A 57425-nucleotide genomic window follows, 5' to 3' on the forward strand; every position below is an offset into this window, starting at 1 on the left:
GCACGCGGCCGTTCACGACCTCAACCGCAAGCTTGATCACCGTGCGCTTCTCTTCCGGCGTGAGTTGGGCGTTCTCACCGACCATACCCATCATGACGACCCCACCGACGCCGTTCTCGATGAGGCGATTCAGACCCGCCTTGATGGCTTCGTGATCGAGGGAACCGTCGTCCTTCAGCTTCGTCGTGACAGCGGGGAATACACCTTTCCAGTTGACTTGCATGGCTACACCTTTTCAAAAAATGATAATCAGAGGCGGGATGTCCCGCGGGTCGATCGAGGTCGCGGGGGCCCCGTTAATTCCGGAAGCGGCTGATCGAGTACGGATCGAGGCCGATTCCAGGTGTTCGATTGGCAAGCAGGTCGGCAACCAGCGCACCTGTCGTTGCCGATTGTGTCAGCCCGAGATGACCGTGGCCGAACGCATAGATGACGGACGGCGAGCGTGGCGACCGGCCAATGACGGGCAACGAGTCGGGCGTGGCTGGACGGTGCCCCATCCATTTCACGGCGCCCTGGTCGTTGATGCCGGGCAGGAAGCGCTTGCCGAGCGCAAGCAGCGCGTCACTGCGCTTGTAGTTGGGTGGCGCCTTGAGGCCGGCGAACTCCGCCGCGCCGCCAATGCGCACACCGATATCCAGCGGGGTGGCGACAAACTTGCGTTCGGCGAAAATCACTTCGCGTGACAGGCTGATGCCATGCGCGGGAAGCGTCGTGTTGTAACCGCGTTCGCTGTCCAGCAGGACGCGGTCGCCGATCGATCCGGCCAGCGCGGCGGACCATGCACCCGTCGCCACGACGAGGCGGCGCCCCTTCACCCGTTCACCGGTCTCGGTGACCGCTGCCGGCGCAAGCTCGTCAGCGAGATCGAGTGCCTTGACGGTGCCGACGACAAACGTAGCGCCGAGTTGCTTCACGCGCTCACGCAGTTGCGTCACGAGACGCTTCGGGTCACCGATGTGCGACCAGTCGTCGAGAAATACGCCGTGGCGGAAAACCGGCGCGAGCGACGGCTCGCAATCGCGAACCTCGTCGGCCGACATGGCATGCCAGCGCACGCCCAGATCCCGCTTGAATTCCCATTCATGCTGATCCGCGGCGAAGGCTTCGTCGCTTTCGTAGACCGTCAAGGCGCCGCGGCGATAGAAGCTGTCCATCGCACCGATGTCCTCGAACATCGGGACGATGTCGTCATAGACACGATTGTTCAGTTTGGCGAGAGCCAGCGAGATTTCACGGAAACGGTCCTTGTTGCCGGATCGCTGAAATTCCATGAACCACGGTAAGGCGGTCGGCACATGTTTCCAGTCGAGCGCCAGCGGCCCCAGCGGATCGAATAGCCACTTCAGCGCCTTCATGTACAACCCGTTCACTGAAATGGGCGTGCTCTCCGTCACGGCGATACCGCCCGCGTTTCCATGCGACGTACGGTCGCCTTCGAAGTCGCGGTCGATGACGGTGACGCTCGCGCCATCGCGCAGTGCGGACCACGCACAGGCGAGACCGACGATTCCGCTACCGATAACCACGACGTCGGGAGTCGTCCGGGAGTATTGAGCTTGCTGAGTCATTTCCGTGAGTCGAGGTATTGCATGAGTGGACGGCAGACTTGCCGTCCGCCGTTGCTTCAGTTACTTGGATCCGAGTACCGTGATCGGCTTCCACTGTCCGTTTTCACACTTGTAGACGGTGATGATTGCGTCGCGCAGATCACCGAACTTGTCGTAGGCGAAGTGCTCACTCGTGACACCCTTCATGTCAGTCTTCGCGAGCACCGGCAGGTAGACGGCCGGGTCCGACGAATTGGCCTTCTGCATCGCCTGCATCATGGCCATCGCGCCGTCGTACGTGTACGGCGCATAGGTTGTCGGTTCAGTGCCGAACTTGCTCTTGTAGCGTTGCGTGAAGCCCGCGCCACCCGGCATCTTCTCTAGCGGCAGCCCCGCGAGCGAGACAATCGCACCGTCCGCAGCCGTCCCGGCGATCTTGATGAAATCTTCCGTCTTCGACATTTCACCCGAGGCAAACGTTGCTTTCATTGCCAGCGAGCGCGCCTGCTTGACCAGCGGCGCGGACTGCGCATCGGCCCCTGCGTAGTAGATGAAATCAGGATTCTTCGACTTGATGCCGGTCAGAATGGCCTTGAAGTCGACTGCCTTGTCGGACGTGAACTGATGATCGATGATGTTGCCGCCAGCCGCCTTCACTGCCGTCTCGAACTGCTCCGCAAGACCCTGGCCGTATGCCGTGCGGTCATCAATGATCGCAATACGCTTCGCATGGAGTGTCTCGACGACGTACTTGCCCATCACACTGCCCTGCTGCGTATCCGACGTCATCATCCGGAACGTAGTCTTGAAGCCCTGGCGCGTATAGGCGGGCGCGGTTGCCGTCGAAATCTGCGGAATGCCAGCGCGTGAATAGATCGCCGAAGCGGGAATCGTCACGCCGGAGTTGAAGTGACCGAGCATGCCCTTGATGCCGTCATCGACAAGCTTCTGGGCGACGACCGTGCCCGTTTTCGGGTCCGCCTGGTCGTCGAGCGCCTCCAGCACGAACTTCGTTTCCTTGCCGTCGACCTTGGGCTTCGTGGCATTGAAGTCGTCAATGGCGAGCTGCACACCCGATTCAAAATCCTTGCCGTACTGCGCCTGCGCGCCTGTCATCGGAGCGGCCAGACCCAGCTTGACCGTTTGTGTTTCGGCGGCCTGGGCGGCTCCGAGGGACAGGACGAGGAATCCCGAAGCAGCGGCTGCAAAAGCGATCGTGCGAACTTTCATACCAGTCTCCTTACTACCCGTAAAGCCGCGTTGGGTTCGCCGCAACATATTATATTGGATCCAATATACAAATATTCTGCGTATGATGCGCCCCTTCAGCGGGTCTGTCAAATGCGTCCGAAAAATTGGCGGAGCGCGATGACTGCCGCCCCGCCCCAGGTCCTACACCTGTTCCATGAATTCAGGATCCTCGAGCCCGCGCAGCCTGTGAACCTGATCTTCGAGCGGCGAAACCGCCAGTTGTGCGAACACCAGCGCCAGTCCGATATCAGCATGGTCATACAGCCCAGCTTCGCCAAGCAGATTCATTGTGCCCAGCGTGACGCCGCTCTTGCGCACGGGGATGTTCAGCACGCTCTCACACCCGATCGACCACAACACCTCGTACTCTGAAAACACCGCCTTGATATCCTCGCGCGATGAGCCGACAAAGATCTCACCGCGGCGAAGCACCTGGTCGGACCAGCGGCTTTGCGTCACTCGCTTGAGCCCACCTACCGGATTGATATCCAGGCGATTGCTATGCAGACGTCCCAGGCGGCTCGACGCCTCGTCATACGCCAGCACCGTGAAGAGTCGCTGTCCGAATACCTCCGTGAGGGAGCGTTCGAACTCGGACCATATGCTGTCGGCGTCGCCGCCTTGCTGTTGAATCGCAGCCAGACGCTCGATCGTCTGAAAATTGTGTGCGTGGTTTGTGTTCGTCACGAAAACTCCTTATTTCGCGGTACGAAGCGCGGCGCTTTGCGCGTCGGGACGCAGTGAGCCGTACTCCTCGTCGGAAATCTGTTCGAGCGTCTTCCCGGTTGTCGAGACGCCCAGGAAAATCACAGCGAGCGCGCCGATCAGCAGGATGACCGTGGTCATGCCGAACACGCCGGCAAAACCCCACAGCGGGTAGATGTAGCCCACCAGCATGGGTGAGCAGATCGCGCCGATGCGGCCGAACGCCGAAGCCGTGCCCATCCCCGTCGCACGCAGATGTGTCGGGAACACCTCAGGGGTATAGGCATATTCGCCCGCGTTGACGCCGTTCATCGCGAAGGACATGAAGATCGAAGCAAGCACGATCGATGTGTCGCTGCCCGCATTGGCCAACCAGATACCTGCGACGCAAGCCAGTCCCATGTACGTGACGATCGTGGCCTTGCGCCCCAGCTTTTCGCAAAAATATGCCGACGAGTAGTAGCCCGGAATCTGCGCGAGGTAGATCAGGATCGAGACGGAGAAGCTCTTCGTAATGGTCATGCCGTGCTGAACGAGCAAGCCGGGGATCCAGACGAAGAAGGCGTAAGAGCAGAACGTCACCGACAGCCATAGACACCAGCTCATCAACGTCGTTTTGGCGAGCGGCGGCTTCCACAGCAGCTTCAGGTTTCCGAAGAAGGAACCCGAGTGCTCATAGCTGGCGCCAGCGCCTGCCACAGGCACGACGGGAGGCAGCGTCACACCCGTGCGTTCGATCTGCCGTTCGATATCGGACACGACGGCTTCGGCCTCGGCATGACGGCCGCGAATCTCCAGCCACCGCGGCGACTCGTGTAGTGAACGCCGCCACCACAGCAGCACGACGACAGGCACGGAAACGATCACCAGCGCGATACGCCAGCCTTCCGGGTTCAGCGGGATCACGAAGTAGCCGATCAGCGCCGCAGCCACGAAACCGAACGAGAAGAAACCAGCCAGCGCGCCGGTGAAGGCGCCCCGATAGCGGTTGCTGACGAACTCCACCAGGAACGGCGCAATGATCGCGCCCTCGGCGCCCATCCCAATGCCGGCTATGGCTCGCAGCAGGGCGAACGTGTGCCAGTCGTTCACAAACGCGTTGGCGAACGTCAGCACGCAGAAGAAGGTCAACGCCCACATCATGACGACACGGCGGCCAAAACGGTCGCCTAGCAGGCCGGCGAATAGCGCGCCGACGAGAAAGCCGACATAAGTGCTGCTACCGAGAAGCCCGGTTTCGAAACTCGTCAGATGCCATTTGGTACGAACAACGGGCAGGATAAACGCGATGATGGCTGCGTCAACGGCTTCGAACATGAAGCCCAGGCCGCCCATGATGAGCAGTTTGAAGTGGAAACGGCTGAACGGAAGGCGTTCGAGCCGGGCTGCAATCGGTGACATGTAGTTGCTCCCGCAATGAGGGATCGACCAGCCCGGAGTTCCGGACCGAAGTGCGATAACAATATCCTGTATCCAAAATCCAGAGTCAAGGCCGGGTAAACCTCCGCGTGTGCTTCCGTCGCCCGGAACGCGACCGTGAATCAGAATCTGGAGCCTTTAAAACGTATGGCGGATGCCCGCGCGGACGGCGACCTGGCTATTCGTGGACGACGGCGTCAGGAAGGACAATGCCGCGACTGCGGACTTGCCGGTCGAATCGATACCGGTCGCCCGCTCCCAGGAGGTCGTCGCATAGAGCAACGTCCGCCTCGACAGGCTGTACTGAGTGCCCACGTTGAGCTGCAAATATTTCGCCGATTCAGCCTTCGTATAGTCGTATGAGGCTCCCAGCAGAAGTGCCGGCGTGACGTTGTACGTTGCCAGCGCCTCGTAGTTATTGAAGGTCGCTGTGCCCGAAAACGGCGTCGACGACGTCCGCACCACGTCTTCAAAGCGGGTATTCGTATAGGTGAACCCCAGCAGCGCCGCGCCGATGCGGTAGTTGACGCCAGCGCCCGCAACCTGCAGGGTCTGGGCCGACGTGTACCCGCTGTAAGTCGGATTGGTGATCGGGTTTACAAACGTGCCGCCGGCCACGGGGTTTGCCGTCGCGTCGTAGATGGACGTCGCGGGGTTATTGATTCGCGAAAATACCGCGCTGGCGCTGAGTGCGTTGTTCGCGTAGCTGAGGCTGATCGCCTCCTTTTTACCGTTGGAGAAGTCTCCTGCCACGCCGCCCAGGCTGAAAAGCCCCGACAGTTTGAAACCGCCGTAGGTAGGCGAGATGTACTTGATCGAATTGCTCAGCGAGTAGTTGCCCCAGACGTTATCGACGTCTGCTGCGTGCGTAGCGAGAATTCCATTGAACCGGCCAGAAGCTGAAAGACCGATCAGCGAATCGAGCACCAGATCGTACTGGCGCCCCATCAGCACGGTACCGAAGGGCGAGCCGAGGCCGACGTAGGCCTGACGGCCAAACAGACGCCCACCGTTATTCAGCTTTCCGGTATTGATATCGACGCCGCTTTCCAGACGGGCCACCGTACTGTATCCGCCGCCGAGATCCTCGTTGATCAGAAACCCCCATTTTGTGCTGCCTAATGCACCGTTGGAGGCCTGGACGTTGTAGTGGCCACCCTGGTTGTTTGTATACGTGATCCCATCGTCCAGCGTGCCGTACAACGTGACGGAACTCTGCGCGTGACACACGACCGCGGTGGACATGATCGCGGCTGCCATACCTGCCTTCTTCATCTCGCCCCTCTTTAATAAGTGGTACTACTGATAGCAAATGGAATGTCCTGCCAGGTCGCTGTGTATGGCGCCGCCCGCGCGGCTTGGGTGACAGCCGGACGGGAACCGATTGCCCCGTCATCTCCACAGGACGACGCGTGCGGTCTCCACACAGAAAGACCCTCGCAACGAACTACAATATCCTGGATCCAATATAATCGGTCAAGCAGTTCGCGCAGCGTTTCAGTGGATGTTGTGAGGCTCGGGCGTGCGCCTATGGCGAGAACTGGCCAAATATGCTGGATGCGATCACAAGCCCGACGTTGATGGCGGATCGACAGCTTGAGCGCGCGACGGACGTAAAAAAGGCCACGTACCTTTTGGGAACGTGGCCTTATTTCTTTGGTGCGTGAGGCCGGACTCGAACCGGCACGAGATTGCTCCCGTCAGGACCTAAACCTGGTGCGTCTACCAATTTCGCCACTCACGCGAATTTTTTTACCTGGCAGGCAGGACCGCTACGATATCGCGAGTGATACAAACCTGGGCGAGACATCGAACTTCTGCGATACCAGCAACAGCCCTTATTCTACGCGGGTTCCCGCGACTTCAGCCCTGCCGCCGCCCGGTGAAGCGTCAGGACCTGAACCTGGTGCGTCCACCCATTTCGCTACCCGCGCAGGCGGACATGGCACGATGCGCCTGCCCGTTGTCCCGCATGCCGTCAGCCGCGTCAGAAACACGCGCCCGAAAGCGTAAGCGCGAGATTCTAACCGATTGATTCGCACTTGTCTGCATTTGCCTGGCATCTGTCCGGGCGGCGCCGATGCTACAATTTTTGGCTTGATGCACGCACGGCGTGCCCCTTCTTCGCCTGCCCTTCCCCACATTCCAATCCAGTGAATTTCGACGAATATTGCCAGCAGAAAGCGGCGCCGCCCGGATCGAGCACGTACTATGCGCTTCGGCAGGCGCCCGCAGCCACCCAGCCGCTGTTGACCGCGCTGTTCGCGCTGCGCCGTGAGTTCGAGGAAACGGTCAAGGAAACCAGCGATCCGGCCATCGGCCGCACGAAACTCGCGTGGTGGCAAAACGAGCTCGCCGCACTGGCTTCGGGCTCGCCGTCGCATCCGGTGTCCAAGGCGCTGGCAGCCTATCTGCCCGATGTGAAAGCCGAGTACCCGGCGCTGCAGGCGTTGCTCGCCGGCTTCGAGATGGACCTCGACCAGGCGCGTTATCTCGATTACCCGAATCTGCGGCGCTACGTGCAAGGCGTGGGCGGCACCTTCGCGTCGTTGATCGCGCGCGCGACGGCGAAAGATCCCGCGCAGGCGTCGAACTGGTCCGCACCGCTTGGCGAGGCGCTGCTGCTCGCGCAGATCGTCGTCGAAACGGGCAATGACGCGCGCCACGGCCGCATCTATATCCCCATCGACGAAATGCAGCGCTTCAATGTGACTGCCGCGGACCTGATCAATCGAAAATATAGCGACGCGTTCACCGAGTTGATGCGCTTCGAGACCAAGCGCGCCCGCGATGCGTTGCAGGCCGCGCTCGGCGCCGTGCCCGCCAGCGAGCGCCGCTCGCAGCGTACGCTCGTCGCGCAGGCGGCATTGGCGCTGGCCTTGCTGGATGAAATCGAACGCGACGGCTATCACGTTCTGCATCAGCGCATCGCGTTGACGCCGATTCGCAAGCTGTGGATCGCGTGGCGCGCGAGGTGATCGATCGGCGCGGCTGCATCACGCCAGTTGCGCTCAGCACGTTGTCAGACGCGTAGCAACGGCAGCGGCTCGAAGCGCTGCTGCAGGATCGTCGACGCGTCGAGTCCCCACCAAGGCCCGAGCACAGTCGCGTAAAGCTGCCGGAAATCGACGCCGACCGGCAAGTTGCCATTGCCGTCGAGCCGCGTCAGCACCGGCGGCACGCCATATAAACCACCGCGCACGCGTCCACCCATGACGAAATGCGGCGCCACGGTGCCGTGATCGGTGCCGTTGCTCTGATTCTCACGCGGACGCCGGCCGAACTCAGCATAGGTCATCACCAGCGTATCGTCCCAGCGGCCGAGTTCGACGAGCGCCGACTTCATCGACATCAATCCTTCCGCGAGCTGCTTGAGCAGCGCCGCCTGCTGACCTGGCTGATTCTGATGCGTGTCGAACCCGTTCAGCGTGAGGCGGATCACCGCGACACCCTGGCCACGCTTCGGCTGTTCTTGTGGCGCGTTTCCCGAAGAAACTTTCTTCGGAGCTTCACCCGCCGCCACTACCTGCATCGCCGTTTTGATCGAGCTGCCGAACGCGCCGCCGGGAAACACGGTTTTCAACTGAGCCTGTCCTTGCGCGGGACGCAGCCGGTCGGCGGCTTTCACAATGTCGTTCTCGACGTCGAGAATATGCGCCAGCTCGGGATTGCGCTCACGCACCGATACCGGCTTCGCGAGCCGCGAAGCCTTGACGAACTGCGCCGGATTGACCAGCGCGATCGCACGCGCGCCGTTCGCGAGCGGCCCCATCTCGGCACTGCCGATCACCACGCCGTCGGCGGCAAAACCGGCGGGCACCGGCGTCTGCGCAAACGCGCGCGTCAACCATCCCTCGCGCAAGTATTGGTCGGAACGTGACGCGGTGTCCCAGATCTCGATCGAGCGGAAATGTGACAGGTTCGGTTGCGCATAGCTCACGCCCTGCACGATCGCCAGTTGCTGGCCGCGCCACAGCGGCATCAGCGGTTGCAAGGACGGATGCAGCGCGGTGCGCTCGTCGAGTTGAATCGCCTGCTCGCGTTTGATGCCGATGTTCTTGCGCAACTGGTAGTAGGCGGGATCGGCAAAGGGAATCACGGTATTCAAACCGTCGTTGCCACCCTTCAGTTCGACGAGAATCAACAGGTTGTCGTAGCCGCGTGCCGGAGACGCGCCCGGCGCCGCCATCTGCGCGCCGAACGCGCGGGGCAGCCAGAATGTTGCGCTGGCGGCCGCGCTCATCGAGAGAAAGCTGCGTCGTTTCATCCTGCACCTCGTTCGATTGTCGCGGCGCGAATCGTGTCGCCGCCGACAGACACATTCTTTTTAGCGGCCTGGCGCGTGCTTATTCAGCTGCTCACCTCACTTCAGTTGATACGCCGGGTCCATCAGCAATGCCTCCAGATACGCACTCGCGGTCGAACCGGTTTCGATCGCATCCACCGGCGTGAGCGGCAAGACCGCATGCTGCAACTGCAACTCGGCCGACACGCCCGGCCTGGCCGTCGGCGCGGTGTTGTAGTGCGCGAGCCACGTCTCGATGTCGAAGCGTACGCCACCTTTGCCACCTTGAGCGGCCCGCGCCATCGTGCGTTGCGGCGTTGGCGCCGTCTGCATGTCCGGCATCGCGCCGCTTGCCGCGAACTCTGCGTTCATCGGATTGGTCATGCGCCGCGGACCGGCGGCCTCGGTCGCGCGAAACAGCTGCTCGACGAATTGCTTGCGGGCGAGCAGCGTGGAACTGTTGATCCATGTCGTGCCGCCCGGCCATCCTTTGACGTTCGGCGGATAGAACAGGTTCTCGCCGAGCGCGCGGATTTGCGAGGCGAACGGCGCAGTGTTGTCGTAGCCGATGTCGAACGCCCGGAGCGTGCCGACCACGAACTCCGCCGGCGACTTCACGAGGACGCCGCGATTGTCGTCGTCCCAGAACGCGCCGCTCAGGAAGACACCGCGCAATGCGATCTTGATATCGTAGTGGCTCGCGCGAAACCGCGCCGCGATCGGTTCGATGCGCGACGGGTCCGGCGTATCCGAGACGAACTCTCGCCACAGTTTGGTGGTCACGAAGATCGCCGTTTCCGGCCGTGCGAGCAGAATATCGAGCACCTGGTCGCCGTCGAACGGCCCCGTCTCGCCGAGCACGGTCTTCTCGCCGTCGTCGTGCTGGCTGGCGCGCCACACGTAGGCCTGCGTGTCCGGATCGAGACTCCAACCGGTGTACGCACGTGCAGCCTCCGACACGTCGCGCTGCGTGTAATGCCCTTCGCCGAGCGTGAACAGCTCCATCACTTCACGGGCAAAATTTTCGTTGGGCTTGCCCTTGCGATTGCTCGCGCCGTCGAGATATTGCAGCATCGCCGGATCTTTGGCGACGTCGTGCAACAGCTCGCCGAAGTGGCCGAGCGCGTCTCGCCGCAACAACATGTTCTGCAGCGCCATCTGCTGCGGATACGGCACCTTGTCCTGACCCGACGTGAAGTGGTTATGCCAGAAGAGCGTCATGCGCTCGGTGAGCGGCGACGGCGTGGTCGACATCTCGCGCACCCACCACGCGCGTAATAGTTCGTAACGCTGGCCACGCAGGCGCTGCGCTTCGCGACGTTGATCGTCGGTCCACGCCTTGCGCGTCTCGCGTGTCGGAATCGGTTCGAGGACCCAGTCGGGCAACGGCGTGAGCGCCTCGGTTCGAGTGCTCGCGAGTACCTTGTCGACCGCCTGCGCTCGCGTGAGTCCAACGTATTGCGCAAGCTCGGCGCTATCCGGCGCGAAGCCGACGCGCGTCAGGAAGAAGCGCGCATCGTCGGCATCGAGGATGCTCTGTTCGCGCTCTGAAGCTGCACGCTCATCGGCGGTCGCCACACGGTGCCTGAAGTGTTGACCATGGGTCGCGCCCGGCTGCACAGCGGCGGCCGGTCCGCCACATGCCACCACCGCCAGCGCAATCGCCGATGCTGCGAACCGGCGGCCATGACTACCACGCGTGAGCAATTTCATCATCGGTCATCAAGATTGGCGCGACGTCATGGAACAGGCGTTGGCGCGTGCAGTGCATGCATGGCGCGCTTCGCTCTGACGACTCAACGGCAGACTGAACGGGAAAGTTGACGGGGGAAATGCGATGAATTCTTTCACGCGGGGCAGAAGCGTGAAACGCGTGCCGAGGGCTGGCACGATAATAGCTACCGCTTATAAAGTTCGCGGACAGCGTCTTCGATATGCTGCCGTAACAGACGCCGTTCGTCGGGCGTCATATGACCGTCACGACGACGTTGATCAAGATCAGGGGGAACTGCGGTGCGCAACATGACGTCTGATGCGGGGTGGTCGGTGTTCGGGTTGTGGCGGCTGGGCTTGCCCTGCTTGGGCGCGTGCTCGCTCGCAGCTCTGTCGGCGGAAGGCTGGGCATGGGCGAGCGTTGGTCCTAGTGAGCCTGCAAGCGTACCGGCTACCGCCAGTGCAATCACGCTTAGGCGCACATTCGGCCAAACCCCTCCCTTCATGTTGTTCCCTTCGTGGCGCGGCAACCGGCTACCTCAAATGCGTATACGAACCCCGGTAACGAGCCGGGTGCGATAGTTTTAGTCGTGTGAAGTATCCACCGAACAGCCGCATTCAGTAAAGGAGTCTACCTGCCCCCGCTTTACGTCGTGCCACAGTGCGGGTAAATTTTGTAACTGACTGTAACCCGTTAAATGATGCAAACGCGCACCACTTTCTAATCGCGCTAAGATGCCGACCATGGAAACTAAAAACCCTTCGAAAATCCTCGTCGTCGACGACGATCCGCGCCTGCGCGATCTGCTGCGCCGCTACCTCGGTGAACAGGGCTTCAATGTCTATGTTGCCGAGAACGCGCCGTCCATGAACAAGCTCTGGGTGCGTGAGCGCTTCGACCTGCTGGTGCTCGATCTGATGCTGCCAGGCGAAGATGGTTTGTCGATCTGCCGGCGCCTGCGCGGCAGCAACGACCGCACGCCGATCATCATGCTGACGGCCAAGGGCGAAGACGTCGATCGGATCGTCGGCCTCGAAATGGGCGCCGACGACTATCTACCCAAGCCGTTCAACCCGCGCGAGCTGGTTGCGCGCATCCACGCGGTGCTGCGCCGCCAGTCGCCTTCGGAGTTGCCGGGCGCGCCGTCCGAAACCACCGAGGTGTTCGAGTTCGGCGAGTTCGCGTTGAATCTCGCCACCCGTACGCTCACCAAGGCCGGCCAGGAAATTCCGCTGACCACGGGCGAGTTCTCGGTACTCAAGGTGTTCGCGCGTCACCCGCGCCAGCCGCTGTCGCGTGAAAAGCTCATGGAGCTCGCGCGCGGCCGTGAGTACGAAGTCTTCGACCGCAGTCTCGACGTGCAGATCTCGCGTCTGCGCAAGCTGATCGAACCCGATCCGGGCAGCCCGCGTTTCATTCAGACCGTCTGGGGTCTGGGCTACGTGTTCATCCCCGACGGTGCAGCCTGAGTTTGTTTTCATCTGCTGCTTTTGATTCTAAATAAGAAGGGCCCATGCGGATCGACCGGCGCCTCCTGACGCTCGCGTTCGGCGGCCTTTTCTGGCGGACCTTTCTGTTGATCGCGCTGTTGATCGCAGTCAGTCTCGCCGCGTGGTTCCAGAGCTTCCGGGTGATCGAACGCGAGCCGCGCGCGCAGCGCGTGGCGTTGCAGCTCGTCGCCATCGTCAAGCTCACGCGCACCGCACTCCTCTATTCCGATCCCGACCTGCGGCGCGCCTTGCTGCAGGATCTGGAAAGCAATGAAGGGGTGCGCGTGTACCCGCGCGAAACCACCGACAAGTACAAGCTGCAGCCCGACGAGTCCCTGAACCGGCTGATCGAACACGACATTCGCGGCCGCCTCGGCGACGACACCGTGATTGCCCAGAGCGTGAACGACATCCCCGGCGTCTGGATCAGCTTCAAGATCGACGACGACGACTACTGGGTCGCGCTCGACCGCGATCAGCTCGACAACGCCACCGGTTTGCAATGGGCCGGCTGGGGCGTGTTCGCGCTGGCGCTGTCGCTGTTCGGCGCGGCCTTCATTACGAGTCTCGTGAACCGTCCGTTCGCGCGCCTCGCGATGGCCGCGCGCAAGGTCGGCTCCGGGCAGTCGCCGGAGCCGCTGCCCGAGCGCGGCATGGGCGTGGCCGCGGAAACCAATCGCAGTTTCAACCAGATGGTGCAGGACCTCGAACAGCTCGAGGCCGACCGCGCGCTGATGCTCGCGGGCATCTCGCACGATCTGCGCACCCCGCTCGCGCGGCTGCGGCTCGAAACCGAAATGAGCCCGTCCGACCAGGCCACCAAAGATGCGATGGTCGACGACATCGAGCAGATGGACATGATCATCGGCCGGTTCCTCGATTACGCGCGCCCGGTGCAGCGCGTGCCGGAACCCGTGGACCTGTCCGTGATCGCGGGAGAACTGGCCGCGCGCATGCAGAGCGAAGACAGCATGCGCCTGATCACGCGGCTCGCGCCGTCGGCGGTGATCGAAGCCGACGAAACCGACATGCGGCGGGTGGTCGGCAACCTGCTGGAAAACGCGCGCAAGTATGGTCTGAGCGACGGCGACGGCATTCCGCACGTGATTCTGGAAACGCGGGTGTCGCACTCGCGGGTCGAGCTGTCCGTGGTCGACGAAGGCCCCGGTATTCCGGAAGACCAGTTGGCGCTTGTCACGCGGCCGTTCTATCGTGTGAATTCGGCGCGCACTCAGGCGAACGGCACGGGCCTAGGCATGGCCATCGTCCAGCGCCTCGTGGGCCGTTACCGTGGCGCGCTGCGCTTGCGCAATCGCACGCCTGGACCGGGTCTGGAGGTCACCATCGAGTTTCCGCTCGCCAAGGGCATCTGATCGGAACGGGGCGTCATCCGTCCTTCGTGAGGATATGCCGCGTCGAATAATAACCACCCGGTTAGTTATTTATAGCTATCGGACAGATAATTCAATAGCACGACCGCGAATCACATGGAACGCGCTCGTTGCGGCGAGTTGATAGCCTGAAGCATGCTGTTTTCCGACACACGAAGGAGCACTTCCATGAGAACCGTTGGCGATAAACTCGAAGCGTTCACCGTCACTGCCGCGAAGCCGGGCTTCAACCATCATGAAGAGAACGGCATGTCGGCGTTCGAAGAGATCACGGAGCAGTCGTTCCCGGGCAAGTGGAAGATCATCTACTTCTACCCGAAGGATTTCTCGTTTGTGTGTCCGACGGAAATCGTCGAATTCGCCAAGTTGGCCAAAGATTTCGAAGAGCGCGACGCGGTGTTGATGGGCGGCAGCGTCGACAACGAATTCGTGAAACTGGCATGGCGCCGCGCGAACAAGGACCTGGACAGGCTGAATCACTACGCCTTCGGCGACGTGAAGGGCGAGCTGATCGATCAGCTGGGCGTGCGTGACCAGGAAGCCGGCGTCGCGTTGCGCGCCACCTTCATCGTCGATCCGGACAACACGATCCAGCACGTGTCGGTGAACAATTTGAACGTGGGCCGCAACCCGGAAGAAGTGCTGCGCATTCTGGACGGCCTGCAAACGGACGAGCAGTGTGCTTGCAACCGCGAAGTCGGCGGCGACACGCTCTAAGCGGTGCTGGTGAAAAGCCCGCCTGGGGCTTGAATGCGTGCAGCGCGGCGAGGCTCCCGCCGCTGCGCGCGTTGTAAAACCAATCAGTTCTTGATCAGCAGAACCGCAGCCTGAGCTTCAATGCCCTCGCCTCGGCCGAGATAACCGAGCTTCTCATTGGTCTTGGCTTTGACGTTGACCCGCTCGATCGGCAGATCAAGATCCGCGGCGATATTGGCGCGCATGCCCTCGATATGCGGCGCCAGCTTCGGCGCCTGCGCCACCACACTGCTATCCACATTGGCGATGGAAAAACCCGCCGCCTTCACGCGCGCGAAACATTCACGCAGTAACACGCGGCTATCGGCGCCGGCGAATTTCGCGTCGGTATCGGAGAAATGCCGGCCGATATCGCCCATCGCGGCGGCGCCGAAAATGGCGTCGGTAATGGCGTGCAGCAGCACGTCCGCGTCCGAATGGCCGAGCAGGCCGCGCTCATAAGGAATCGTCACGCCGCCGATGATCAACGGACGTCCCGGCACCAGCGCATGCACGTCATACCCTTGCCCAATTCTGAAATCCATATGCGTCATGTCCTTGAATCCGCTCACTAAAATTGAAATCGCTGATCACGAAGCCGCCGGCCGGCTCAGAATCGCCTCGGCCAGATCGAAGTCTTCCGGATACGTCACCTTGAAGTTGCGCAAGCTGCCCTGCACCAGCTTCGGCGCATAGCCCAGCCACTCGATCGCGCTCGCTTCGTCCGTCAGGTCGTGACCGTCGGCCTGCGCGCGCAGGATCGCCTCGCGCAGCATGCCGATGCGGAACATCTGCGGCGTCTGCGCCTGCCACAAGCCGTCGCGCGCCTCGGTGCGGGCGATCCGGCCGTCGGACGAGCTCGCGTCGATCCGTTTCAGCGTGTCCGCCACGGGCAACGCCATGATGCCGCCCACCGCGTCGTCCTTCAGCGCGCCGACCAGCGTGCGAATCAGCGCGGGCGTGATGCCCGGCCGCGCCGCGTCGTGCACGAGCACCCAATCGTCGTCACGCGCGCCGAACTCGGCGAGCGCATGCAGGCCGTTGAGCACCGACGCCTGGCGCGAGGCCCCGCCGCTGCGGCGCACGGCAAAACGCAAGCCGCCGAAGCGACGGCCGTCGAAGTGCGCGTCGTCCGGGGCGATCACGACGAGGGTTTGCGCAAACTCGCTGCAGGCGTCGAATGCCGCCAGCGAGTAATGCAACATGTCGCGGCCGGCGACAGTGCGATATTGTTTGGGCATCGCGGCGCCGGAACGGCTGCCGGTGCCAGCGCACGGAATCAGGGCAAATAGACGGGAAGTCACGAGTGCGGATGCCGCGAAGTCAAAGTAAAGGACGGATTTTATAATAGGTCCTTCGCATCCACGCCCCGACACGCGTAAACTTGCCGGTCACGTGTGAGCCTGAGGCCGCTTTTTCTCATCTATGCCAGACATCGCCGCATCATCGCAGTACTCCCCGCCCGTCGCGCTCGTCAAGGCCGGCCAGCGTTTCGCCTTCGACGGCACGCACGGCTCGTCCGACGCGCTGCTGATCGCCCGCTACCATCTCGCCTATCGCGAGAAGGTGCCGCTGCTGGCGGTCGTGTGCGAAAGCGCCGTCGATGCGCAGCGTTTGGCACAAGAAATCGGCTTTTTCGCGCCCGAGGCGCGCGTGCGCCTGCTGCCAGACTGGGAAACGCTCCCTTACGATACCTTTTCACCGCATCAGGATCTGGTCTCCGAGCGCCTCGCCACGCTGCACGATCTCGGCGAAGGCCGCTGCGACATCCTGCTGGTGCCCGCCACCACGGCGCTGTACCGCATGCCGCCCGCCTCGTTCCTGGCCGCGTACACGTTCTCCTTCTCGCAAGGCGAGCGCCTCGACGAAGCCAAGCTCAAGGCGCAGTTGACCCTGGCCGGCTACGAACACGTAAGCCAGGTGGTGCGTCCGGGCGAATACTGCGTACGCGGCTCGCTGCTCGATCTCTATCCGATGGGCTCGCCCTTGCCCTACCGGATCGACCTGTTCGACGACCAGGTCGACTCGATCCGCGCGTTCGACCCGGACACGCAGCGCAGCCTGTACCCGGTGAAAGACGTGCGCCTCTTGCCGGGCCGCGAATTTCCGTTCGATGAAGCCGCCCGCACCGCTTTCCGCAGCCGCTGGCGCGAGACCTTCGAGGGCGACCCGAGCCGCGCGTCGATCTACAAGGACATCGGCAACAGCGTGCCGTCCGCGGGCATCGAATACTATCTGCCGCTCTTCTTTAACGACACGGCCACGCTGTTCCATTACCTGCCCGAAGGCGCGCAACTGGCGTTCGTCGGCGATCTCGAGGCGGCGATCCGGCGCTTCACCAACGACACGAAGCAGCGCTACAACTTCCTCTCGCACGACCGCGACCGGCCGATTCTGGAGCCGCAGCGCCTGTTCCTGTCCGACGAAGACTTCTTCACGCTCGCCAAACCCTTCGCGCGGCTCTCGCTGCCCGCCAACGCCGGCGGCGGCTGGTCGACGCCGTTGCCGAATCTCGCGATCGACCGTCATGCGGAAGATCCGGTCGCAGCCTTGCGCGCGTATCTCGACACCACGCCGAATCGCGTGCTGTTCGCCACCGAATCGGCGGGCCGGCGCGAAACGCTGTTGCAGTTGCTCGCCGACAATCATCTGCGACCGGTATCGAGCGACAGCTTCCAGGACTGGCTCACGAGCGACGAGCGCTTTTCATTGGGCGTCTCGCCGCTCGCCAACGGTTTTGCCGTGCCGGTCGACGGCATCGCGATCATCACCGAAACCGAGCTGTATGGTCCGCTCGCGCGTCGCTCGGGGCGCCGCCGTCAGGAACAGGCGAGCAACGTCGATTCGATGGTGCGCGATCTGTCCGAGCTCAAAGTGGGCGATCCGGTCGTGCATTCGCAGCACGGCATCGGCCGCTATATGGGACTCGTGACCATGGATCTCGGCGAAGGCGAGACCGAGTTCCTGCACCTCGAATACGCGGGCGACAGCAAGCTCTACGTGCCGGTCGCGCAGTTGCACGTGATCTCGCGCTATAGCGGCGCCGATCCGGAAAGCGCGCCGCTGCACTCGCTCGGCTCCGGCCAGTGGGAAAAAGCCAAACGCAAGGCCGCGCAACAGATCCGCGACACCGCGGCCGAACTGCTGAATCTCTACGCGCGCCGCGCCGCCCGTTCGGGCCATGCGTTCGCGCTCGAACCGAAAGACTACGTGAAGTTCGCGGAGAGTTTCGGCTTCGAGGAAACGCCCGACCAGGCCGCCGCGATCGCGGCCGTAATCGGCGACATGACGAGCGGCAAACCCATGGATCGCCTCGTGTGCGGCGACGTCGGCTTCGGCAAGACCGAAGTGGCACTGCGTGCGGCGTTCATCGCGGTAATGGGCGGCAAGCAGGTTGCGCTGCTCTCGCCCACCACGCTGCTCGCCGAACAGCACACACAAACCTTCAGCGACCGCTTCTCCGACTGGCCGGTGCGGATCGCCGAACTGTCGCGCTTCAAGTCGACCAAGGAAGTCAGCGCGGCGATCCAGCAGATCAACGACGGCAGTGTCGACATCGTGATCGGCACGCACAAGCTGCTCTCGTCCGACGTGCAGTTCAAGCGGCTGGGACTCGTGATCATCGACGAGGAACACCGTTTCGGCGTGCGTCAGAAAGAGGCTTTGAAGGCCTTGCGCGCCGAAGTGGACGTGCTCACGCTCACCGCCACGCCGATCCCGCGTACGCTCGGCATGGCGCTTGAAGGCCTGCGCGATTTCTCCGTGATCGCCACCGCGCCGCAAAAGCGCCTCGCGATCAAAACCTTCGTGCGGCGCGAGGAAGACAGCGTGATTCGCGAAGCCATGCTGCGCGAGTTAAAGCGTGGCGGCCAGGTCTACTTCCTGCACAACGAAGTCGAGACGATCGAAAATCGCCGGCAGATGCTCGAAGCGTTGGTGCCCGAAGCGCGTATCGCGGTCGCGCACGGACAGATGCATGAACGCGAACTCGAACGCGTGATGCGTGACTTCGTTGCGCAGCGCGCCAACGTGTTGCTGTGCACGACGATTATCGAAACCGGTATCGACGTGCCGAGCGCCAATACGATCCTGATTCATCGCTCCGACAAGTTCGGCCTCGCGCAATTGCATCAGTTGCGTGGCCGTGTGGGCCGTTCGCATCACCAGGCGTATTCGTATCTGCTGGTCCACGATCCGCAAGGGCTGACCAAACAGGCGCAACGCCGCCTCGAAGCGATCCAGCAGATGGAGGAACTCGGTTCGGGCTTCTATCTGGCCATGCACGACCTCGAGATTCGCGGCACGGGCGAAGTGCTCGGCGACAAACAGTCGGGCGAGATTCACGAGATCGGCTTCCAGCTCTACACCGACATGTTGAACGACGCCGTGAAGGCGCTCAAGGAAGGCAAGGAGCCCGACCTCACCGCACCGCTCGCCGCGACCACCGAGATCAACCTGCACGCGCCGGCGATTCTCCCGGCGGACTATTGCGGCGATGTGCAGGAGCGTCTGTCGCTCTACAAGCGGCTGGCTAATTGCGAACACAACGATTCGATCGACGGCATTCAGGAGGAACTGATCGACCGCTTCGGCAAGTTGCCGCCGCAAGCGCATGCGCTGGTGGAGACGCATCGTCTGCGGCTGGCGGCGAAGCCGCTGGGTATTTCGAAGATCGACGCCGGCGAAGCGGTGATCGGCTTGCAGTTCATCCCCAATCCGCCGATCGACGCGATGCGGATCATCGAGATGGTGCAGAAGCACAAGCACATCAAGCTCGCGGGCCAGGACAAGCTGCGTATCGAAACGCGCAGCCCGGATCTCGCGGTGCGTGTCGCCACGGTCAAGGAAACCTTGCGCGCGCTCGGCACGCCGAGCCGCGGCACCGCGGCCAGCGCTGCTGCGCGATGAGTTCGTCGATCGCGCGGCGCTAATGCGGCCTTGGCGCGGCGTTAAAAAAACGCGGGACGTCTAGCGTTTTTTCGTTCATGCTGCGGTGCGCAAACGCGCGCCGCAGCATACGGACGGCTTTTTTTTGGGTATGATCGAAAGACTTAAATGCCGGAGTCTTGTCATGTCTCATGTCGCTGAATCAGCGCAGTCTTCGCAATCGTCCGCCTCCGCTTCGAATTCCTCCTCGCCTGTCTCGCTCCCGTGGGTCACCCGTCTCGTGTCGATGGACACGGTCAGCCGCAATCCGAATCTCGGCCTGATCGAAACCGTGCGCGACGAATTGCGTGCCGTCGGTATTCAGGCCACGCTCACGCACGACGAAAGCGGCAAATGGGCCAACCTGTTCGCGACGATTCCCGCACACGACGGCGAAACGAACGGCGGCGTGGTGCTGTCGGGCCACACCGACGTCGTACCCGTGGACGGCCAGCAATGGGACAGCGATCCGTTCAAGCCGGAAATTCGCGGCGACAAGCTGTACGGCCGCGGCACCTGCGACATGAAAGGCTTCATCGGCGCGGCGCTGACACTCGTGCCGGAGATGCAGCGCACCAAACTCGCCAAGCCGATTCACTTTGCGCTGTCGTTCGACGAGGAAGTGGGCTGCGCGGGCGCGCCGCTCCTGATTGCCGACCTGATGAAGCGCGGCGTGAAGCCGGACGGCTGCATCGTCGGCGAGCCGACCAGCATGCGGCCGATCGTGGCGCACAAAGGCATCAATGCTTACCAGTGCTGCGTGCGCGGTCAGGCGGCGCATTCGTCGCTTACGCCGAAGGGCTTGAACGCGATCGAATACGCCGCGCGGCTGATCTGCTACATCCGCGACATGGCCGACCAGTTCCGCGAGCAGGGCCCGTTCGATGAACTGTACGACGTGCCCTTCACCACCGCGCAAACCAGCACGATCGTGGGCGGCAATGCGATCAATACCGTGCCGGCCGAATGCAAGTTCCAGTTCGAATTCCGCAACCTGCCCACGCTCGATCCCGAACCGATCTTCGCGCGCATCGATCAATACGCACGCGAAACGCTGCTGCCGAAAATGTTGCGCGAGCATCCATCGGCGGCGATCGAGATTACGAAGATCGCCGCGGCGCCCGGACTCGATTCGTCTGAACAAGCCGCCATCACGCAACTGGTGCGCGCGCTGACCGCCGATCAGGACAGGCGCAAGGTCGCCTACGGCACGGAAGCCGGCCTCTTCTCGCTGGCGGGCATTCCGAGCATCGTATGCGGCCCTGGCGACATTCAGCAGGCGCACAAGCCCAACGAATTCGTCGCGCTGGATCAGCTGGTGGCCTGCGAGCGTTTCCTGCACAAATTCATTCACAGCATGTCGGTCGACGCGCACGCGCGCTGAAACTGACGCACGTAGAAAGAGTCTTACCCATACCGACCCAAGCACGCCCACGCCATGTCCACCGCCACGCCGCAACACACCGACCATACGATCGACGGCGAGCCGATCCCCACGCTCGACGACATCGCCGCACAGCACTTTGCGTTGACGCCGTGGGTGACGCGAACGCCGGTGTTCGACAGGGTGGACTTTCCGTCGCTGGAAGGCACGGTGGTGAACTTCAAGTTCGAGCTCTTGCAGGCGGGCGGCAGCTTCAAGGCGCGCGGCGCGTTCACCAATCTGCTCGCACTGGACGAAGCGCAACGCAGCGCGGGCGTCACTTGCGTGTCGGGCGGCAATCATGCGGTGGCGGTCGCGTATGCGGCCATGCGCCTCGGCATCAGCGCGAAGGTCGTGCTGTTTCACGCGGCCAATCCGGCGCGTGTGGCGCTGTGCCGGCAATACCGCGCGGAGATCGTGTTCGCGCAAGACATTGCCGAGGCATTCGAACTGGTGCGCCGTATCGAGGCTGAAGAAGGCCGCTATTTCGTGCATCCGTTCAACGGCTATCGCACGGTGCTGGGTTCGGCCACGCTCGGCTATGAGTGGGCCACGCAAACGCCGGATCTCGAAGCGGTGATCGTGCCGATCGGCGGCGGCGGCCTCGCGGCGGGTGTGGCGACCGCCATGCGGCTCGCGAATCCGAACGTGCATGTATATGGCGTGGAACCCGAAGGCGCGGATGTCATGGGCAAGAGTTTCGCCGCCAATCACACGGTCAAGATGCGCCAGATGCACGGCATTGCCGACTCGCTCATGTCGCCGCATACCGAGGAATACAGCTACGAATTGTGCCGCCGTCATATCGATCAGCTGGTCACGGTTTCCGACGACCAGTTACGCGCGGCCATGCTGACCTTGTTCGGACAACTGAAGCTTGCGGTCGAGCCGGCCTGCGCCGCGGCTACCGCCGGCTTGCTCGGCCCGCTGCGCGAACAGTTGCAAGGCAAACGCGTGGGCGTTCTGCTATGCGGCACCAATATCGATCCGGTCACATTTGCCACGCATATAGACCGCGCGCGACATAGCGAGTCACTGTTTCCTCAATAAAAAACAATCCTCGCATTACCCGGCAAAAGACTAGCCTATCATTCTCAGGTTGGTATCATTCGAATATCGACTTCTGGGAGGAACCTCTATGAGCATGGTCAAGGAATTCAAGGAATTTGCCCTCAAGGGCAACGTGATGGATCTCGCGGTCGGTGTGATTATCGGCGGCGCGTTCTCCACCATCGTCAATTCAATTGTTAAAGACTTGATCATGCCGGTTGTCGGGCTTGCCACCGGCGGCCTCGATTTCTCCAATAAGTTCGTTCGCCTCGGTGCAATTCCACCTAGCTTCAAGGGCAGTCCCGAGTCGTATAAAGACTTGCAAACGGCGGGTGTTGCCGTGTTCGGTTATGGCTCGTTCATCACCGTGCTGATCAACTTCCTGATTCTCGCGTTCATCATTTTCCTGATGGTCAAGTTCATCAACAATCTGCGCAAGCCGGCTGAAGCCGCGCCGGCAGAACCGCCGCCGACACCGGAAGACGTGCTGCTGCTGCGTGAAATCCGCGATTCGTTGAAGAGCTCACCGCGTTGAGCATGCCGGCGTCTCAGCCGGAGCCAGCCGCAAGCCGCAAGCAAAAGGCCTGTTGCGATTCCCTCGCAACAGGCCTTTTTCCTTACCGAGCGCCGATGACCGATGCCGGCGGCACGCGCTCAAGCGTCCTTCTGCTCCTTCTGACTGACCGCGCCTTCGATCATCGTTTCGAGCTGGCCGAAGTTGACAGGCTTGGTCAGGTGCGAAGTGAAGCCGGCGCTCAGGCAGCGACGCACGTCTTCGTCGGTGCCGAAACCGGTCAACGCGACCGCGGGCGCGTCCGAGTGCTCGCGGAACGCCTTGATGAAGTCGAGGCCGGTGCCGTCGGGCAAACCGACATCGCTGACGATCAGATCGAAGGTCTGCGATTGAGTCGCGGCCAACGCGTCGTCGACCCGGCCCACGGTCGTGACCTCATGGCCAAGGCTGCGAATCAGTTGCTCCATGACCTCGGCGGTGTCCAAATGGTCTTCGATCAGCAGGATGTTCAGCAGACCGGCCGAATGCACTTCGTCCGGCACCACGATCGGTGACGTCACCTCAGGCGCAGCGGCGGTCGGCAAGGTGATTGTGAAGGTCGCGCCGCAGTGCGCGCCGGGGCTCTGCGCGGTCACCGTGCCGCCGTGCACGTCGGTCAATGCTTTCGTGATCGCGAGTCCGAGGCCGAGGCCGCCGAACTGCCGGGTCATGTTCTGATTGCCCTGCTCGAACGCGTTGAAGAGCTTGCCGATCTGGTCCGGCTCGATGCCGATCCCCGTATCTTCGACCGATATCTGCACGTGCATGCGTTCGTCGTGGGTGCGCACATAAATATGGCCGCCGTCCGGCGTGAATTTGGCGGCATTGCGAATCAGGTTCCACAGCATCTGCTGCAGCCGCGCGCGATCGGCCAGCACGTAATGGTGCTGGGCGTCCTTATGGACGTGCACGTCCTGCTGCTTGACCTGAATCTCGCTGCGAAACAGTTCGAGCACGCTGTCTATCACCTCGTGCACGTCGACGGTTTCGAGCGACAGCCGCAACTTGCCGTTCGCCACGCGCGTGAGATCGAGCAGGTCGTCGATCAGCCGCGCTTCGAGTTCGACGTTACGGCGGATCATGCGCACGCTCGCGCGCGCCTGATCGGGCAGATCGGGGATCATCTCCAGCACGCTGGCGCCGGCCAGCACTGGCGTGAGCGGCGTGCGCAATTCGTGCGACAGCATGGCCAAAAAGCGGTCCTTGGCGCGATTGGCTTCTTCGGCGGTCTGGCGGGCGGCCTGCTCCGACGCCAGCAGCCGTTCGCGCTCCTCGTTCGCCTCGCGCTGCGAATGAATGTCCGTGCAACTGCCGAACCATTTGCTGACGTTGCCTTCGGCGTCGCGCATCGCCACCACGCGGACGTCGAACCAGCGGTATTCGCCGTCGTGCCGGCGAATCCGCAACTCGTGCCGGTAGTCGCCGACCTTGTCCGACACCGCCTTCAGCCAGCTACGGCGAACCTCTTCGCGGTCGTCCGGATGCACGGCGTCGAGCCAGGCGAGACCGTACGAACAGCTTTCAGCGAGGCCCGTATAGTCGTACCACTGCTTCGACAGAAAATCGCAGTCGCCCGTGGCGTTGCAAGTCATGACAAGGTGCGGCAAGGCCTCCGACAAGGTGCGGTAATGCTGCTCGCGATCGCGCAGCAGCAAGGCTTCGTCCGACGCGCGCTGCAGGCGCACTTGCGAGAGCACACGTTCGACGGCTTCAGGAAGGTAATCGAGGTAATCGCCGGATTTCGGCACCACGTCGGACACGCCTGCGCGCAGCGCTTCAATCACACGAGATTCGTCGGTGAAACCGGTCACGAGGATGGCGGGAATTCGCACGCCTTCCGTGCGCAAACGGCGAAAGAAGTCCAGGCCGGTCTCGGGACCGCTCAGTTGATAGTCGAGCACCAGCAAGTCGGGACCGCCGCCCGCAAGCCGCTCACGGGCCGCTTCGACGCCGGCGCAGATCGCGACCCGGCAGCCCGCGCGCTCGAGCGACTTGCGCGCGAGCCGCAGGATGCCTTCGTCGTCATCGACGACCAGCACGTACGCGGCAGGCGGCGTGGACACTTCTTCGGTCATGCGGAGTCTTCTCTGGCTAGGGTCTTCAAGTGGTCTATCTTGTCACGAGCGGCTTTCGGCCGGCTTCATGCGAACCTTCCATTACGGCGCCGCGAGACGATGCCCCGAGGGCAGCTTGACCACCTGCAGGAAAAACCCGAGGCGCCGCACGGCTTCGATGAACGCATCGTACTCGACCGGCTTGGTGATGTAGACATTGCAGCCGAGTTCGTAGCAGCGCGCGATTTCGCGCGGGTCGTCGGTCGTGGTGAGGACGATCACCGGTACGGCGGCGGTTTGCGGCGACTCTTTCAGACGCCGCAAGACCTCGAAGCCGTCCACCCGCGGCATTTTCAGATCGAGCAGCACGACGAAATTCATCAAATCTTCGCGCGCGGGTACAGCGCTGTCAGCGGGATCGGCCGAGGAACTCGCGGCGGCGTCCGCCGGGGACGGCGTTGGGCCGAAAAAATAATCGAGTGCCTGCTGGCCGTCGCGAAAGCGCACGAAACCGTTCGAAATGCCGGCACGGCGCAGATTGCGCTCGACGAGCGTGGCGTGGCCGTCGTCGTCTTCGATCAGTACGATGCTGACCGTTTCCCCGTGACTCATATGCTCTCCGTGCTGAACGATTGGTTGATGCCTGCCACTTGTGAAGATCCGCGCCGCTGCCGCGTCTACCCGCTCTTATTCAGAGACGCGCGGGCTGTTCCGGCAACACCACAAAAAACGTCGACCCCGCGCCTTCCGCCGACTCGACCCACACGCGGCCCCCATGCCGCTCCACCGTGCGACGCACCACCGCGAGGCCAATGCCGTCGCCACTAGCGACGTCGCCGTGCAGGCGCTGAAATGCCCGGAACACTTTCGACATATACGCGGCCGGAATGCCGAGGCCATTGTCGCGCACATAATACGTGCGCATGCGCACCGCGCGCGGTTCGCCCGCCTCGCCCGGCTCGACCGGTTCGGGTTCCAGCGCGCCGACTTCGATACGCCCATTGCGCGCCGGGTCGAGATAATTCAACGCATTGCCGATCAGGTTGCTGAAAATCTGCTCGATCGCGCCCGGGTCGCCCCATGCCGGTGGCAAGTCGCGCACGGTCACCACGGCCGCATGTTGCCCGATCGCGCCCTGCAGCGCGTCGACCACCCGTCCCACCACGCGCCCGACGCTCACACGTTGCCACTGGTACTCGAGCCGGCCGGCGCGCGAGATGCGCAGCAGCGCGTCGATGATCGCGGCGGCCCGCGTCACTGCCGCGCGCAAATATTGCAAGGACTCGCGCACCTCGCCGTCGAGAATATGCGCCATGCGCCGATGCTCGGCCTCCGGCAATTTTGCCGCCGCGACGACGCTGTCCAGCTCGTCGCACGAGACCTGCAACTCCTTCGAGAAACCTTGCAGATTCACCAACGGCGAGCGCAGATCGTGCGACACGCTGTAGATGAACATTTCATTATCTTGCGTCTCCTGACGCAGTTCCTCGTTGACGCCCGCCAATTCCTGCGCGCGCGCTTCGAGCCGCGTTTTCAGCATGGCCTGCTCGGCGTCGGCCTCACGCAGGCGTGCGCCCGTCTGATGCAGCACGGTGTCGAGCGCGGCAATCTCGTCTTTACCCGACAGCGGCGGCGCGAGCGTGCGTCCGCTGCCCAAACGCTCGGCGTTATCGGTCAACACTTCCAGCCGCCGGCCGATGCTGCGCGCAAAAACCACCGCGGTGGCCGCCCAGATCAGCATCGAGCCCAGTACTGCGCCGATCAGCGCGTACTGCTGGCGGTCGCGCCGGCGCGCGAGCGCGGCCGAGCGCTCGGCGTCGAGCCGTGACGCCTCGTCGCCGAACGCGGCGAGCTCGTCACGAAACACCGCGATCTGCTGCGGCAACGCGCCGGTCTCCAGCGCGGCAAACGAATTCGGGCGATGCCCCGCATGCAGCGCCTGTGAGATCGCGACAGTCTGCGCGCGATACGCGTCGATCGCCCGCTGCATCTTGTGCACACGCTCGACCTGCTGCGGCGTGCCGGCGACCAGCACCTCCAGATTCGACAGCCGGTCGCCCAGATCGACCCACACCGTATGGCGGTCGATCAGCGACGCATCACCGATGACCATAGCCGTGCGAACCCGCGCCGCCTGACGCAGCAACGGATCGACGATGGCCGACGACTGATAGAGGATCTGCTTGCTGTTGGTGACCCACTGCGCGGCCTGCGCTGTCTGCTCCTGGGTATCGAAGACGACGCCGAGAAGCGCCAGCTCGACCACGCTCGGCACTGCAATCAGCAGCAGACCCTTGGTGAATAGTTTCATGTTCGCCCGAAGGGTCGCAAAGAGTCACTCAAGCGGTCACTCAAGCCGCGGCGGTTCGCGTGACCGGCCACGCCGCGCCGCCCTGGCGGGACTTTGCGGTGCCGGATCGGCGAACTCGGCGCAGTGCAGCCGGACGGGCCATTATCGACGTGAATTCGAGATATTTCAACGTAGCGGCAGGATGCGCTCGTTCACACAAAAATGACTTTTTTATTGGTATGAGATGATTTTTCAGCGCCTCGTGCGTCTATGATGGAGACAGATGTGCTGGGAAGCGAAAGCGCGCGGCGAGGCGGTTCGGCATGATTCGTGCGGGAGGCGGTGGGGCGGCGTAATCGTCGAATCACCGTGAATCCGGCCTTGTCGTATGCTATAAAAGATCGACGTGCGGCGCGCGAAGCCGGGAGTGGTCGCATGAGGACGCTGCGTTTCTTGCAATTCTTTTTCAGGCGAATTTTTATGTCCTTCCCGAAAAAGCGTAGACGCGCGAAGGTGGACGGCGATGAGTCGTTCCTCGCGGTACTACGGCATTTCAAGCCGTTCGGTCAGCTCGACACCAAGATTGCGCGCGCTCGCGCGCAAGACGAGCCTGTCCTTTATGCACATGTGCTGCCAGGGCTCGATGTGCTTCTGTGCAGTGTGCGTGGCGCGCAACCGCCCTATCCTGCACCTGCGGAGTTGCGACGTCGCTGTATCGAATCGATTACCAATGCGCTGGAGCAACCGCTCGACGGCCTCGAGAACGGCGGCTACTGGTATGAGGCGGACGGTTTCGGCTTTCTGGTGTTCGCCAGCCGCGCTCGCGGCAAGATCCTGACGGAATTCGGCGCGACTCGCATTGGCGGCGCCCGTCGTGGGGTGCGTCGGCAGGATGCTGCCGGAGACGCCGCGCCGCGCTCGCTCAGGTAGACCTTTGGCTTTACGGTAGACCTTCACACTCGCAACACCGTCTGTTGGCAAAGCTCGTCAGGCGGCGTTGCGTCATCACCCTTCCTTGATTCGGCGCGTGTCATCTCAGGTGATGTGTTTGCGCTCGCCTTGCCTCATTTCGCCTTCTCATTTCATCGTGATGTCATCGATGTGGTCGCCACCGGGGGGCACGCTGATGAGCCACAAAAGAATCAAGGACAGGCCGCCGCCGAAGCTCCAGTTCAGCCAGTCCGCAGGCAGGATGAAAGGCATCATCAACTCCCCTTGTATTCAGCCGCGCTGGCGGGCGACATTACCGCCGGCTTTTTCCTGTCCGTCGCAGCCGGCGACGAAGCGCCACCGGAAGACTTGTTCACTGGCGCGCCATCCAGAGAAATGGCGGACTTGGGCTGCTGCTTCGTGCCCGGCGGCGGCGCAGTCGGCGCCTGCCGGACCTGGGCCAGCAACTGCGTGCACGGCAACGGCTTGTTGTTGCTCGGCGCGAGCAGCGGAATCAGCGCCGCGAACGGATTGATCAAACCGAGGCCGACCGCCGCGCCGCCGCGCAACGCCAGCGCGGCCGCGTTCACGCCCACGTGCGGATCCTTGAAGGTGCCTTTCACGTAGAGCGGCGAGCGCAGCGAGAACACCCTGAAACCCTTGGTATGCGGATGCACGCCGAGATCCATCGATTCGTCACGCATGTTCACGTTGCCGTCGATATCGATCACGGCGTCGTCCGTATCGAGCGCGAAGACGCGTGACTCGAGCACGCCGTTGGTCGCGACAAAATCGGCGGCCGCGCAGTTGATCTTCACATCGCGATTGCCGAACAGCTTTTCATACACCACGTTCGCCACGTTCAGCCCGGCCGCTTCCATTAGCAGGCGGCTCACCGTGCCGTCCGTCACCAGCGCCTTGACCTCGCCGTTCGACGATGCCGCGAGCGCCGCCGGCGAATTGCCCGTCGCGGTGAGCGCGGCGTCGCCGTTGATTTCACCGAGCGCGTTCTGCATCGTCTTGAAATTCGGGAACAACTGCTTGAGCTTCAGATGCCGCGCCGACGTCGCGAAGCGTCCTTTGAGCGGTGTCGCGCTGCCGTCCAGATGAATATCCGAAGCGAGCGTGCCGCCGGCCACGCCGAACTTCAACGGTTCCAGCGAGAGCACGCCATCGGTCATCACGACGTGCGTGTACAGATCCGTGATGGGCAGATTCACGTCCTTGACGATGCGCCGGCCAGTGAATTTCACGTCGGCGTCGATCGCCTTCCAGCGGTCGGTGCGGAACTCCTCGACCGGCAACGCCTTGCTGGACGGCTGCGCAGTCGCATCACCGCGCTTGGCTTTGCTCGCGTTCGAATCCGCGCCGATCACCGGCGCCAGATCGGAGAACTGCAGCAGACGCGAAACCAGTTCGCCCTGCAACAGCGGACGCGGTTCACGCGCCGTGTACGTCAGCGAGCCGTTGATATCGCTGCCGCCGACCCGGCCTGTAAAATTTTCATACTTGAAGACGTTGCCGGTGGACTTGAACTGGCCGACGAGCCGCCCCTCGGTCGCATACGGCGGCGTGTCGGGCAAGGTCACGCCGGTCAGCGAATAGAGACGCGCCATGCTGTTGCCTTGCAGCCAGAGGCGCAGATCGACCGCCGCGAGATGCGCGGGATCGGTGATCGTGCCGACGAGGCCGACATGCAGATCGCCCGCCTTCACATCGGCCTGCACCGGGAACGGCCGGTTCGCGTCCTGCAACGCCAGCACGCCGCCGACCTTACCGCTGCCCGACACCGGCGTCTTGTTGTAAGTCCCTTTGACGGTCCAGCCGATGGCGTACGGCGGAATCTCCTGCTTCGCGCCGCCCTGAGCTTGTGCCCCGCTCGCGCCCGAAGCCGATGCCGGCGCCGACGCCACGACTGCCCCGCTCGCGCCGGCGGCGACGGCCTCGCTGGCGCCCTTCGAGCCGCCCGCGACCAGCCCGCCCGAAGCGCCCGTGGCCGCCGTCGTACCGGACGCGGTGATATCCGTCGACGACGCGCCGGAGGCTGCCGCCGCGGACGCCGCCGCGGCTTCCGACGCCGCCTGCGCATTAGCCTGCTGCGTCAGTTTGTTCGCACCCGACTTGCCGATTGTCTGCGCCGAGGAACTGCGCGATGCCGCTTCCTGCTGCTTCATCGCTTCGCCGATCGGAATCGGCTGGCCGAGCGTGTCGATCGCCATCTGCAAATCGACCTTCTTCTGCTGATCGGACAGCGCGATATTGCCCTTGGCAAAGGCGATGTCGTGCAGATCGAGCTTCCATTCGGAAGGCCCGCTGGATGACGCTAGTTTGAAGGTCCAGTTGTTGCGGCCGTCGAGCACGCGCTCGAGGTCGACCGAAGGATTCACGAGGTTGATCGTGGGAATCACGATATCGTGCGCGAGCAGTGGCAGCACCTTGACCTGGAAGTCGATCTCGTCGAGCGTGGCGAACTGCGGCTGTTTGGTCCAGTCCGGATTGCCCACGGTGATATTGGCCGCCGAGAAACGCGGCCAGGGCACCCAGCCTCGCCAGCCCGTCTCGCCAACCGGATGCCGCCAGCCGACCTTCAGATCGCCGTTGATGGCGAATGGCCTGCCGATGGCTTGCGTGACCTTGTCGTTGATATAGGGTCTTGCCCGGTTCCAGTCGAAGGTCATGATGAAAATGGCCGGCGCGACAATCAGAATGACGATGATCGCCAGCAGCCATGCGATGATTTTCCCGATCCGCCTTCCGATCGTGCTCGACACTGCCATTGAGAAGCTCCGCTATTTTTTTCTACGTTGAGCACCGTGCAGCACGTTGCGTGCCCGGTCCGTGGCCGGCAAGCGCTATGCCTTTGCCGCTTTATCATGTTGCACACGCAGGTCGCAGCGAGCTTCGACCTTACGCATCCCCCATTACAAATTCACTCATGACCGATGTTCCCTTCGTCCTCGCCGACGGCATCGTCCGGCGCGATGCCGTGCGCGGCCTGACGCTACTGCAGCCGACCACCTTCGCGTTGCACGCGGGCGACCGCGTCGCCATCACCGGGCCATCCGGCTCGGGCAAGAGCGTGTTCCTGCGCGCCCTTGCGCTGCTCGATCCGCTCGATGCGGGACGCATCATGTGGCATGGCGCGCCGGTGGAGCGCACCGCTATTCCGCGCTACCGGCGCAACGTCGCGTATATCCGGCAGCGGCCCGCGCTGCTCGACGGCAGCGTCGAAGACAATCTGCGCTATCCGTTCGAGTTGCGCACGTACCACGACGTGCGTTTCGATCGCGCGCGCGCGGCGAGCCTCGCCGCTCAGGCCGGCCGCGGCGACGACTTTCTCGACAAGCGCGCGAGCGAGTTGTCCGGCGGCGAGGCGCAGATCGCCGCGCTGATTCGCGTGCTGCAACTCGCGCCCGAGGTTCTGTTGCTCGACGAACCCACCGCGTCGCTCGACCCGGAGTCGTCGCATGCGATCGAAGGTCTGGTCCACGCATGGTTCGACGCCGACCCCGGGCGTCATGCGTCGATCTGGGTTTCCCACGATCCGGCGCAAGCCACGCGCATGAGCGCGCGGCATCTGATCATGCGCGCCGGCGTGCTCGACGAGACCGCGCAGCGCGAGCTACCGCCCGCGCATCAGGATCACCAGGAGTTCGGCCAATGACACTGCAAAACCTGAGTCTGTGGGATGTCGCGATTGCGACGTTGCTGATCGTCGTGAACGGTGCCGTGTCGGTGGCGCTCAAGCTCGATCTCGAGCGCAAGCTGGCGTGGGCCGCCGTGCGCACCGTCGTGCAGTTGCTGGCGATCGGCTACGTGCTCGGCTGGGTGTTCCGTTACGACCGCTGGTACGTGGTGCTGCCGCTGATGATCGTGATGACGCTGATCGCCGGCTTCGCGGGCGCGCAGCGCGGCAACCGCACGTATCGCGGACAACGCGCGGACAGTGTGCTGTCGATCTGGGTCAGTTCGTGGCTGGTGGCCGCGGTCGGGCTGTTCGTCGTGATCCGCATTCACCCGTGGTACGAGCCGCAGTATGCGATTCCGATTCTCGGCATGATCCTCGGCAATACGCTGACCGGCGTGTCGCTCGGCATCGAACGGATGACCGAGGAATTGACCGCTCGGCGCGACCGCGTCGACATGGCGCTCGCGCTAGGCGCGACACGCTGGGAAGCGGCGCAGGCGCCGGCGCGCCAAGCCGTGCGCGCGGGCATGATGCCGACGCTCAATCAGATGGCCGTGGTCGGCGTGGTGAGCCTGCCCGGCATGATGACCGGCCAGGTGCTGGCCGGGCAGTCGCCGTTGCAGGCGGTGCGCTATCAGATCGTGATCATGTTCCTGATCGCCGCGTCGTCGGCCCTGGGGACGGTGGGCGCGGTGCTGCTCACGTACCGGCGGCTCTTTTCGGCGGAGCACCGCTTTCTGTCGGCGCGGCTGGTCGAGCGGGCCGCGGCGCGGCGCTGAGCCGCGCTCCGACCCGCCGCTGTGCCCTCAATCACACGCCTGACTCAACGCTTCGCGCTGATCGCGACTTCCGTGCCGTCGCTGAGCGTGAGCGTTTTCGTGCTGCCATTGACCGGCATCGTGAATCGCACGATCTGACTGACGGTCACGTCGTTCGGACACTTGAGCGTTTTGCCGCCGCTCGTCACGGTTTTCACGCCCTTCGGCGTCTGCGCCTGAAAGCTCAATTGCACGGTCGCCGTGCCGTCGCCGCCGACGACCGGCGCGAACCGGATCTGCGTCTGCCTGATCATCGCGCCGTTGGTGTCGATCGGCAGCGACGCGTAGTTCGGGCACGCATCCGTCGCGGGAACCGGACCACCCGGCGGCACGGTCTTCCACGTGAAGTCGTCCGATTCGCCGGAGCGGATCGTGCGCGTTTCCTGCGAATTACCGAACTGTTTCGACGTGACGCGCACCGTGTAGCGGATCGGGCCGTCGAGGGCGGATTGGGACGTGACCGTGATCGGCGTGGCGGCGTGAGCCGCCGGCACGAGCATGCCGGGCGCGAGCGCGCATGCGAGAGAAGCAACAACTGAAACGGCGGAGAGTCGGAAGCTCATACTGTCACCTCGTTGTTGTGCCGCTGCGCGCCCGCTTCAGCGCTACTGCTCACGCACCGCCCGACTGGACGACGCCGGGCCGCGAGACACGCAACTGTTTTAGCATGATGCCCTGCCAGTCTAACGCCAAGCGACGCTGCGCGCGCTGCCCGCGAATCGGGTGTTAACCCGCTTGCGGCGACGCGTTTTCTGCGCGTGTGGCGGCTCAGGCGCACGCACGCGCCCGCCGCGCCGCACTGCTGCAAATCGACACGCCGCGTCGCCCGATCGCACCGTTTGTTGCGCATCAAAGGAACATGGCCGGCGCGCATTGCTGCGACGCCGGCCATGTTCGTTCAGGCCCGGTTCAGGCAAATTGCGGCTTACGCGTCGAATCCCGTCAGCACCAGTTTGCCGATCGCGCGCCCTTCTTCGAGCAGCTGATGCGCGCGGCGCAGATTCGCGGCGTTGATGGCGCCGAGGTTCTGGCCGACGGTCGTGCACAGCGTGCCCGCGTCGACGAGACGCGCTACTTCGGTCAACAGCTTGTGCTGCTCGATCATGTCCGGCGTGCCGAACATCGAGCGCGTGAACATGAACTCCCAATGAAAGGCGGCGCTCTTCGCTTTCAACAATTCGACCGGCACCGGCTTGCTGTTTTCCACGATCGTGCAGATGCTGCCTTGCGGCTTGATCACCTCGGCCGCGGCCGGGAAGTTCTTGTCGGTGTCGTTGAACATCAGCACGTAATCGACCTGATCGATGCCGAGCTTTTTCAATTGCGCGGGCATGTCGCCAAAGTGATCGACGATGTGATCCGCGCCCAGTTCCGTGGCCCATTTGGCCGACTCGGGCCGCGACGCGGTCGCGATCACCTTCAGCTTCGCGAGTTGCTTCGCGAGTTGAATGCCGATCGAGCCGACCCCGCCCGCGCCGCCGATGATCAGCACGGTGCGGCCTTCGTCCGCGCCTTGCGGCGACACGCCGAGACGGTCGAACAGGGCCTCCCAGGCGGTGATCGCGGTCAGCGGCAACGCGGCAGCGTGGCTGAAATCGAGCGACGCCGGCTTGCGCCCGACGATCCGCTCATCGACCAGGTGGAACTCGCTGTTGGCGCCCGGCCGTGTGATGCTGCCCGCATAGAACACCGGATCACCGACCTTGAACAGCGTGACGTCCGGTCCGACCGCGACTACCGTGCCGGCGGCGTCCCAGCCGAGGACGCGCGGCGTCTTTTCGACCGTGTCTTTCGGCGCGCGCACTTTGGTGTCGACCGGATTGACGGAAATCGCCTCGACCTTGACCAGCAGGTCACGACCGGTGGCTTCCGGTTTCGGGATTTCGACATCGACCAAGGCTTCGGCTTGATCGATCGGCAAATAGCGATAGAGACCGACGGCTTTCATACATGCTCCTGTTGGTTCAGACGAGGTTTGAAGGATCGCGGTTTATGCGGGCGGCCTGTGGTGCCGTTTGCGCGTCATCGATCCCATTGGCGTCATCCTAAGGCGGTTCTTATTCTCTTAAAACCGTCATAATGGCTGAAACATCTTTTTGAATTCCAGAAGAATGAACCTTCCGGCCTCATCCATACGTACCTCGCCCGGAGAACGGGAGCGCCTCGATCTGCTCGACGTCGCCCTGTTCGTGCGCGCCGCGCTGCTGGCCAACGTGTCGGCGGCCGGGCGCGAATTCGGGCTGTCGGCGGCGGTGGCCAGCTCCCGCATCGCGCAGCTGGAAAAGCTGCTCGGCGCGCGGCTGTTGCACCGAACCACCCGCCGCATCAGCCTCACGCAAGACGGTGAAGTCTTCATGACGCGCGCCGAAGCCCTGCTCGACGCGGCCGCCGCCGCACGCGCCTCGGTGGGCCGGGCGCAGGCCGAGCCGCAGGGCCGCTTGCGGGTCTCGATGCCGTCGTCGTTCGGGCGGCAGCACGTGTCGCCGGTGATCAGCGAATTTCTGCGCCGCTATCCCGGCGTGAGCGTCGATTTGCGGCTCACCGATAAATTGGTCGATCTCGTCGATGCGGGTATCGACGTGGCGATCCGCGTCGGCGTGCTGAAGGATTCGTCGCTGGTGGCGCGGCGCCTCGCGGTGAATCGGCGGGTGCTGTGCGCGGCGCCCGCTTATCTTGCCGGGCGCGGCACGCCGCATCATCCTTCGGACCTCGCGGAGCACGAGTGCATGATTCTGTCGGACCAGCGCGACTGGGCCTTCGTGACGCCCGCCGGAGCGCTCGAGGTGCGCGTGAGCGGGCGCCTCGTCACCGACAACGGCGAAGTGATCCGCGACGCCCTGCTGGCCGGTTTCGGCATCGCGCTGAAATCGACCTGGGACGTCGCGCCTTATTTGCGCAGCGGCGAACTGGTCAGCGTGCTGGACAGCTATCCGCTCGCCGAGAACGTGGCAATCTGGGCGGTGTATCCGAGCCGTTCGTTCGTGCCGCCGAAGACGCTCGCCTTGATCGAATTCCTGGCGGCGCACTTCGGCGATCCGCCTTACTGGGACAGAGAGCCGGGCTGAGACCGATGCGCCGGCGATAGTGCCCGAATCGATACGTCGTCAATGCTTGCCGCGTGCGCCGCCGGCGCCTTTGCCGTCGGAATTGACGTCGGTGTGCGCGTCGTTCTGCGTCTTTTGCTGATACTCGTCGCCGCCGCGGCGGTCGGTATCTTTCAGCCCGCGTTCGAGATCGCGATGCGCCTGCTTGCCGATATGGCGCGGACCGTCCTCGTGCTGCGATTCGGGATCCTGATCGGCTTCATGCGGCAGCGGCGCGGCAGCTTCCTGCATCGATTTGGGTTGCTTCCTGGCATGCGGGTCTGCCTGCTTGTCGCCGTCGGACGATTGCGGTGAGGTCTTCATGGTCTTGCTCCTTGTCGTTCTGAATCGGGTCCGTCGAAGCGCTTACTCTGCGTCATCCAGACGCTTCTTCATGGCTGCGGTGATGCGCTGGCGCGTCTTCGTATAGTCCGCCCACGGGTCGCTTTTGAGGTCGGCGAGGCGCTCATGCAAATTCTCGATGGTCCATTGATCGCCGCCCGTGGTGCTCGCGACTTCAGCCCACGAAAGCGGCACCGATACGCCCAAGCCCGGCCGCGCTCGCGCCGAGAATGCGGCGACCGTGCTGGAGCCGCGGTTGTTGCGCAAATAGTCCACGAAGATTTTCTGCTTGCGGTTCTGCGCGCCCATCTTCGCGCTGAAGTACTTGGGCAGCGTCGCCGCCATGTGTTGCGCGACGGCTTGCGAGAAGTCCTTCACTTCGTCCCAGCCGGCCTGTTTCGCGAGCGGCACGACCACGTGGAAGCCCTTGCCGCCGCTCGTCTTGCAGAACGACTTGAGGCCGAGTTCTTCGAGTAGCGAACGCGTCAATTGCGCGGCTTCGATCATGCGGTCCCAACCCAGCGACGCGTCGGGATCGAGGTCGAACACCACGCGGTCCGGCTTTTCGATGTTCGACACGACGGCATTCCACGTGTGAAATTCGACGGTGCCCATCTGCGCCGCGCCGACCAGCGCCTTGAGCGTATCGACGGTGATCAGCGCCGGATGGCCCGGATCGAGGCCCGGATGCTGCGTGACATTTGGAATCGACAGCTTCTGGCTGTGCTTCTGGAAAAACAGCTCGCCGCCGATGTCCTCGGGCGCACGCACCAGCGACACCGGGCGATCTTGCAGATGCGGCAGCATCCAGTCGGCGACCGATTCGTAGTACTGCACGAGATCGATCTTGCGCGCACCGCTGCTTTTGTCGATGACGCGATCGGGATGCGAGATGCGGACGCCGGCGACTTCGGCGGGAGCGGACGCGGCGCTTGATTTTGTGGCTTTGCCTTCGATTGCTTTGGCTTTGGTGGCCGAGGTTTTCGTTGCAACGGTTTTCGCAGCACTCGCCTTCGCGCTGCCTGTCTCCACGCCGCGGCTCTTCATGCTAACGTCTTTCGCGCCCGCCGTTTTCGCCTCGGCCTTCGAGTTCGCCGCACCGGTTTTCCCCGCGCCGGATACGGCCGCAGTACTGACGGAAGTTTTCCGCGCCACACGTTTCTTCGGCGCTTCGTCGGACCCAGAATCGGTTTGCTGTTGCACGTCGGCTCCTTGGCGAGGTGTTTCCTTGACGATCTGGCGCGCCGGCTTGTCGTTGCGCAGACTCACGAACGACGCCTGACGCACGATGCCCTCGCTCGTCCATTCCGCGAAATTGCATTCGGCGACGAGCACCGGTTCGACCCAATGCACCGGCGTGCGACTACGCTCGCGCGGCGCGGCGGCAAACGGCATTCGCTGGGTCGCGTGCGCGTCGAGTTCTTTCTTGACCGAGCGCAGTAACGCCGCGTCGAAGCCGGTGCCGACGCGGCCCGCGTATTGCAATTTGCCTTTGCCGTCATAGACGCCGAGCAGCAGCGCGCCGAACGCCGCGCGGCTGCCAGACGGTTCCGAATAGCCGCCGATCACGAACTCCTGGCGTCGGCGGCATTTCAGCTTGATCCACGTCGACGAACGGCCCGATAGATAGCCACTGTCGCGCCGTTTGCCGATGATGCCTTCCAGCGCCATATCGCACGCGCTCCTCAACAGGTCTTCCGCGCTGAAGTCGAAATCGTTCGAGAAGCGCAGGACGCTGTCGTCGACCTCTTCCATCAAGGCGCGCAGAATCGCGCGGCGCTGTTCGAGCGGCACGCCGCGCAAGTCGTAGCCGTTCAGGAACGGTATGTCGAACAGGTAGACGATGATGTCTTGCGGACGGTTCGCATCGAAGGCGTTTTGCAGCCCCTGAAAATTCGGCACCCCGTTCTGGTCCAGCACCACCGCTTCGCCATCGAGCCATGCGCTTTCGATGCCGAGTTGTTCGAACGCCTTGACCTGTTTGCTGAATTTCGCGGTCCAGTCGTTGCCCGCGCGAGTGAATACTTTAACTGCGCTTCCCTTGGCGTCCCGATCGATTCGGGCCAGCACTCGGTAGCCGTCGAACTTGATTTCGTACGACCATTCATCGCCGGGAGGCGCGGCGTCGACAAGCGTCGCCAGTTGCGGTTTGAAGGTCGCGGGCAAGCGGGCTTTCACCGCGCCCTCGATCGAGGGCGCGGCGGCGAGTTCGCGCAGCGACTGCGCGTTGCGCGTCGCTACGATGTCGGGTCGCCTGGGGTCGGCGCCGCTCGATGAAGCGGCTTTCGCGCCGTTCTTGCCGGCTCGTTTTGCGGCTGGCGTCGTATCGGCGACCGCCGCAGTCGCTTTCGTAGCTGCAGTGGCTTTGCCTGTGCCCTTGGTTGCCGCTGTCCGCGTTTTCACGCCTTTGCCCGCCGGGGCGCTGCCGCTGAGCACGCTGCCCGGACGCTTCTTCAGAATGTCGTAGTCGCTCTCATCACGCGCTTCGTCGTCGCGTTCCTTGATCAGCAGCCACTGCTCCTTGTCGCCGCTGCCGCGCATATGGCTGCGCACCAGTGTCCAGCCGCCTTGCAGCTTCTCGCCATGCAGCCGGAACTTGAGCTTGCCGGCCGCATATGATCGCGCCGCTTCCGCGGTGCCGCCAATCGGTTCCCAGGTGCCGCGATCCCACACGATCACGCTGCCCGCTCCGTAGTTGCCGGCCGGGATTTCGCCTTCGAAAGAACCGTATTCGACCGGATGGTCTTCGACATGCACCGCAAGCCGTTTTACCGACGGATCGAGGCTCGGCCCTTTCGGCACCGCCCACGACAGGAGCGTGCCGTTCAGTTCGAGCCGGAAGTCGTAGTGCAGACGACGCGCGTCGTGCTCCTGAATCACGTAGGAGAGCGCTTCGTCGGCTGCCTGTCTTGTCGTTTTCCGGGCGCCTTGCTTGCGACTCGCACGCGCGCCCGATGGCTCCGGCGTTTCGTCGAAACGGCGCTTGCGGTTGTAGAGGTCGAGTCTGTCGTTCATGGCGATGACTTCGTCGTGAGTGGCTCAGCGCGACGTTGACGAATCAGGCTGCTGCCCGACGTTTGCGGGCGGCTGGCGTGGCTGCCGTCTTGGCAGCTGCACGGCCGCCGGTGCCGCTGCCGCGCGTGGTGGTCTTGCTTGCCGTGCGCGCCGTGCGCGGTTTCTTGCGGGCTGGAGCCTCTGTTTCGGCATCAGAGTCGTCCTCATCGCCGTCCTCGTCCGCGGCGCGCTTGCGGCCGCCCGCCGCCGGCTTGCTCTTGCCGCGTCCAAGGCTGCGCTTGAGCAAGTCGGACAGATCGAGAATGTCGGCGGATTGACGCGACTCGTGCGGCGCTTCGACTTCGGTGATTTCCTCGGTCTTGCCCGCGCGAATCTTGCGATCGACCAGCGCCATGATGTCGTCGCGGAAGGTATCGTGATACTGCGACGGATCCCACTTGTCGCTCATGTCGTCGATCAGCTTCTTCGCCATGTCGAGTTCGCGCGCGGACACGCCCGCAGCTTTGACACCGTCGGCCGGCAGCTTGAAGTCGTCGAAATCGCGCACCTCCGCGGCCCAGCGCAGCGTGTTCAAGGCCAGCACCGGACCCACCGGAATCAGCGCCGCCAGATGCTGCTTGTTGTGCAGCACGACGCTCGCCACGCCGATCTTGCCCGACGCCTTCATGGCTTCGCGCAGCAACGCGTAGACCTTTTCACCCTTGCGGTCGGGCGTGAGGAAATAAGGCGTGTCGAGATAGAGAAACGAGATGTCGGGAGCGTCGACGAACGCGAGAATATCGACCGTTTGCGTCGATTCGGGGTTCGCCGAGCGGATCTCATCGTCCGAGAGCACGACGTACTTGTCCTTCTCGTACTCGAAGCCGCGCACGATGTTCTCGCGCGTCACATCCTTGCCGGTGCGCTTGTTGATCTGCTTGTAGCCGATCGGATCGATCGTGCGCTTATCCAGCAGATTGAAGCCGACTTTCTCCGACTGCGTCGCCGGATACAACTGCACCGGTACGTGGACGAGGCCGAAGCTGATTGCGCCCTTCCAGATCATGTGTGCCATCGTGCGCTCCCCTAGGCCTAAGACCTGACGTCAAGCAGCAAGCGTGCCACCGCTTGTCAGCCATAGCCGGCGCGCGCCGCCATTTGACGGCCACATGCACAGGCTGTAAGTCTTGCGTCAGGCCTGCAAAAGCTACGCCGTGCGCTACGTCGTTTGGGATCGCGCCGGTTCGAGTTCGAGCGGCACCGCGGCGAAGCCGCGAAACCGCACGCGCCCGCCGCGCGTGGGCCCGCCATCCAGGCGATAGGCCGGAAAGCGCTCGACGAAACGGCCGATCGCGATGCGCGCCTCGAGTCGCGCGAGCGACAACCCGGCGCACTGGTGGATGCCGAAACCGAATGCAAGGTGCCGGTTCGGATCGCGGCGAATGTCGAAGCGGTCTGGATCCGCGAACTGCTCCGGGTCGCGATTGGCCGCGCCGATGCACAGCGTGACCGGCGTGCCGCGCGCCACCGCGACACCGCCGATCTCGGTGTCGATGGTCGCCATGCGGTTGCCCAGCTGATTCGAACTCTCGAAACGCAGACACTCCTCCACCGCCGATCGGATCAGCGACGGCTCGCGCAGCAGCGCCTCGCGCTGCTCGGGCCATTGCGTCAGCGTGACGAGACCGTTGCCGATCAGATTGGTGGTCGTCTCATGACCGGCGTTCAGAATGAAAATGCAGTTTTGCAGCAACTCCGCTTCGGACAATTGCTCGCCGCCCTCTTCGCCCTGAATCAGACGCGTCAGCACGTCATGCTGCGGGTCGCCCGGCTCGCGCCGGCGCCGCGCGACCAGACCGCGCAAATAGTCGACGAATTCGCTCACCGCGCGATTGCCGCGTTCGAGCTGCGCCTCGGTGAGCGACGGCTCGAGCGCGCCGAGAATCGCGAGCGACCAGTCACGCAGCGGCTCACGTTCCGCGTGCGGCACATCCAGCAGATTACCGATGATCTCGACCGGAATCGCCGACGCGAACTCGCCGATCAGATCGATCCGGCCGCGTTCCGCGGCGGCATCGAGCAAGCCGTCGACGAGGCGCACCAGTCCCGGCTCCATGGCCGCGATGGCGCGCGCCGTCAGCGCCCCGGCGATCAGCTTGCGCACTCGCGTATGGCGCGGCGGGTCGTTGAAGACGAGACTCGTCGTGTGATGCGCGTAGAGCGGCGAGTCGCCGTATTTCGGCTTGAATTCGACGGTCTTGTCGGAGCTGAAGGTTTTCGGGTCGCGATAGACCGCCTGCACGTCGCGAAATCGCGTCAGAAACAGCGAACCGTCCGGCATGCGCTTGACCGGCTCGTGAGCGCGCAGCGCGTGGTAGACCGGATACGGATCGGCATAGAAAGCGGGATTGAGGTGGCGCAGATCGAAGTCGCGCGCAAGAGTGGATGCGTCGCTGGCGGTCGCCGGGGGCATGCGTTGTCTCCGTAGTGATGCGCCTCGTCACGGGTGCCGGTGTGAGCGCATAGCGACGTTGCGTACCGCGTGTGGTGGCGCGGCCGCCGGCCGGTGCACTTACTGGCTGCGAGGCGTTGTTTGTTCGAAGCGCCAGTATGGACCGCGCGCCGCAGGTTTGCACGGCGCGGCGTGCCCGGTGGATTGCAAGAGGTGCGGCGCGACGCAACGTCCCAAGCGGATTGCAACAGGTATGGCTCAGCACTCCATGCCGATCGCAAGAGGCGTGGCCAACCGGCGAACCGTTACAATAGCGGGATTTTCCGCGCGCGCCGCGCGTCCGTCCTTTTCCGCGTTACTGCGTCGTCGTCCATGAACCTCGTCATTCAAAGCTCCGCGCCCCTTTCCGCCGATCATCACAAAGCGCTCGTCGCGCTCGCGCGCGGTTCGCACGCCAGCGTCATCGACGCGAACGCGATTCGCATTGCCGATGCAAATGTCGCCCAGCGCGCCGACCTCGACGTGTATTGCGGCACCCATCAACTGGACTACGCGTTTGTCGAAGCCGGCCGCCAGTTGCGCGACTTCGGGCTGGTCGCGATGGACATGGATTCGACGCTGATTACGATCGAATGTATCGACGAGATCGCCGACTTCTGCGGGCTGAAAGCGGAAGTGGCCGCGATCACCGAGGCCTCGATGCGCGGCGAAATCAAGGACTTCAACGAAAGCCTGACGCGTCGCGTGGCGCTGCTCGAAGGCCTCGACGCAAGCGCGCTCGAACGTGTGTACGAAGAGCGGCTGCAACTCTCACCGGGCGCCGAGCAGATGCTGGCTGGTGCGAAGGCCGCTGGGTTGAAAACGCTGCTCGTGTCGGGCGGATTCAACTTCTTCACCGAGAAGCTGAAGGCACGTCTCGGCCTTGATTTCACACGCGCGAATACGCTTGAAATCGTGGACGGCAAGCTGACCGGCAAGGTGATCGGTGAGATCGTCAATGCCGATGTCAAAGCACGCACACTGCGCGAAACATGCGCGCAATTGGGCATTGAACCGAGCCGGGCGATCGCCATGGGCGATGGCTCGAACGATCTGAAGATGATGGCCGAGGCCGGGCTCTCCGTTGCGTTCCGTGCGAAGCCGGTAGTGCGCGAAGCGGCCAGCGTGGCGTTCAACCATGTCGGGCTGGACGGGCTGCTGCGCCTGTTTTGACATTGGTTCGATGCGCTGGCCGATGCAATGACGGCCAGCGCTGGCAGCGGCTCTATTTTTTCAGAATGTCCGTTGTGAGTACCACGATCATGCTGATCGCATCAAGGCTCACGATGATCGTGGTCCACATCAAAAAGCGTGGGTAGATTTCCTCTGAGACTAGCCACAACGAGAATTTTTTCATGATCGCCTCCTTGAGAGGACCAGTATAAATGCTGCACTATCTGAAAAATCTAAATCAGCAGTACATGTAGGAATGCAAAGAAAACTGCGGCAGCGAGCGTGAAGAAAATTGACAGGGCTATTTCCGTTGGCGAAACAAGCGCAAGCGTAAAGATCGGGCCGATGATCGGCACGCCGAGATTCAGCAGCATCCAGAAGAAAAAATTCATCGAAGCTCACCATGGTGCGGCAACCGTTAGCCGGGATGCACGCCATCGTAGCGTCGAGATTTCACGCTGAACATTCAGCCGAATGGTTAGGCTTACTGGCTACCTTGACACACACTATTGACAAGAAAAAAGCCCACCGGGAACACGTCCCGATGGGCCTGCTTGTCCTACGGAAAAACGTCGCTCGGACGTTTAACCCAGTGCCGCCAGAGACTGCTCCATATCCGCACGCAAGTCCGCCTCGGCTTCGAGCCCGATATAGAACCGCACCAACGTCCCGCGATGCGGCCACCGCCCCGCCGTGCGCATCGACGCGACGTTGTACGGCATCACGAGGCTGTGCGCCCCGCCCCAGCTCCAGCCGAGCGAGAACAGTTCGAGCGACTCGCAGAACGTGTCGATTTGCACCGGGCTGTAGCGGCCGTCGAACACGACCGAAAAGAGCCCGCCCGCGCCCGTGAAGTCGCGTTTGTAAAACTCATGGCCCGGACAATCGGATAGCGCCGGGTGCAACACCGCTGAAATTTCCGGCCGCGTCTTCAGCCATTTCGCCAAGCCGAGCGCCGCGCGATCATGCTGCTCGAAGCGCAATTGCATGGTTGGCAGGCTGCGCAGAATCAGCGAGCAGTCATCCGATGAGACGCCGATGCCCATGCGCATGCGCGCCGCCTTCAGCTTCAGATGCAGCTCGCGATCGACGGTGATGGTCGCGCCCATCAGCACGTCGCCGCCGCCCGATTGATACTTGGTGAGCGCCTGCACCGAGATATCGACGCCATGATCGAACGGCCGGAAACCCAGCCCCGCCGACCACGTGTTGTCGATCGCCGTGACGACGTTGCGCGCGCGCGCCGCCGCGGTGATGGCGGGCACGTCGGCCACTTCCATCGTCACCGAGCCGGGTGCTTCGAGCCAGATCAGGCGCGTGTTCGGCTGGATCAGATCGGCGATGCCCGCGCCGATCATCGGATCGTAGTAGCGCACGGTGATGCCGAAATCACGCGCCAGCCAGTCGCCGTGATCGCGGTTCGGCGAGTAGACGTTATCGGGAATCAGCACGTCGTCGCCGGCTTTGACGAGGCCGAAATACACGTTCGAAATCGACGACAGCCCCGACGGCTGCAGCAACGCGTGGTTGCCGCCTTCGATGGTGGCAAGGCGTTGCGCCAGCGCGAGCGAAGTCGGCGTGGCATGCAGGCCGTAGCGCCATTGCGCGTCGTTTTTCCAGTCGAGCGCGCGCATGGTCGCGAGATCGGGGAACACGACCGTCGATGCCCGCGTGACCGGCATCGAGAACGACTCGAAGCCCGGCGTGAGCTGGTCCTCGGCACGCACGATGCGGGTTTGCAGACCGCGTTGGAGTTTGGATTGGGTCATGGTGAGTTTCGTTGAGAAGCAGACGGAAACGGAGGCACGCGGTTTCAGGGCGCGCGCCGCACACGCAAGAGTAGACGAGCCGGCGGGATTTCGCTTGAGAGACAACGCGCGAGTTGTCGGGCGCCGCGCGGCTGCGGGTTCACTCGCCGGTTTGCAAGTTGCTGACGCCGCCCACGGCGTGGCCGCCGGTAGCGGCGGCGCTTGAAGCCGGCACCGTGGCAGCGCCCGCGGAAGGCTGCGGCGCAGCCTTGTTCGCGGCGCTCGCCGGCGCGCCGGCAGGTGGCACCGCCTGCCCCGCTGCCAGCGGTTTCAGGTCGAACGGCTGCGGGTCGGAATCGTCGACGTTCATGCGGTCGCCCGCCACCGAGCCGTCCGCCGCGAACTTGCCGACCCAGTTGCCGGTGATATGCGTGCCGTCGTTCGATTCCTCGACTTCGAGCGTGTCGCCGTCGCGGTCGCCCGCGATCAGGATCACGGCGCCGGTATCCGTGAACTGATACTCGCCGTGTACGCCGGATGGGTCGTCGCTTTTCGGGCCGAGCTTCAGCACGATCTGGCGCGAGCCCAGCATGCCGGCGTAGCGCGGGAACTTCGCGAATTCAGGGCTTGGCTTGAGCGGCAACTGGATCGGCGGGGGCGCCGCCAACTCCTTCACCGCGTCGCTTTCCGCCCATGCCTGCGCGGGCAGCATCGCCGCTGCGCCGGCACACAGCAATGCGGCGACGCTCGTCACTACCCAACCGCGCCGGCGCACCGCACCCTTCATCGCTTTCAATTCCCGCATCCCTTCCTTCCTCATTGCTCGATACCGCTTGCTACTGACATGCCGCGCATCAGATCCGTTCGAAGATCGCCGCGATGCCTTGCCCGCCGCCGATACACATCGTGACCAGCGCATAACGCCCGCCGATCCGTTGCAGTTCGTACAGCGCCTTGACGGTGATGAGCGCGCCGGTCGCGCCGATCGGATGGCCGAGCGAAATGCCCGAGCCGTTCGGATTGACCTTGGCCGGATCGAAGCCCAGTTCCTTGCTGACCGCGCAGGCCTGAGCGGCGAACGCTTCGTTGGCCTCGATCACGTCGAGGTCGGCAACGGTCAGCCCGGCGCGTTCGAGCGCCTTGCGGGTGGCCGGCACCGGACCGATGCCCATATACGCGGGATCGACGCCGGCATGCGCGTAAGACACCAGCCGCGCCAGCGGCTTGATGCCGCGCTGTTCGGCGACGCTGCGCTCCATCAGCACGACGGCCGCGGCCGCGTCGTTGATGCCCGACGCGTTGCCGGCCGTCACTGTGCCGTTTTCCTTCGCGAACACCGGCTTGAGCTTCGAGAAGTCTTCCGCCGATGCGTTCATGCGCGCGTGTTCGTCCGTGTCGAATACGACGTCGCCTTTCTTCGACGGGATCGTGATCGGCAGGATCTGTTGCTTGAAGTAGCCGCTCGTGATCGCGTTGGCCGCGCGGCGATGCGATTCGAGGGCGAGCGCGTCCTGTGCTTCGCGCGAGATGTCGTATTTGCGCGCGACGTTCTCGGCGGTCACGCCCATATGGATCGACTGGAACGGGTCGTTCAGCGCGCCGACCATCATGTCGACGAGGCGCGCATCGCCCATGCGCTGACCGAAGCGCGCGGCCGGCATGGAGTAAGGCGCGCGGCTCATGTTTTCCGCGCCGCCGCCGATCGCGATATCGGCGTCGCCGAGCAGCACGCTTTGCGCGGCCGAAACGATGGCCTGCAGGCCGGAGCCGCACAAACGGTTCACGGTCAACGCCGGCGCATGTTGCGCGACGCCGCCGTTGATCGCGGCCACACGCGCCAGGTACATGTCTTTCGGCTCGGTATGCACGACGTTGCCGAACACCACGTGGCCGATTTCGTCGCCCGATACGTTGGCCCGCGCCAGCACTTCACGCACGACGCGTGCGCCGAGATCGGTCGGCGAAAAATCCTTCAGACTGCCGCCGAAACCGCCGATTGCCGTACGCACACCGCTTACCACCACTACGTCCCGTTGCATCGCTCGCTCCTCTTCCAGTCTCTAAGATGATCTTGCCTCGGCGGGCCGCGCTCCATAGCGCGCGTGTTCAGCCCGCCAGAAGTTGTTCGACTGTCGCGCGCGAAGGAATCGGCGCCACCGCGCCGTAGCCTTGCGTGGACAGCGCCGCGGCGACGTTCGCATAACGCGCCGCGGCGAATGGATCGTCACCCGCGACGATGCGCGCGATGAACGCGCCACCGAAGCAGTCGCCCGCGCCGGTTGCGTCGACGGCATTGACGACGTGGCCCGGCACGACGCGCCGCTCGTTCGGCGTCGCGATATACGAGCCCTCTTTGCCGAGCTTCAGCGCAACGACGCTCGGACCCTGCGACAGCAGGAAATCGACAATCTCATCACGGCCGGTCAAGCCGGTGAGGTCGGTGACGTCGTCCCAGCTTGGCAGGCAGATGTCCGTCTGGCGGATGGCTTCGAGCATCACCGCGCGCGCCCGCGCGAGTGGCCACAGCTTCAGACGCAGATTGGTGTCGAAGCTCACGCGAACGCCGTTGGCGCGCGCATGCGCGATCGCTTCGAGCGCCGCGTCGCAAGCGCTCAGGCTGATCGCGAGGCTGATGCCGGACAGATGAATCACCTTGGCCGCGGCGATCGCGTCGAGCGGCAGATCGTGCGGCGCATAGCGGCTCGCGGCCGAGCCGGCGCGCAGATAATCGAACGCGTGGCCATTCGGACCGTGCGACACGAAATAGACGCCAGTGGGCGCCTGCGGATCGACGCGCACCAGCGACGTGTCCACCTGTTCACGTTCCCACAGATCGACCAGCAAACGCCCGAAGTGATCCGCGCCGACCGCGGACACGAAACCAGTCTGCGCGCCTTGACGTGCGGCCGCGATACAGAAGTTCGACGTATCGCCGCCGAAGCCTTGTAGATAGTTCGGCTGGTCTTTCGCCGACTGGTTGAATTCGATCATCGCCTCGCCGAGCGCGAGGATCTCGGGGTGCCGGGCTTGCGGCACTGCGGCCGTGCTCACCGTCATCGATTAAACCTCGCCCCACAGGTCGTGACCGTCGGCGCCGGTAATCCTCACCGACACGAAATCGCCGACCTTGTAGCGTTTGGACGCCTTGACGGCCGGCGCGATATACACGACGCCGTCGATCTCCGGCGCGTCAGCCGCGGTGCGGCCGATGCCGCCGTCCGCGTTGATCTCATCGACCAGCACCTTCAGCGTCTTGCCGACCTTTTTCGCGATACGCTTGGCCGACACTTCTTCTGCGACTTCCATGAAACGCGCGCGGCGCTCTTCGCGCACTTCGTCGGGCAATGCGCCGTCAAGTTCGTTGGCCGTCGCGCCTTCGACCGGCGAATAGGCAAAGCAGCCGACGCGATCCAGTTCCGCCTCGCGGATGAAATCGAGCAGCGTCTGGAATTGCTCTTCCGTCTCACCGGGGAAGCCGGCGATGAACGTGCTGCGAATAGTCAGATCCGGGCACATCTCGCGCCATTTCTTCACGCGCTCCATCACCTTCTCGGCGTTGGCCGGGCGCTTCATGCGCTTCAACACTTCCGGATGCGCGTGCTGGAACGGCACGTCGAGGTACGGCAGCACGTGGCCTTTGTACGGACCTTCGGCCATCATCGGAATGACTTCGTCGACACTCGGATACGGATACACGTAATGCAGACGCACCCACGCGCCGTATTGCGCGGCGAGTTCGCCGAGCGCGCCGACCAGATCGGTCATGCGCGTCTTGATCGGCTTGCCGTTCCAGAAACCCGTGCGGTATTTGACGTCGACGCCATAGGCGCTCGTGTCCTGCGAAATCACCAGCAGTTCCTTCACGCCCGACTTGAAGAGATTCTCCGCTTCGAGCATCACGTCGGCGACGGGACGCGACACGAGGTCGCCGCGCATGGACGGGATGATGCAGAACGTGCAGCGGTGATTGCAGCCTTCGGAAATCTTCAGGTACGCGTAATGACGCGGCGTAAGCTTCACGCCCGCAGCCGGCACCAGGTCGACGAACGGATCGTGCGGCTTCGGCAGATGGGTGTGCACATGCTGCATCACTTCGCCCAGCGCGTGCGGGCCGGTCACGGCCAGCACCTTCGGATGCACTTCTTCGATCAGCCCCGAGCCGCTCGCGCTCTTCTTGGCGCCGAGACACCCGGTCACGATCACCTTGCCATTTTCGTTGAGCGCTTCGCCGATCGCGTCGAGACTTTCCTGCACCGCTTCGTCGATGAAGCCGCAGGTGTTGACGACCACGAGGTCCGCGCCGTCGTACGTGCCGGAAATCTCGTAACCTTCGGCGCGCAGTTGGGTGATGATCTGCTCGGAATCGACCAGGGCTTTCGGGCAGCCGAGCGACACAAAGCCGACCTTCGGCGTGGCAGTCGGGGCAATCGGGGGGGTGGCAGACATGGGGGACCGCTTGAAGACGTTAAACCCTGAATTGTAGCGGTTCGCCAAGGCTGCCGCTCGTAAGTCTTTGAATATTCGCCCTCAAACGACTGCGGCGTCCGCCGGGTCGAGTCGGCCGACGCGCGCGGATTGATGTGTCGCCATTAATTGGCCGACGCTCAAAGCGCGTTCGATCACTTGCAGGATTTCGTGCGAATCATGCACTCTGCGGATCGCCGCATGCAGCTCGGCCGCCTGCGGCCAGGTGCGCTGCAGGTAGCTGAGCCACTTTTTGACGCGTCCGTGCTCGTGCCGGGAGCCGACACGGTCCTGCAATTTCCGCAGATAACCGGCGACGTGACCAAGCACGTGCTGCCATTCCCCGTCGGATGGCGAGCGATCCATCAGTCCGCGTATCCTCAGCGCCAGGAAAGGGTCCGATACGGCGCCGCGCCCGATCATCACGTCCGCGCAACCGCTGACCGCGCGGCAGCGCTCCCAGTCGGCCACCGTCCAGACTTCTCCATTCGCGACGACAGGCACGTCCACAGTGGCATCGATACGCGCGATCCACTCCCAATGCGCGGGCGGCCGGTAGCCGTGATCGCGCGTTCTTGCATGCACGACGAGCGAGGCCGCACCGCCTTCCGCCAGCGCCGTGGCGCAATCGATCGCCAGCGAGGTGTCGGACACGCCGAGCCGCATTTTTGCCGTCACGGCGATGCCGGCAGGCACCGCGGCGCGAACGGCGGACACGATCCGGTTCAGTTGTTCAGGGTCGGCCAGCAGCATGGCTCCGCCGCCGTGCTGATTCACGACCTTGGCGGGACATCCGAAGTTCAGGTCGATTCCATGTGGCGACAAAGTGGCCGCGTGGGCGGCATTCAGGGCCATCCATTCGCGATCGCTGCCGAGCAGTTGGATCACCATCGGCGTGCCGCTGGGAGTGTGGGCTCCATCGAGCACTTCGGGCGCTTCGCGCTCGTAGACGCGGCTCGGAAGCAGGGAGCCCGTCACGCGGACGAACTCGGACACGCATCCGTCGAATCCGCCGATGCCGGTCAGCACGTCACGCAATACGTAGTCCGCGAGGCCTTCCATCGGCGCGAGATAGAGCCGGCTCATGCAGGAATGGGCGCCGGGAGGTGGCGCTTTCCCTGAGGATAGGTGGGACATCCATGAAACATGCGTTCGGCCGTCGGAATGGGGTTGGAGTTGGCGGCCAGAGCGCCCTCTCCGAGGAAAATGCCCCACACACGCAGGTGGCGATTGTACCGCGTCGGCACCAGCCGGCCGCCGCCAGGCCACCTGGCCCCATCGCAAAGGCTGAGCTGCCGACGCGTCAGGGCTCCGGGGCCGTGCCCCGGCGGCGCCCACCGCCGGGAAACCCCGCTCGCCCGAACGCCCTTGCCGCCCTTACTTCTTCTCCGGCTCCGGATTGACTTCCGGATTACTTTGCGGATTGGCCGGCGCATTCCCGGGATTGGCCGCGTTGACCGCACCACCCGGCGTAAACGGGAACGTGGCGAACATCGACTTCGCCTGGTTCTGCATCTGCTCCTGCATCTGCACGAACATGTTCTTCGACTGCTCGATATAGCTGGTCATCATGCCCTGCATCATCGGCGCCTGCATGTTCATGAACTGCGACCAGACCTCGGGGTTCATGGCCTTGCCTTCGTACAGATTCTTCGACTGGTCGGCGAGCTTCGCCTGAATGTCGATGAAGGCCTGGATGTTCTTTTCCAAGTACGTGCCCATCATGCCCTGCATGGCATGACCGTAGAAACGGATGATCTGCGAGAGCATCGACGACGAGAACATCGGCAAGCCGCCGCTCTCCTCTTCGAGAATGATCTGCAACAGGATGGCGCGCGTCAGATCCTCGTTGCTCTTCGCATCGATGACCTTGAAATCCTCCTGATCCAACACGAGCTGTTTGACGTCCGTCAGCGTGATGTACGTGCTTGTCTCGGTATCGTAGAGCCGACGATTCGGATATTTCTTGATCAGTCGTTCGGCTGTTTTCTTTGTAGTAGTGGTCATGTAACGCCTTTGAGCGCAAGTTAAGCGCGGAAACGGCGTCATGCGGCTGCGCAATCGGGCTATTGCGCAGTCGAGACGCCGCCGAACCATCTGAGCCGAAGCGCGCTGCCTTGTGAGCGGCGCGCCGCTGACTCAGCCCATATGCAAACCGCCGTTCAGCGAAAAATCAGCGCCCGTGGAGAAACCCGATTCATCCGATGCCAGCCATGCCACGATCGAGCCGATTTCGTCCGGCTGGCCGAGACGGCGCACCGGAATCGTCGCGACGATCTTTTCCAGCACGTCGGGGCGGATCGACTTGACCATATCGGTGCCGATGTAGCCCGGCGACACGGTGTTGACCGTCACGCCCTTGGTGGCCACTTCCTGCGCCAGCGACATCGTGAAGCCGTGAATGCCGGCCTTCGCGGTCGAATAGTTGGTCTGGCCGAACTGGCCCTTCTGGCCGTTCACCGACGAAATGTTGATGATGCGGCCAAAGCCACGCTCGACCATGCCGTCGATCACCTGCTTGGTGACGTTGAAGAGGCTGGTCAGGTTGGTGTCGATCACCGCCGTCCAGTCTTCGTGCGTCATCTTGCGGAACACGACGTCGCGCGTAATGCCGGCATTGTTCACCAGCACGTCGATCTCGCCGACTTCGGCCTTGACCTTGTCGAACGCGCTCTTGGTCGATTCCCAATCCCCAACATTACCTTCTGACGCGACGAAATCGAAGCCCAGGGCCTTCTGCTCTTCGAGCCACTTCACGCGGCGCGGCGAGTTCGGGCCGCAGCCCGCGACGACCCTGAAGCCCTCTTTGTGCAGCCGCTGGCAAATGCTCGTGCCGATGCCACCCATCCCGCCCGTTACGTACGCAATTCGCTGTGTCATAAACTACACTCCGTTATCGTTTTCGAGGCGCCGACTGGCTGCCTCTTCCCTCGCCTGTGCTTCATCTCCGCTGCCGCCGGGCGACCGGCTGACGAGGCCTCCGCTGACCGCGCGCCACAGCGCGCGACAACGTTCCGTTCGACGCGTGGCCGACGCCCGCGGCGCCCGCCACGCGCCCTTGCTCAGGCGCGCTCGAGCGCCAGCGCCACACCCATGCCACCGCCGATGCACAGCGACGCCAGACCCTTCTTCGCATCGCGCTTCTGCATTTCGTGCAGCAGCGTGACGAGAATCCGGCAGCCGGATGCGCCGATCGGGTGACCGATTGCAATCGCGCCGCCGTTCACGTTGATCTTCGACGTGTCCCAGCCCATCTGCTGATTCACGGCGCACGCCTGTGCGGCAAACGCTTCGTTGATTTCCATCAGGTCCAGATCGGCCGGCGTCCAGCCCGCGCGTTCGAGACAGCGGCGCGAGGCCGGCACCGGGCCCATGCCCATCACCTTCGGATCCAGACCCGAGGTGGCGTAAGCCTTGATGCGCGCGAGCGGCTTGAGGCCGAGCGCTTCGGCCTTCTTCGCCGACATCACCAGCACCGCCGCCGCACCGTCGTTCAGACCCGACGCATTGGCCGCCGTCACCGAGCCTTCCTTCGAGAACGCCGGCTTCAGGCCCGCTAGCGATTCGGCCGTCACGCCATGACGCACGAACTCGTCGGTGGCGAAACGCAGCGGCTCGCCCTTGCGTTGCGGAATTTCGACCGGCACGATTTCGTCGTCGAAACGGCCCGACTTTTGTGCGGCTTCCGCCTTGTTCTGCGACAACGCCGCGAACGTGTCCTGCTGCTCGCGCGTGATGCCGTATTCCTTGGCGACGTTCTCCGCCGTCACGCCCATGTGGTACTGGTTGTAGACGTCCCACAGGCCGTCGACGATCATCGAGTCGATCAGCTTTGCGTCGCCCATGCGGAACCCGTCGCGCGAGCCCGGCAGCACGTGCGGCGCCGCGCTCATGTTCTCCTGACCGCCGGCCACCACGATATCCGCGTCACCCGCGATGATGGCGTTGGCCGCGAGCATCACGGCCTTCAGACCCGAGCCGCACACCACGTTGATCGTCATGCCGGGCACAGCCGTGGGCAAGCCCGCTTTGATCAGCGACTGACGCGCCGGATTCTGGCCCGACCCTGCCGTCAACACCTGACCCAGGATCACTTCGCTCACCTGCTCGGGCTTCAAGCCAGCCCGCTCGAGTACGGCGCGAATCACCGTGGCGCCGAGTTCGGGCGCGGCGATCTTCGCCAGCGACCCACCGAATTTGCCTACTGCCGTACGGGCGGCCGATACGATCACAACATCAGTCATTTCCATATCCTCCGGGCGGTCGGCCGCATGCGCCGCTGCCCGTCAAGTTAAAAATCTCGTTGCTCTTAATCACGCCCTAACTCAATCAGACGCTCATTCACACCGCAAACAACCGCGCCATGAAGCGCGCTCGAACCTACTCTCGTTGCCGCACATAACGCCCCGGCGCCGGTTCGATCACCGGGAAGTCAGCCGAGCCGGCCGTGGCGCGCGGCTTCACCTTCTTGCCACCGTACTGATCGAGCCAGGTGGTCCATTCGGGCCACCAGCTGCCAGGGACTTCGGTAGCCTGATCGAGCCATTCTTCCGGGTTCTCCGGCAGCGTCTTGACGTCGCCGTCCAGCATCCAGAAATTGCGCTTTTTCTTCGCGGGCGGATTGATCACACCGGCGATGTGACCCGAAGCGCCGAGCACGAACTTCAACGGCCCGTTGAGAAGCGGCACCGACGCGTACGCCGTTTGCCACGGCACGATATGGTCTTCGCGTGAACCGTAGATGAAGGTGGGCACATCGATCTTCGATAGATCGATCGGCTCGCCGCACGTGGTCAACGCACCCGGCTCGCGCAGACGATTCTCGAGATACGTGTTGCGCAGATACCAGACGTACATCGGGCCCGGCAGGCTGGTCGAGTCGCTGTTCCAGTACAGCAGGTCGAACGGCACCGGTGTGCGCCCTTTGAGGTAATTGTCGACGACGTAGTTCCACACCAGATCGTTCGGGCGCAGGAACGAGAACGTGTTGGCGAACTCGATGCCGCGCATCAGCCCCGGCGGCGTACCGTTCTTGCCGCCGATGGTCTGCTCCCGCATCTGCACGTGCGCCTCGTCGACAAACACGTCGAGCACGCCCGTGTCCGAAAAATCGAGCATGGCGGTAAGCAGCGTCATGGAGGCGGCCGGATGTTCGCCGCGCGCGGCGGCCACCGCCAGCGCCGCGGCGAGCATCGTGCCGCCGACGCAGAAACCGAGCGTATTGATCTGCTCGCGCCCACTGATCTTGCTCACCGTATCGATGGCGGTGAGCACACCCTCGCCGATGTAGTCGTCCCACGTTTTATGCGCGATCGATTGATCGGCATTGCGCCACGAAATCAGGAACACCTGGTGCCCCGAATCGAGCCCGTGAGCGACCAGCGAATTCTCCGGCTGCAGATCGAGAATGTAGAACTTGTTGATGCAAGGCGGCACGATGAGAAGCGGCCGCTCACGCACGGTCGCCGTGCGCGGCTTGTACTGGATCACCTGCATCAGGTCGTTTTCGAACACGACCGAGCCTTCGGTGTTCGCGAGATTTTCACCGACCACGAAACCCGATTCGTCGGTCTGCGAGATCTTGCCGCGCTGCAAGTCGCCGAGCAGGTTCATCACACCCTGGCGCAGGCTCTCGCCCTTGCTGTCCAGCAAGGTTTTTTGGGCTTCCGGATTCAACGCGAAGAAGTTGCTCGGCGAGGCCGCCGCGGTCCACTGCTGGACAGCGAAACGGATGCGCTCGCGCACCTTAGGTTCCGTGTCGAGCGCGTCGACCATTTCCTGCAGATAGCGCGCGTTCAACAGATACCACGCGGCGGTGAATGCATAGGCCGGCGCCGAACTCCATGCGTCGGAGCTGAAGCGGCGGTCTTTGAGTTGGGGCGCCTTAGTCGCGGACGTGGTGGCTTGCTGGATCAGATCCATTGCCTCGCGCGAATAGTCAGCCTGTAGTTTCTGTAGACGCTCGGAGGGAATGGCCGCGCTCGGTATGCTCAGACCTGCGAAGGACGGCATGCCGGGCATCGATCCCGCCGCCAGTTTGCTGAAGTCCGGCATGCCGGGAAACGACGGCATTTGAGGGAAACCCTGCGGCAGACTCATTTGAGGCATTTGCAGCGGCATCTGAGGCATCGCGAAAGGCATGCCGCTACCGCCAGGCGATGTGCCGAGCGAACGCCATGCGTTCATCCAGGCGTCGAGAAACTGCTGCATGCCTGCGGCCGGTGTTGCACCGCTCGTACCGGCCTGCTGCGTGTGCTCCGTCGAGGAGTCCGTGCTGGGGGAAGCTGAGGAATGTGAAGCTGCCATACCTGCTTTTGACCGGTAAGTCCTTGCGGACGGGTTGAGAGGCAGGTTCGTGCGCACGTGAGCAAATGCTCGCGACCTCGTCACGCCCTGTCCCTTGTACGAGGAGCCGTGAGGAACATTCTTGCTCCCCATCGCAAGGCATGTCAATGCTTGTTCCCGATTTTGCCGCAGTGCGATAGTTTTTTAATTATCGTTTTCCCTGTGTAGAAGAACGCGCTTTTGGAACCTGCGTGATTCGAGACGCACGCGAACGAAAAAAGCTCCCAAATTGCATGGGCTTATGTGCATTTATCCGTTCGCGGGCAGACAGTTTTGGCGGCAGATTTACGCCAGCGTCGGGAATTCCGGCAGCGCAGCAAAAACGCCCGTGCTTCTCCGAACAAACCCTCATACGTGTGTTCGTGTGCAAGGGGCATGCGAGCCGTGGCAATGCTCAGACAAGCATGCCCGCATACAGGACGTCTCGCCCATGTGGACGTCGTGATGCGGGCACACGTGCCTTGCATTCCGCAGAAAAATGGCCGCGCGCGATGCGCGTCGGAAGCTAGTCCGCAATCGACTGCGCCTGATCGTCCAGCCAGATCAACGCGGCCATGCGGCCGGTCTCGCGATCGCGGCGATAGGAATAGAAACGCTCACGTTGCGTGACCGTGCAGAGATCGCCACCGACAATGCGCGTCACGCCGAGCCGGTGCAGACGCAAACGCGCCAGCGCCGGGAGATCGGCGAGATATTTGCCTGGATTGTGCGGATGCTCGACGAAGGCGTTCGCAGTGACATCGCGTTGTGCGGCGCCGACGCCGTTCATGAAGGCGTCACGCACGTCTGCACCGACTTCAAAGGCATCAGGACCGATCGACGGACCGAGATAAGCGTGCAGTGCGCCCACCTCCACGCCGGCAAGTTCGGCGACGCGCTGCGCCGTCTGTTCGACGATGCCCGCCGCCAGCCCGCGCCACCCCGCGTGCGCCGCGCCGACCGCGCGGCCGGCTTCGTCGCAGAACAGCACCGGCATGCAATCGGCCACCATCACCACGCACACGGTGCCGGGACGATCCGTGACGCTGGCATCGGCGCGCGTCGGCGTGCCGTTCGCATGCGCCTGTGCGAGCACGTCTTCCGCTCGCACAATGACAGCGCCATGAATCTGTTCGAGCCACGCGGCCTCGCTCACGCCGGCCAGCTTCAGCAGACGCGTGCGGTTGGCCGCGACCGCGGCCAGATCGTCGCCCGATTTCATGCCCAGATTCAGGCCACCCGGCAAGTCCACGCCGTCCTGCCAGCGGCCAAACGGCGCTTCGCTCACGCCGCCGTCACGCGTGGTGACGAGCGCACGCACGCGCGGCGAGACATTCCATGCGGGCTGCACGACATCGGCAAAGCTCAGCTCGAGCACATTCATGGGTGATCGTCCTCGTCGTGTTCATCGGCTTCGTTGTCGGCTTCGTCGTGTTCGAGTGCGCCGTCTTCATCGGCGTCCTCGTCGAGCGACGCATCGTAGTCGTCTTCCTCGTAGTACGTCTCGTCGAACTCGCCCGCGTCGTCGCGGCCGAGGCCGAGCGCCGCCGACAGCGCTTCCATGTCGGCCGGCACATCGGCGCGCCATTGCATCGTGCGGCCGGTCTGCGGATGGATCAGACCGAGGCGCCATGCATGCAGCGCCTGGCGCGCGAACCCGTCAGGCAGCGGCGTGACCGAGCGCTTGCCGCGGGCGCGCCCGTACACCGGGTCGCCGAGCAGCGGATGACCGATGTGCGCGCAATGGACACGAATCTGATGGGTGCGCCCGGTTTCCAGATCGCAATGAATCGCGGTGACCGGCTGACGCTGCCAGATCGCCGAATCGACACGCCGGAAATGCGTGCGCGCCGGCTTGCCCGAAGCGCTCGTCACCACCGCCATGCGCGTGCGTTCGCGCGGATCGCGGCCGATCGGGGCGTCGATCGTGCCTTCTTCGGGCATGTTGCCCCACACCAGCGCGAGATAGCGGCGCTTCACCGTGCGCGCCTGCAACTGCCGCACGAGGTCGGTCTGCGCCTCGAGCGTGCGCGCCACCACCATCAGGCCGGAGGTTTCCTTGTCGAGCCGGTGCACGATGCCCGCGCGCGGCAGGCCCGCCGCCGCGTCGCCATAGCGATACAGCAGACCGTTGAGCACGGTGCCGCTCCAGTTGCCGGCCGCCGGATGCACCACCATGCCGGCCGGCTTGTTGATGACCACCAGGGTGTCGTCTTCATAGACGATTTCGAGCGGCACCGGCTCCGGCGTGAACGCGAGCTGCTCCGGCAGCAGATCGGGCACGAGCTCGATGGTCGCGCCGAGCGGCACGGGCTGGCGGATTTTCGCGGGCTTGCCGTCGATCCGCACGCGCTCAGCCTCGATCCAGCTCTGCAGACGGTTGCGCGAGAACTCGGGAAAAACCCGCGCGAGCACCTTGTCGAGACGTTCGCCGGCCATCTCGTCGGGCACCACGACGCTGCGCGGCGTCTCGTCCGCCACGCGGCTCGCCACGGTCGGCACGTGGCTGGGCAGAACGGCGGCGCCGAGCGCGT

General features: G+C 63.4%; 49 protein-coding genes and 1 tRNA gene (2 of these 50 running past the window's edge). 13 read left to right on the forward strand and 37 right to left on the reverse strand.

The features are described 5' to 3' along the window. The 7 genes from ACQKRQ_RS15325 to ACQKRQ_RS15355 form a co-directional block, all read right to left on the reverse strand. Window positions 1–223, reverse strand: the 5' end (the start) of a protein-coding gene (locus ACQKRQ_RS15325; protein WP_132374723.1) for a dihydrodipicolinate synthase family protein. 680 nt of this gene lie to the left of the window's left edge; 223 of the gene's 903 nt are visible here — the first part of the coding sequence; its start codon is at window positions 221–223; its stop codon lies beyond the left edge, outside the window. 73 nt (window positions 224–296) lie between these two features. Beyond that, window positions 297–1571, reverse strand: a complete 1275-nt coding sequence (locus ACQKRQ_RS15330; RefSeq protein WP_427477929.1) for an NAD(P)/FAD-dependent oxidoreductase — start codon at window positions 1569–1571, stop codon at window positions 297–299. 60 nt (window positions 1572–1631) lie between these two features. Continuing rightward, window positions 1632–2780 carry a branched-chain amino acid ABC transporter substrate-binding protein gene (locus ACQKRQ_RS15335; protein WP_132374725.1) on the reverse strand — a complete coding sequence of 383 codons (1149 nt, stop codon included), beginning with the start codon at window positions 2778–2780 and terminating at the stop codon, window positions 1632–1634. A 162-nt stretch (window positions 2781–2942) separates the two neighbouring features. After that, window positions 2943–3488 (reverse strand): GAF domain-containing protein, encoded by a 546-nt coding sequence (locus ACQKRQ_RS15340; protein ID WP_427477931.1) that lies wholly within the window; start codon window positions 3486–3488, stop codon window positions 2943–2945. Window positions 3489–3497: 9 nt separating this feature from the next. Continuing rightward, window positions 3498–4907: an MFS transporter gene (locus tag ACQKRQ_RS15345; RefSeq protein ID WP_427477933.1), complete on the reverse strand. Its 1410-nt coding sequence runs from the start codon at window positions 4905–4907 to the stop codon at window positions 3498–3500. 156 nt (window positions 4908–5063) lie between these two features. Next, on the reverse strand, window positions 5064–6200 hold the full coding sequence (locus ACQKRQ_RS15350) for a porin (protein ID WP_408313159.1): 1137 nt from the start codon (window positions 6198–6200) through the stop codon (window positions 5064–5066). 382 nt (window positions 6201–6582) lie between these two features. Beyond that, a tRNA-Leu gene (locus ACQKRQ_RS15355) sits at window positions 6583–6669 on the reverse strand. A 409-nt stretch (window positions 6670–7078) separates the two neighbouring features. Here ACQKRQ_RS15355 and ACQKRQ_RS15360 point away from each other — a divergent pair. Continuing rightward, window positions 7079–7903 carry a squalene/phytoene synthase family protein gene (locus tag ACQKRQ_RS15360; RefSeq protein ID WP_408247038.1) on the forward strand — a complete coding sequence of 275 codons (825 nt, stop codon included), beginning with the start codon at window positions 7079–7081 and terminating at the stop codon, window positions 7901–7903. A 44-nt stretch (window positions 7904–7947) separates the two neighbouring features. On the opposite strand, the gene ACQKRQ_RS15365 is transcribed toward ACQKRQ_RS15360, so the two are convergent. The 3 genes from ACQKRQ_RS15365 to ACQKRQ_RS15375 form a co-directional block, all read right to left on the reverse strand. Further along, window positions 7948–9192 carry a DUF1501 domain-containing protein gene (locus ACQKRQ_RS15365; protein ID WP_427477935.1) on the reverse strand — a complete coding sequence of 415 codons (1245 nt, stop codon included), beginning with the start codon at window positions 9190–9192 and terminating at the stop codon, window positions 7948–7950. Window positions 9193–9288: 96 nt separating this feature from the next. After that, window positions 9289–10926: a DUF1800 domain-containing protein gene (locus ACQKRQ_RS15370; protein WP_427477937.1), complete on the reverse strand. Its 1638-nt coding sequence runs from the start codon at window positions 10924–10926 to the stop codon at window positions 9289–9291. A 182-nt stretch (window positions 10927–11108) separates the two neighbouring features. After that, window positions 11109–11429 (reverse strand): hypothetical protein, encoded by a 321-nt coding sequence (locus ACQKRQ_RS15375; protein WP_132374732.1) that lies wholly within the window; start codon window positions 11427–11429, stop codon window positions 11109–11111. Window positions 11430–11658: 229 nt separating this feature from the next. Between ACQKRQ_RS15375 and ompR the strand changes: the two genes are divergently transcribed. The 3 genes from ompR to ACQKRQ_RS15390 all read left to right on the forward strand — a co-directional run bounded on the left by ompR (window position 11659) and on the right by ACQKRQ_RS15390 (window position 14522). Continuing rightward, on the forward strand, window positions 11659–12393 hold the full coding sequence (gene ompR, locus ACQKRQ_RS15380) for a two-component system response regulator OmpR (RefSeq protein ID WP_006048917.1): 735 nt from the start codon (window positions 11659–11661) through the stop codon (window positions 12391–12393). A gap of 44 nt (window positions 12394–12437) precedes the next feature. Further along, window positions 12438–13787 (forward strand): ATP-binding protein, encoded by a 1350-nt coding sequence (locus tag ACQKRQ_RS15385; protein WP_095419485.1) that lies wholly within the window; start codon window positions 12438–12440, stop codon window positions 13785–13787. 186 nt (window positions 13788–13973) lie between these two features. Next, a complete protein-coding gene (locus ACQKRQ_RS15390) occupies window positions 13974–14522 on the forward strand; it encodes a peroxiredoxin (protein ID WP_132374733.1) in 549 nt (182 codons plus the stop codon). An 83-nt stretch (window positions 14523–14605) separates the two neighbouring features. On the opposite strand, the gene ispF is transcribed toward ACQKRQ_RS15390, so the two are convergent. Together ispF and ispD are read right to left on the reverse strand one after the other, a co-directional pair. Beyond that, window positions 14606–15085 carry a 2-C-methyl-D-erythritol 2,4-cyclodiphosphate synthase gene (ispF, locus tag ACQKRQ_RS15395; RefSeq protein ID WP_132374734.1) on the reverse strand — a complete coding sequence of 160 codons (480 nt, stop codon included), beginning with the start codon at window positions 15083–15085 and terminating at the stop codon, window positions 14606–14608. Window positions 15086–15130: 45 nt separating this feature from the next. Beyond that, window positions 15131–15844 carry a 2-C-methyl-D-erythritol 4-phosphate cytidylyltransferase gene (gene ispD, locus ACQKRQ_RS15400; RefSeq protein WP_427477941.1) on the reverse strand — a complete coding sequence of 238 codons (714 nt, stop codon included), beginning with the start codon at window positions 15842–15844 and terminating at the stop codon, window positions 15131–15133. 121 nt (window positions 15845–15965) lie between these two features. Here ispD and mfd point away from each other — a divergent pair, with 121 nt between their 5' ends. The 4 genes from mfd to mscL all read left to right on the forward strand — a co-directional run bounded on the left by mfd (window position 15966) and on the right by mscL (window position 22474). Further along, window positions 15966–19448 carry a transcription-repair coupling factor gene (gene mfd, locus ACQKRQ_RS15405; protein ID WP_427477943.1) on the forward strand — a complete coding sequence of 1161 codons (3483 nt, stop codon included), beginning with the start codon at window positions 15966–15968 and terminating at the stop codon, window positions 19446–19448. A gap of 163 nt (window positions 19449–19611) precedes the next feature. After that, complete coding sequence (gene argE, locus ACQKRQ_RS15410; RefSeq protein ID WP_427477945.1) at window positions 19612–20850, forward strand: acetylornithine deacetylase; 1239 nt, start codon at window positions 19612–19614, stop codon at window positions 20848–20850. Window positions 20851–20904: 54 nt separating this feature from the next. Beyond that, complete coding sequence (locus ACQKRQ_RS15415) at window positions 20905–21939, forward strand: threonine/serine dehydratase (RefSeq protein ID WP_427477947.1); 1035 nt, start codon at window positions 20905–20907, stop codon at window positions 21937–21939. Between the two features lie 88 nt (window positions 21940–22027). Then, window positions 22028–22474, forward strand: coding sequence for a large conductance mechanosensitive channel protein MscL (gene mscL, locus ACQKRQ_RS15420; RefSeq protein WP_132374739.1), 447 nt, complete (start codon window positions 22028–22030; stop codon window positions 22472–22474). 119 nt (window positions 22475–22593) lie between these two features. Here the strand turns inward: mscL and ACQKRQ_RS15425 are convergent, their stop codons facing one another. From ACQKRQ_RS15425 to ACQKRQ_RS15435, 3 genes are all read right to left on the reverse strand, one after another. After that, complete coding sequence (locus ACQKRQ_RS15425) at window positions 22594–24567, reverse strand: response regulator (RefSeq protein WP_427477949.1); 1974 nt, start codon at window positions 24565–24567, stop codon at window positions 22594–22596. An 81-nt stretch (window positions 24568–24648) separates the two neighbouring features. Then, window positions 24649–25158 carry a response regulator gene (locus ACQKRQ_RS15430; RefSeq protein ID WP_132374741.1) on the reverse strand — a complete coding sequence of 170 codons (510 nt, stop codon included), beginning with the start codon at window positions 25156–25158 and terminating at the stop codon, window positions 24649–24651. Window positions 25159–25237: 79 nt separating this feature from the next. Next, the gene (locus ACQKRQ_RS15435) at window positions 25238–26857 is read right to left on the reverse strand and encodes a sensor histidine kinase (RefSeq protein ID WP_427477951.1); all 1620 of its coding nucleotides are present in this window, start codon (window positions 26855–26857) and stop codon (window positions 25238–25240) included. A gap of 414 nt (window positions 26858–27271) precedes the next feature. On the opposite strand from ACQKRQ_RS15435, the gene ACQKRQ_RS15440 reads away from it, so the two are divergent. Beyond that, complete coding sequence (locus ACQKRQ_RS15440; protein WP_091794435.1) at window positions 27272–27766, forward strand: hypothetical protein; 495 nt, start codon at window positions 27272–27274, stop codon at window positions 27764–27766. Window positions 27767–27913: 147 nt separating this feature from the next. Here the strand turns inward: ACQKRQ_RS15440 and ACQKRQ_RS15445 are convergent, their stop codons facing one another. Both ACQKRQ_RS15445 and ACQKRQ_RS15450 read right to left on the reverse strand, forming a co-directional pair. Next, window positions 27914–28042, reverse strand: coding sequence for a hypothetical protein (locus ACQKRQ_RS15445; RefSeq protein WP_279388571.1), 129 nt, complete (start codon window positions 28040–28042; stop codon window positions 27914–27916). Further along, entirely contained in the window at window positions 28042–30543 is a 2502-nt protein-coding gene (locus ACQKRQ_RS15450) for an AsmA family protein (protein ID WP_427477954.1), read from the reverse strand. The genes ACQKRQ_RS15445 and ACQKRQ_RS15450 overlap by 1 nt, the downstream gene beginning before the upstream one ends. Before the next feature lie 158 nt (window positions 30544–30701). Here ACQKRQ_RS15450 and ACQKRQ_RS15455 point away from each other — a divergent pair, with 158 nt between their 5' ends. Together ACQKRQ_RS15455 and ACQKRQ_RS15460 are read left to right on the forward strand one after the other, a co-directional pair. Next, window positions 30702–31430, forward strand: a complete 729-nt coding sequence (locus ACQKRQ_RS15455) for an ABC transporter ATP-binding protein (protein WP_427477956.1) — start codon at window positions 30702–30704, stop codon at window positions 31428–31430. Continuing rightward, on the forward strand, window positions 31427–32233 hold the full coding sequence (locus tag ACQKRQ_RS15460; RefSeq protein ID WP_427477958.1) for an ABC transporter permease: 807 nt from the start codon (window positions 31427–31429) through the stop codon (window positions 32231–32233). Before ACQKRQ_RS15455 ends, ACQKRQ_RS15460 begins: the two co-directional genes overlap by 4 nt. A gap of 44 nt (window positions 32234–32277) precedes the next feature. Here the strand turns inward: ACQKRQ_RS15460 and ACQKRQ_RS15465 are convergent, their stop codons facing one another. Together ACQKRQ_RS15465 and ACQKRQ_RS15470 are read right to left on the reverse strand one after the other, a co-directional pair. Then, on the reverse strand, window positions 32278–32835 hold the full coding sequence (locus tag ACQKRQ_RS15465) for a DUF6013 family protein (protein ID WP_132374746.1): 558 nt from the start codon (window positions 32833–32835) through the stop codon (window positions 32278–32280). A gap of 362 nt (window positions 32836–33197) precedes the next feature. Further along, entirely contained in the window at window positions 33198–34220 is a 1023-nt protein-coding gene (locus ACQKRQ_RS15470) for a zinc-binding alcohol dehydrogenase family protein (protein ID WP_427477960.1), read from the reverse strand. Between the two features lie 163 nt (window positions 34221–34383). On the opposite strand from ACQKRQ_RS15470, the gene ACQKRQ_RS15475 reads away from it, so the two are divergent. Next, a complete protein-coding gene (locus ACQKRQ_RS15475; protein WP_427477962.1) occupies window positions 34384–35337 on the forward strand; it encodes a LysR family transcriptional regulator in 954 nt (317 codons plus the stop codon). A gap of 39 nt (window positions 35338–35376) precedes the next feature. Here the strand turns inward: ACQKRQ_RS15475 and ACQKRQ_RS15480 are convergent, their stop codons facing one another. The 4 genes from ACQKRQ_RS15480 to ACQKRQ_RS15495 all read right to left on the reverse strand — a co-directional run bounded on the left by ACQKRQ_RS15480 (window position 35377) and on the right by ACQKRQ_RS15495 (window position 41164). Continuing rightward, window positions 35377–35679, reverse strand: coding sequence for a hypothetical protein (locus ACQKRQ_RS15480; protein ID WP_427477964.1), 303 nt, complete (start codon window positions 35677–35679; stop codon window positions 35377–35379). Between the two features lie 42 nt (window positions 35680–35721). Next, a complete protein-coding gene (gene ligD, locus ACQKRQ_RS15485) occupies window positions 35722–38712 on the reverse strand; it encodes a DNA ligase D (RefSeq protein WP_427477966.1) in 2991 nt (996 codons plus the stop codon). A 43-nt stretch (window positions 38713–38755) separates the two neighbouring features. After that, complete coding sequence (locus tag ACQKRQ_RS15490) at window positions 38756–39766, reverse strand: Ku protein (protein ID WP_342960278.1); 1011 nt, start codon at window positions 39764–39766, stop codon at window positions 38756–38758. A gap of 144 nt (window positions 39767–39910) precedes the next feature. Next, window positions 39911–41164 (reverse strand): cytochrome P450, encoded by a 1254-nt coding sequence (locus ACQKRQ_RS15495; protein ID WP_427477968.1) that lies wholly within the window; start codon window positions 41162–41164, stop codon window positions 39911–39913. 351 nt (window positions 41165–41515) lie between these two features. Between ACQKRQ_RS15495 and serB the strand changes: the two genes are divergently transcribed. Beyond that, entirely contained in the window at window positions 41516–42355 is an 840-nt protein-coding gene (serB, locus tag ACQKRQ_RS15500; RefSeq protein WP_132374751.1) for a phosphoserine phosphatase SerB, read from the forward strand. 52 nt (window positions 42356–42407) lie between these two features. On the opposite strand, the gene ACQKRQ_RS15505 is transcribed toward serB, so the two are convergent. The 14 genes from ACQKRQ_RS15505 to ACQKRQ_RS15570 all read right to left on the reverse strand — a co-directional run. After that, window positions 42408–42539, reverse strand: coding sequence for a hypothetical protein (locus ACQKRQ_RS15505; RefSeq protein WP_408288062.1), 132 nt, complete (start codon window positions 42537–42539; stop codon window positions 42408–42410). A gap of 49 nt (window positions 42540–42588) precedes the next feature. Next, complete coding sequence (locus tag ACQKRQ_RS15510) at window positions 42589–42747, reverse strand: hypothetical protein (RefSeq protein ID WP_427477971.1); 159 nt, start codon at window positions 42745–42747, stop codon at window positions 42589–42591. Between the two features lie 192 nt (window positions 42748–42939). Further along, window positions 42940–44124 (reverse strand): cystathionine beta-lyase, encoded by a 1185-nt coding sequence (locus ACQKRQ_RS15515; protein ID WP_427477972.1) that lies wholly within the window; start codon window positions 44122–44124, stop codon window positions 42940–42942. Window positions 44125–44263: 139 nt separating this feature from the next. Continuing rightward, on the reverse strand, window positions 44264–44908 hold the full coding sequence (locus ACQKRQ_RS15520; protein WP_132374753.1) for a hypothetical protein: 645 nt from the start codon (window positions 44906–44908) through the stop codon (window positions 44264–44266). A 49-nt stretch (window positions 44909–44957) separates the two neighbouring features. Next, window positions 44958–46142 (reverse strand): beta-ketothiolase BktB, encoded by a 1185-nt coding sequence (gene bktB / locus ACQKRQ_RS15525; protein ID WP_427477974.1) that lies wholly within the window; start codon window positions 46140–46142, stop codon window positions 44958–44960. A gap of 67 nt (window positions 46143–46209) precedes the next feature. Further along, window positions 46210–47160 (reverse strand): sugar kinase, encoded by a 951-nt coding sequence (locus ACQKRQ_RS15530; protein ID WP_427477976.1) that lies wholly within the window; start codon window positions 47158–47160, stop codon window positions 46210–46212. A gap of 3 nt (window positions 47161–47163) precedes the next feature. After that, on the reverse strand, window positions 47164–48549 hold the full coding sequence (gene rimO / locus ACQKRQ_RS15535) for a 30S ribosomal protein S12 methylthiotransferase RimO (RefSeq protein WP_427477978.1): 1386 nt from the start codon (window positions 48547–48549) through the stop codon (window positions 47164–47166). An 81-nt stretch (window positions 48550–48630) separates the two neighbouring features. Further along, entirely contained in the window at window positions 48631–49653 is a 1023-nt protein-coding gene (locus ACQKRQ_RS15540; RefSeq protein ID WP_427477980.1) for a tRNA dihydrouridine synthase, read from the reverse strand. Between the two features lie 291 nt (window positions 49654–49944). After that, window positions 49945–50574 carry a polyhydroxyalkanoate synthesis repressor PhaR gene (gene phaR, locus ACQKRQ_RS15545; protein WP_132374758.1) on the reverse strand — a complete coding sequence of 210 codons (630 nt, stop codon included), beginning with the start codon at window positions 50572–50574 and terminating at the stop codon, window positions 49945–49947. A 132-nt stretch (window positions 50575–50706) separates the two neighbouring features. Beyond that, window positions 50707–51447 (reverse strand): 3-ketoacyl-ACP reductase, encoded by a 741-nt coding sequence (locus ACQKRQ_RS15550; protein ID WP_132374759.1) that lies wholly within the window; start codon window positions 51445–51447, stop codon window positions 50707–50709. A 182-nt stretch (window positions 51448–51629) separates the two neighbouring features. After that, on the reverse strand, window positions 51630–52811 hold the full coding sequence (locus tag ACQKRQ_RS15555) for an acetyl-CoA C-acetyltransferase (protein ID WP_132374760.1): 1182 nt from the start codon (window positions 52809–52811) through the stop codon (window positions 51630–51632). 136 nt (window positions 52812–52947) lie between these two features. Next, the gene (phaC, locus tag ACQKRQ_RS15560; protein ID WP_427478350.1) at window positions 52948–54777 is read right to left on the reverse strand and encodes a class I poly(R)-hydroxyalkanoic acid synthase; all 1830 of its coding nucleotides are present in this window, start codon (window positions 54775–54777) and stop codon (window positions 52948–52950) included. 640 nt (window positions 54778–55417) lie between these two features. After that, window positions 55418–56275, reverse strand: coding sequence for a peptidoglycan editing factor PgeF (pgeF, locus tag ACQKRQ_RS15565; protein WP_427477982.1), 858 nt, complete (start codon window positions 56273–56275; stop codon window positions 55418–55420). After that, window positions 56272–57425: the 3' portion of an RluA family pseudouridine synthase gene (locus tag ACQKRQ_RS15570; RefSeq protein ID WP_427477984.1), read on the reverse strand. The gene runs 124 nt beyond the window's last position; the window shows 1154 of its 1278 coding nt (coding positions 125–1278); its start codon lies beyond the right edge, outside the window; the stop codon is at window positions 56272–56274. The genes pgeF and ACQKRQ_RS15570 overlap by 4 nt, the downstream gene beginning before the upstream one ends.

The sequence above is a fragment of the Paraburkholderia sp. NPDC080076 genome (assembly GCF_050281145.1).
Taxonomy (GTDB): domain Bacteria; phylum Pseudomonadota; class Gammaproteobacteria; order Burkholderiales; family Burkholderiaceae; genus Paraburkholderia.

Coding starts and splice junctions, on each gene's coding strand:
- ACQKRQ_RS15430 (WP_132374741.1), bottom strand. CDS start 25,158: ATGAGTCACGGGGAAACGGTCAGCATCGTACTGATCGAAGACGACGAC.
- ACQKRQ_RS15480 (WP_427477964.1), bottom strand. CDS start 35,679: ATGAAGACCTCACCGCAATCGTCCGACGGCGACAAGCAGGCAGACCCG.
- ligD (WP_427477966.1), bottom strand. CDS start 38,712: ATGAACGACAGACTCGACCTCTACAACCGCAAGCGCCGTTTCGACGAA.
- ACQKRQ_RS15510 (WP_427477971.1), bottom strand. CDS start 42,747: ATGAATTTTTTCTTCTGGATGCTGCTGAATCTCGGCGTGCCGATCATC.
- ACQKRQ_RS15515 (WP_427477972.1), bottom strand. CDS start 44,124: ATGACCCAATCCAAACTCCAACGCGGTCTGCAAACCCGCATCGTGCGT.
- serB (WP_132374751.1), top strand. CDS start 41,516: ATGAACCTCGTCATTCAAAGCTCCGCGCCCCTTTCCGCCGATCATCAC.
- ACQKRQ_RS15505 (WP_408288062.1), bottom strand. CDS start 42,539: ATGAAAAAATTCTCGTTGTGGCTAGTCTCAGAGGAAATCTACCCACGC.
- ACQKRQ_RS15520 (WP_132374753.1), bottom strand. CDS start 44,908: ATGCGGGAATTGAAAGCGATGAAGGGTGCGGTGCGCCGGCGCGGTTGG.
- ACQKRQ_RS15370 (WP_427477937.1), bottom strand. CDS start 10,926: ATGATGAAATTGCTCACGCGTGGTAGTCATGGCCGCCGGTTCGCAGCA.
- ACQKRQ_RS15330 (WP_427477929.1), bottom strand. CDS start 1,571: ATGACTCAGCAAGCTCAATACTCCCGGACGACTCCCGACGTCGTGGTT.
- mfd (WP_427477943.1), top strand. CDS start 15,966: ATGCCAGACATCGCCGCATCATCGCAGTACTCCCCGCCCGTCGCGCTC.
- ACQKRQ_RS15540 (WP_427477980.1), bottom strand. CDS start 49,653: ATGAGCCGGCTCTATCTCGCGCCGATGGAAGGCCTCGCGGACTACGTA.
- ACQKRQ_RS15390 (WP_132374733.1), top strand. CDS start 13,974: ATGAGAACCGTTGGCGATAAACTCGAAGCGTTCACCGTCACTGCCGCG.
- ACQKRQ_RS15495 (WP_427477968.1), bottom strand. CDS start 41,164: ATGCCCCCGGCGACCGCCAGCGACGCATCCACTCTTGCGCGCGACTTC.
- ACQKRQ_RS15415 (WP_427477947.1), top strand. CDS start 20,905: ATGTCCACCGCCACGCCGCAACACACCGACCATACGATCGACGGCGAG.
- ACQKRQ_RS15450 (WP_427477954.1), bottom strand. CDS start 30,543: ATGGCAGTGTCGAGCACGATCGGAAGGCGGATCGGGAAAATCATCGCA.
- ACQKRQ_RS15445 (WP_279388571.1), bottom strand. CDS start 28,042: ATGATGCCTTTCATCCTGCCTGCGGACTGGCTGAACTGGAGCTTCGGC.
- ACQKRQ_RS15350 (WP_408313159.1), bottom strand. CDS start 6,200: ATGAAGAAGGCAGGTATGGCAGCCGCGATCATGTCCACCGCGGTCGTG.
- ACQKRQ_RS15465 (WP_132374746.1), bottom strand. CDS start 32,835: ATGAGCTTCCGACTCTCCGCCGTTTCAGTTGTTGCTTCTCTCGCATGC.
- pgeF (WP_427477982.1), bottom strand. CDS start 56,275: ATGAATGTGCTCGAGCTGAGCTTTGCCGATGTCGTGCAGCCCGCATGG.
- ACQKRQ_RS15345 (WP_427477933.1), bottom strand. CDS start 4,907: ATGTCACCGATTGCAGCCCGGCTCGAACGCCTTCCGTTCAGCCGTTTC.
- ACQKRQ_RS15470 (WP_427477960.1), bottom strand. CDS start 34,220: ATGAAAGCCGTCGGTCTCTATCGCTATTTGCCGATCGATCAAGCCGAA.
- ACQKRQ_RS15455 (WP_427477956.1), top strand. CDS start 30,702: ATGACCGATGTTCCCTTCGTCCTCGCCGACGGCATCGTCCGGCGCGAT.
- ACQKRQ_RS15555 (WP_132374760.1), bottom strand. CDS start 52,811: ATGACTGATGTTGTGATCGTATCGGCCGCCCGTACGGCAGTAGGCAAA.
- ACQKRQ_RS15460 (WP_427477958.1), top strand. CDS start 31,427: ATGACACTGCAAAACCTGAGTCTGTGGGATGTCGCGATTGCGACGTTG.
- ACQKRQ_RS15475 (WP_427477962.1), top strand. CDS start 34,384: ATGAACCTTCCGGCCTCATCCATACGTACCTCGCCCGGAGAACGGGAG.
- phaR (WP_132374758.1), bottom strand. CDS start 50,574: ATGACCACTACTACAAAGAAAACAGCCGAACGACTGATCAAGAAATAT.
- ACQKRQ_RS15375 (WP_132374732.1), bottom strand. CDS start 11,429: ATGAAGGGAGGGGTTTGGCCGAATGTGCGCCTAAGCGTGATTGCACTG.
- ACQKRQ_RS15440 (WP_091794435.1), top strand. CDS start 27,272: ATGAGGACGCTGCGTTTCTTGCAATTCTTTTTCAGGCGAATTTTTATG.
- ACQKRQ_RS15530 (WP_427477976.1), bottom strand. CDS start 47,160: ATGACGGTGAGCACGGCCGCAGTGCCGCAAGCCCGGCACCCCGAGATC.
- ACQKRQ_RS15365 (WP_427477935.1), bottom strand. CDS start 9,192: ATGAAACGACGCAGCTTTCTCTCGATGAGCGCGGCCGCCAGCGCAACA.
- ACQKRQ_RS15550 (WP_132374759.1), bottom strand. CDS start 51,447: ATGACACAGCGAATTGCGTACGTAACGGGCGGGATGGGTGGCATCGGC.
- ompR (WP_006048917.1), top strand. CDS start 11,659: ATGCCGACCATGGAAACTAAAAACCCTTCGAAAATCCTCGTCGTCGAC.
- argE (WP_427477945.1), top strand. CDS start 19,612: ATGTCTCATGTCGCTGAATCAGCGCAGTCTTCGCAATCGTCCGCCTCC.
- ACQKRQ_RS15385 (WP_095419485.1), top strand. CDS start 12,438: ATGCGGATCGACCGGCGCCTCCTGACGCTCGCGTTCGGCGGCCTTTTC.
- ispF (WP_132374734.1), bottom strand. CDS start 15,085: ATGGATTTCAGAATTGGGCAAGGGTATGACGTGCATGCGCTGGTGCCG.
- rimO (WP_427477978.1), bottom strand. CDS start 48,549: ATGTCTGCCACCCCCCCGATTGCCCCGACTGCCACGCCGAAGGTCGGC.
- ACQKRQ_RS15435 (WP_427477951.1), bottom strand. CDS start 26,857: ATGAAACTATTCACCAAGGGTCTGCTGCTGATTGCAGTGCCGAGCGTG.
- ACQKRQ_RS15335 (WP_132374725.1), bottom strand. CDS start 2,780: ATGAAAGTTCGCACGATCGCTTTTGCAGCCGCTGCTTCGGGATTCCTC.
- ACQKRQ_RS15425 (WP_427477949.1), bottom strand. CDS start 24,567: ATGACCGAAGAAGTGTCCACGCCGCCTGCCGCGTACGTGCTGGTCGTC.
- bktB (WP_427477974.1), bottom strand. CDS start 46,142: ATGCAACGGGACGTAGTGGTGGTAAGCGGTGTGCGTACGGCAATCGGC.
- ACQKRQ_RS15490 (WP_342960278.1), bottom strand. CDS start 39,766: ATGGCACACATGATCTGGAAGGGCGCAATCAGCTTCGGCCTCGTCCAC.
- phaC (WP_427478350.1), bottom strand. CDS start 54,777: ATGCAGCAGTTTCTCGACGCCTGGATGAACGCATGGCGTTCGCTCGGC.
- mscL (WP_132374739.1), top strand. CDS start 22,028: ATGAGCATGGTCAAGGAATTCAAGGAATTTGCCCTCAAGGGCAACGTG.